The sequence below is a fragment of the Gammaproteobacteria bacterium genome, from assembly GCA_029882975.1.
Lineage (GTDB): Bacteria > Pseudomonadota > Gammaproteobacteria > SZUA-152 > SZUA-152 > JAJDNG01.
Genome location: JAOUJW010000040.1, coordinates 1 through 51312 on the forward strand (window position 1 = coordinate 1; position 51312 = coordinate 51312).

Below are 51312 nucleotides of genomic sequence, written 5' to 3' on the forward strand. Positions count from 1 at the left end.
ATGCCTTTGGGTTCACCACGCAAACGGGCATCGAGCTGAACACCCAAGTAGTGTCCAATGCCACTGCCGTCACGGGAATAAATATCGCGGCTCCCATTTCCATAGCCGGGGGGCAGTACTCCATCAATGGTGCTGCCTTTACCACAGTGGCCGGTACCATAAGCAATGGCCAAACCGTTGCGGTGCGCTTAACCTCGGCCTCTGTGCCACTGACCGACACTATCGCCACCGTCACTATAGGAGGGGTGAGTGGTACTTTTACCGCTATAACCGGTAACAACACCCCGAATGCCTTTGGGTTCACCACACAAACGGGCATCGAACTGAACACCCAAGTAGTGTCCAATGCCACTGCCGTTACGGGAATAAATATCGCGGCTCCCATTTCCATAGCCGGGGGACAGTACTCCATTGATGGTGGTGCCTTTACCACGGTGGCCGGTACCATAAGCAATGGCCAAACCGTTGCGGTGCGCTTAACCTCGGCCTCTGTGCCACTGACCGACACTACCGCCACCGTCACTATTGGTGGGGTGAGTGGTACTTTCACCGCCACTACCGGTGACAACACCCCGAATGCCTTTGGGTTCACCACACAAACGGGCATCGAGCTGAACACCCAAGTAGTGTCCAATGCCACTGCCGTCACGGGAATAAATATCGCGGCTCCCATTTCCATAGTGGGGGGACAGTACGCCATCGATGGCGGTGCTTTTACCACGGTGGCCGGTACCATAAGCAATGGCCAAACCGTTGCGGTGCGCTTAACCTCGGCCTCTGTGCCACTGACCGACACTTTCGCCACCGTCACTATTGGTGGGGTGAGTGGTACTTTTACCGCTATAACCGGTAACAACACCCCGAATACCTTTGGGTTCACCACACAAACGGGCATCGAACTGAACACCCAAGTAGAGTCCAATGCCACTGCCGTTACGGGAATAAATATCGCGGCTCCCATTTCCATAGCCGGAGGACAGTACTCCATTGATGGTGGTGCCTTTACCACGGTGGCCGGTACCATAACTAACGGGCAAACGGTTGCTGTACGGTTGACATCCGCAGGAATAGCGCTAACAGATACCACAGCCACCGTCACTATTGGTGGAGTGAGCGGTACTTTCACCGTCACAACCGGTGACAATACCCCGAATGCCTTTGGATTTACGACTCAAATGGGCATCGAGCTGAACACCCAAGTGGTTTCTAATACCTTTGCAGTTAGTGGTATAAATATCGTGGCTCCTATTTCCATAGCCGGAGGACAGTACTCCATTGATGGTGGTGCCTTTACCACGGTGGCGGGCACTATAACCAACGGCCAAACCGTTGCCGTGCGCTTAACCTCAGCCTCTGTACCACAGACGGATACCACCACGACCCTGACCATAGGCGGGGGAAGTGGCACCTTTACCGTTACCACAGGGGATAACACTCCGAATGCTTTTAGTTTTACCAGTCAGACGGGGGTTCCGGTGAGTACTCAAGTGGTATCCAACAGTGTCACCATTACCGGTATTGATATCAGTTCTCCCATCTCGATTGTCGGAGGAGAGTACTCCATAGACGCTGGTGCGTTCACGACCCTATCCGGGACCATCACTAACGGTCAGGTTGTGGCGGTGCGCGTGACATCAGCGTCCGTGGGTCTGAGCGACACCATTGCCACTTTAACTATTGGCGGCGTTAGTGCTAATTTCACGGTTACGACTGCCGGCGGCAGTGATACGGTACCAGACCCATTTTCGTTTACCGATCAAACGGGTGTTTCATTAAGCGCGGTAGTTGAATCCAATGCCATTACTGTTAGCGGCATTACTGCTCCCAGTGCGATTAGCATCGTCGGCGGTGAGTATTCCATTGATGGTGCTGCCTATACTGCCGTTGCCGGCACGGTGAACAATGGGCAAAGTGTTACGTTACGTCTAACTACTTCAGCATCGGCCTTTACTGCTACCAGTGCCACTCTGACTATTGGCGGCGTGAGTGACATTTTTACAGCGACCACCGGTGACAGTGATACATTTCCTGACGCCTTTGTTTTCTCGCCACAGAGCAATGTTTTGCTCAATACATTTATTGAATCCAATAGCGTCACGGTTACCGGTATTACTGCGCCGGCAATTATCAGTGTCACTGGAGGCGAGTATTCCATAAATGGTGGTGCTTACACTCAAAACAACGGAACCGTGAGTAATGGCCAGACCGTTACACTGCGCCAAACATCGTCTCCCATTCACTCGACTGCCACTAGCGCCACACTCAACATTGGTGGTTTGGACGGTACGTTTACGGTGACCACTGAAACTCAGGTGGATGATGGTACACCCAATGCGTTTTCTTTTAGCAGTCGTACCAATATGGAATTGAGTACCTTGGTCCTGTCCAGTTCGACAACGGTAAGTGGAATCAATATTGCCGTTCCCATCAGCATAGTAGGCGGTGAATATAGCATTGACGGTGGTGCTTTCACTTCGGCAGCGGGTATGGTAACCGCTACCCAGCTGGTGCGAGTCCGCCTGACTTCTGCATCTACACAGGAAACAGCAGCGACAGCAACCTTGACCATCGGTGGTGTCGACGGTACTTTTACCGTTACTACCCGGGGTTATCGCATAGGTGGTACGATTTCCGGGTTGGCCAGTCCTTCTCTGGAGCTGAACCTAAATGGCAGTTTGGGTTTTCAAGCAGAAACTGATGGCGCATATGCCATGGGCAATCTCACCAATTCAGCAACCTATGAAGTAACGGTTAGCCTTCAGCCCACAGAGCCGGACCAGGTATGTAACGTCAGCAATGGCAGCGGTACCATCGGCGGTGCGGATATTACAAATGTTATTATTGACTGCACTGTTGTGAATTACAGCATTGGCGGTAATGTGAGCGGTTTAAGCGGTTCAGGTTTGGCACTGCAGATTAACGGTGCGGAAATCATTCCAGTAGGAAATGGGGTATTTGGATTTTCTACCACCATACCTGATTTAAGCCGCTACGATATCAGTATCAGCAGTCAACCCACGGGCGAAACCTGTGTACTGAGTAATGCCTACGGTATTGTCAGAGGTGCTAATGTTTCCGATGTGACGGTTCAATGTAATCCCACAGGGGTCGCTTTGTCCACATTACGACCTATACAGGATAACCAAGCCATTGTTATTAATTTTGATCAATCCATGGCTCCGGCCAGTTTGGTGCTAGGTGGTGATTTAAGCAGTCAGGGTGTTTTTGTCTGGAGTACCACTACCGTCGCTAACGATACTCTGACCTTTACCCCTACGACAGTCTGGTCTTTGGGTATGAACCAAACTCTGAGTGTTGACGTCAACAATGCTTCAGGTCAGCCAATCATTCCACAGTCTTTGGCTTTTGATGTATTCAATGCGCCCATCTATTTTGTCAGCGGCTCCGCGTTGGATGATACAGGCGACGGCCTGAGTCCGGTCACGGCTTTACGGACACTGCAGGTGGCGATAAATAATGCGGTTCCGCCGGCGGTGGTAGTGGCGAATGCCGGGGATCATAATATCAGTGCAGCCATTAGCCTTCGTGATGGCGTATCCTTATACGGCGGTTACAAGCAGGATTTTAAAGATCGGGATGTGGGACGTTATGTGACGGATGTTTTATCGCCGGGAACCAATAATGCAATAGTCGCCGGTAACGGAGTTACTTCCAGCACAACTGTAGACGGATTATCGGTTCACTCATCCGCCAGTACCATAGTGTCTATCAGTAGCAGCGCGGAGCCGGTATTCAGAAACAATACCATTGTGGCTGAAACCTCCATAGGTTCTCAATATATAATGCGTATTATCGGATCAAGTCCCGTGATAGAGAGCAATACCTTGTTGGGTTCGCGTGGGCGTGGGAGTTTTCAGTATGGGGTTTATATCACTGGATCCGGGCCAATCCTTCGTAACAATACCATCGTTGCCGCGAGAGGTTTTTACGTGTCATTTGCATATGGTGTGTACCTAAGTTCAAGCACCGGAACCTTAATTACCGGAAATTTAATCACTCCACTGACACAAACCGGGGCATTTGCCTATGCTATAAATAGTAGCACTTCCGTATTTGAGGCTTACAATAATATAATCCATGCCGGGGATGGCTCCTTTAACTACGGCTTGAATTTGTCGGGAGTTTCCAGTCCGATTATTCGTAATAACATTATCAATGGCGGTACCGGAGCTTTTGAATATGCGGTTTATTTGAGCTCAGATGTTACACCGTTTATAGATAATAATATTTTGTATACGACCAGCAACGATCGCTGTGTACACACAAATGGCGCTGGAACCAACTTGAGCAGTTTTAGGAATAACGATTTGTATTCCTGTTCGTCACTTATGTATTTTTATGTGGATGGCAGCGGCTGTGCCGCCAATGATATTTGTCCCGCCACAATCGATGAGTTGAACACAACTGTACCTAATGCTTCGAGCAATGTGAGTGTGGATCCCCTGTATGAATCCGAAGGTGGTTTGGATGGAGATGTCAGTACGCCATTGGACAATGACTGGCATTTCAGTCTCAGCAGTCCCATCAGCGTAACGCAGGGTGGTTTGAATGGTATTGATGATGGCGGTTGGGGCTTTAACAGCGATAAAGACGGTATAGTCAGACCTGCCACCGGGAGTCCCTGGTCCATCGGGCCATACGAGCCGTAGTGATACAGCTGCCGCCTCATGGACGAGGCGGTGGTAAGATTAAGGCAAAGAAGTCTATATTAGGCCCGGTTCTATTTACTAAAAGGCCGCTAATTTTGGTGCAGGTCATCTATGAAATATTCTGCTAAACCTTATGAACTGGTACTGCCTGACGAATACCTTAAGTCGCCTGTTTGGATAATGGCACTTGAGGATTCTGATCTACCGGGGTGGGATGAAACCTGGAGAAAACCCGTCTCAGGCAGTGCGAATGTTCCGGATAAATCCACGGGGCTATTTATCGGTCTGCGAATTCGAAATTTCGATATTATTGCAAATGCATTGTTCTTTGATAAAGTCATGTTTCCTTTAGCTCCCGATGGGAACGCAGAGTGTGACTGGATCGGTGAGATACTTATATGGCACGATGACGCATGGAAATCTCCATCGCACGTTTCGCTCAACGATTTTGCTTTTCCTATAATTTTTGAGGCAATTCCTACCATAAGAAACGAAGAGCGGGTTTTGTTTACGTTGAAAAACAAAGATAGCCTCTGTGCGATAAAGACCGACTAATCGATGATAAGACGAAGTCGGGACCACAGTTAGGGATAATGGATAGGGCGCTGGAGCAGGGTAAGGGTATCGGGGGTGATGAAAAGCGGCTATGAAACTAAGCAGACAGTGAGAAGTAGGCTAATATGGAACTGGTCTTATCAGCGATAATAATAGGAGTCATAGCTACGGCAGCTTTAGATGTTTGGGCCGAAATACTCAGCAAGGGGTTTAAGTTACCGACAACAAACTGGGGCATGGTTGGAAGGTGGTTTGGACATTTACCCGGAGGAAGACTCATACATAAGCCAATTTCAAATAGTAAAAAAATAAAGTATGAGCGGGCGATAGGTTGGGTGCTTCATTATGCCATAGGAATAGCTTATGCTTATATTTACTTAGTTATGGTCCATGGCAGCCCCGGCGTTGTTTCAGCATTGGCCTTTGGCTTAGCGACGGTTTTAGTTCCTTGGTTTATTCTTCAACCGGGTTTAGGTTTAGGGTGTTTTGCCAGGCTGGCTCCCAAGCCGAACGTTACAAGATTAATTAGCTTGTCTATGCATATTGTATTCGGGTTCGGGCTTTATTTAGGATGGGCCGTGCATACCCTCTAGTGACACCGTCTCTGCTTGTGTATTCCGTACCCGGCGATGTCGTGTCAGCTGGAACTTATCCGCTTATATAAATTCTCTGGAATCAAATATCAGCAATATGCTGCGTATTTTTCCATTGTCGCAAGTAAAAGTTTGCGACATATTCACTTCAATCCCCAATAATGGTTTTCGGAAAGTGTAGACAAGCGAAGCTGTATTGTTTTTTTCGAAGGCGTGTAATAGCTCGTACTCTAAATGGCTTGGTGGATCCTTGATCAAGGAGTCTATATAGTCATCAGCGTTGTTAAATTGTACCAACGGTCCTTCAAAAACCAAATCCTCGGCTAGAAGCTCCTTCATGGCCATTAAAGGGGTGGAGCCGAAGAAGCAATCCATATACTTTTGTGCCAATTCCATGGGAGTCATTGTTTGTCCTCAGTAGGGTTTAGATTTAGTTTTAAAAACACTGCGGGAACTTTACAACACCTTAAGTCTCATAAGAATAACGATTGTTGAAATCATAAAAAACGGAAAAACATGCCTACAGTAACAATAGAAGTAAAAAGACATTGGTCCGCTGAACAAAAACAGCAAATCTTGACGGCGATTCATGGCGCTATGGTGGATGCACTGAAAATTCCCGAACACGATAAGTTGATGCGATTTATTGAACACAGCCCGGAGAACTTCGTCACTCCGCCTGATACATCGGATAACTATACTCTGGTTGAGGTTTCTTTGTTCAGCGGGCGTAGCCTGGATGCAAAACGAGCCTTGTACGCCGCTATTGTAGCCGGGTTGCAACCCTTGGGGATTGATCCTATGGATATCAGAATCGTATTGTATGAAGTGCCGCCGGACAATTGGGGTTTGCGCGGTGGGATACCGGCATCTGAGTTAAATTTTGGATTTAAACGGGAATGTGATCACCCTTTAGGGTTTAAGGATTGAGTTTTTATGGCGACGGGGCCTTGTGCGCGCCAAGCCTCCATTCCACCTATTAGGTTTTTAGCGCCGACAAAACCCGCTTTGTTGAGTAAGGCCGTCGCGCGCGGCCCACGGGAGCTGCCCTCGTTACAGTAAACAATGATTTCTTTGGTTTTGTGAGTGGCAAATTCGTCCAGACGCCGCTCCAATTCACCAATGGGGACAGATACGGCGTTGGGGATATGGTCTTTGTCATAAGCGCTTTTTTCCCGCACATCCAGCACCAATACACCGGTTTGGGCTAGCAGCAAGATGGCATCACTGACGCTCATGGATTCCACGTGGGGCGTTGACAGTGTTGGTTTACCGGCGTTGCTGACAGCAAACAAAACGACTAATAGACAGATCCCTAACAAAGTCGCAATTTCTGTGCGTGGTATTGCCTGCATGGCTTACTCCTGGTGGTTTTACGCCCGGGGGCTAATCTCCTTTTAACTATAACGGCGGCGAGGGGGCGGATAACGAGAACTCGGTCACGGAATGTGACTACGGCTTACAATATCCGTTACTGTCCCAATACCAGCAGGCAGCGCAGACGTTTGCGGCCAAATCGGGCCATGGAGTGGAACATACTGCGGGTAACCGGTACATGAATATAGTCGGTTTCACTCAATTGCGAGCTGGCCACGTCCGGGTCGTTAATATAGAAGAATTCAGCGTCGTACCCGGTGATATAAACCCAGTGGGGTGCCTTGTTACGGTTTAAGCGCCAAGTGCTGATCAGTGCAATGACCGGTTTACCTTGTTCCAGGATTTTGTCCAGTTCCTCATCATCCAAGGTGCTGATATTCAATTGAATATCGGTTTGGTCAATTCTGTGCAAGAAGTCTTCGTGAACCAACTCCATGACCGATTTTTTTTCCGGGTCCCGAACGCCGTCGGTAAAGGGGGCCGCATGGGAGTTCGTATACAGCTGGACTTTAAAACCCCTCTGATTGGCGCTGAGGGCCAGTCCGTGGGGAGAACAACCGCCGTGGCCGGAGGTCATAAAGATGGTGGTCGCCTCACGCCAGATCTGCAGTTCCTCGGAGCGGGAAAATGGATAATTCGGGTCGACGGTTTTAAAACCCATCATTAAAGCGGCCGGTCCGCAGGTAAAATCCGTGGTTTGGCGGTAATAGGGTTTGGTTGAGGCATGGCTGCGAACCGGTTGGCGTAAGCGTTTTTCCATGCGCAAGGCGTCTGCGCCGTCATCGTAGTAGGCGCTGATGCGGTCAATGATTTTGTAGTGGTATTTCTCGTACAGTTTGATCGCGGTAAAATTGTTTACGTTGACTTCCAGCCGTAAAAAAACACAATGATGGGCCAGCGCAGTTTGTTCAGAGGCAGCCATTAAGAGGTTTGCTAAACCCATACCGTGGTGCCTGGTCGAAATCGCGATAGAGTACATTCTGGCCAAATTGGTTCCTGATCGATACAGATTGAGCACATAACCCAGAATCTGCTTGCCGTCGTCCAGTACCACAAGATCGTGCGGGCCTGGTTTGATCAGTCGCTGAAAACTGCGTCTGGAGAGTCTATCGGTATCAAAACACTCTGTTTCAATGTCCAAAAGTTGGGGTATATCTGCAGCTAAGGCCAGCCGTGTATTTATGGTGGGCAAAGGTTTTTGGCTGGTGCGGCGGTTGATTAATTTAGCGTTTGTCATACTGATGTCTTGAAAATTTCAGCTATTATAATCCAGGATGTTCAATTAAGCATAGACACTGACTATCTCTGATAGAAGCAACCTCCACGATAAGTTTACAAAAATATTTGTTGTTTTTTTAAAAGCAGGCAGCATAACATACACCACTTCTTAACATCTCTTTTGAGACTATAGTATGACTGATTTTTATGTGGTCGTGGACGACCCAAGCGACTGGCAGCCCTATTACCCCAGCCAGGATGTGATAAGTTTTGACGATTATCTTGATAAAGTAGGAGCAGCAAAGAAAAGCCGAGTCCGAATCATAAATTTGTGCCGATCGTACCGTTACCTGGGTACCGGTTACTATTGTTCCTTATTGGGCGAAGCCCGGGGGCACCATGTGTTCCCGTCAGCGGCGACCATTAATGAGTTACATCGCAAAAACCTGTCCTTAATGGACTTGGACGATGCCGTTAAGGTCCTGAAAAAACTACCCGCAGGGCAGGCAGGGGATACCTTACAGTTTCGTTGTTGGTTCGGACAAACTCAGGACCCAAACTACAGCCGTATTGCCCAGATCGTTTTTGAACGTTACCCCTGTCCTATTCTCGAGGTGAGTCTTAGCTTTAAAATCGAATGGCAGGTACGCCAGGTGAAAGCTATTTCACTGAAATCCCTAAGTAATCCGGAGGAACAGGAGGCCTTTGCCAATACCTTCGAGCAATTCAGTCGCAAGATGTGGCTCAAACCCAAAGCCAGAAAAACCTATCGATACGATTTGGCCATACTGGTGGATCCGGAAGAGTCTATTCCGCCAAGCAATCCAAAGGCATTAAAATCCTTTGTCAAAGCGGGTAAGCAATTGGGTATTGATGTGGATATGATTACCCGACGGGATTTTGTCCGTGTGTCAGAGTACGATGGTTTATTCATTCGCGAAACCACGGCAGTGGATCACCACACCTATCGATTTGCCAAGCGGGCAGAGGCGGACGACTTGGTGGTTATCGATGATTCCACGTCCATATTGCGGTGTACGAATAAGATCTATTTGGCAGATTTGCTCAAAACTCATCGCATCCCCACGCCTGTTACGGTGGTTCTGAATCAACCGGATACCAAAGAACTGGAAAAATTGGTAGAACAAATCGGGTTACCCATTGTGCTCAAAATTCCTGATGGCTCATTTTCACGAGGTGTCATAAAAGCGGATACCTTTGAACAGCTTCAGGCGGGGGTTAAAACCTTATTAAAAGAATCAGCGCTTTTGCTGGCGCAGGAATTTTTGTATACCGATTACGATTGGCGTATCGGTATTCTCAATAACAAACCGTTGTACGCCTGCCGGTATTATATGGTGCAAGATCATTGGCAAATCTATAAGCATAATGCCAATGGGGCTGCGAAGTCCGGTGGATTTGATTCCATTCCTACTTTTGAGACACCCAAGGCGGTACTGGATGTGGCCGTGCAAAGTTGTAAACTCATTGGCAATGGTCTGTACGGTGTGGATATCAAGCAATCGAAAGATCGCGTTGTGGTAATCGAAATTAATGATAATCCCAGCATCGAATCCGGCGTGGAAGATGGTTACCTGGGGGAGCAGTTGTATGTAGAAATTATGGGTGAGTTTCTACGGCGTATGGAAGCCAGAGGGCGTACCAAACACTAAAATGAACGGTTTAGATATTTATACATTATGTTGTTGTGAACAATTGGACTTTGTTCAATTAAAACTACAACACCCGGATAGGGGGCGTTTTAGCAGCTACCGTAATGCGGTGCACTGGCCTCAGGAACGGGGGGATGTGTATTTGTTCGACTATGGCGCATTAGTGTTTTGGGATGTGGACCCGGAGCGCAGGACGCGAGTAATTGACGGTTTGGCGCCCTATATGTTTAACCCGCTATCCGACAATGTAGACGACGAATTTACCTATGAGGTCACCGACGGCCAACGGCGAATCAATGATGACCATATTAGAGTTTCAGAACATGATGTGATGACCCAATTGGCGTTGAGCCATGCCATGGCTCAATCGACCAAATTGGGTTCGTTTGAGCAACGCATACAGGACACCATTAACGATACCGCGCACATTCCAAAAAACATTGCAAATACAGGCAGTTCACGCTTGGGACGCAAAGCGTTGGCGAAATTGCGAGGGCGTTTGTTTTTGGCAAAAAGCGATATTATGCTCAAGTACGACTTGCTGGATGTGCCCGATTTCTTTTGGGAATATCCGGAACTGGATGGTTACTACAATATGCTGGCGGACTATTTGGAAGTTCGACAGCGTGTGGAAGTGCTAAGCAAAAAACTGGAAACCATACACGAGCTGTTTGAAATGATGGCTGACGAGCAAAAGCATAAGCATTCATCGTTGTTGGAATGGATCATTATCTGGCTGATTGCTTTTGAAATTGTGGTGTTTCTGGTTCACGATATTTTTGATTGGATCTAGCGCCGGCAGGTGGTATTTTAAAACGGCAGGGTGCAACACCGCGTTGAGTGCTGCGCCCCGCAACAGTACAACCCAACCCGTCAGACGAGGATGCGCGATGTGCGGGTCTGACAGTATTCCCTCCATGGGCGGCACCATGAATTCAGTATAAACGAGCAGGATGAAGCCCTTCTTATCAATCGCTTAACAGAACCTTAAAGATTTTATCTCAGCATTGACCCGAGACTAACGGTGGGTTTTGATAATGGCTTCGATATTGGGGGTCGCTGCATTGATTTGTGCCAGCGTGAGTTCCTGCGTTGCCTTTAACGCTCTGCGTATGCAGTCGTTGTAAAGCGTGCGAACGCTGGAGTCCAGGCCTTGGGACTTATCAAGGAAATAACGCTCCATTTGGGAAAGGGTTTTGGCATCGCAGTGTTGGGTAATTATTGCGCTGACTTGCGGGCCCATCGTTGCCCAGCTGATTTGGTTTAGCAGTGTTTGGTTAATGGCTTCCAAAGTTTGTCGCTTTTGACTGGGTTCCATTTCCGCCAAGGTTTTGTTCTTGTACTGTTGTAAATAACCTACCAATGCTCGGTTTACTACTCGGTTCCAGGCAGCTTCCCAGGAACGATCCAATACATCCGGTGCTGACGCAGTGGCGGACGTGGCGGCGAACGCCGCTAAAAGCAAAGTAATAATGGCTTTAGGGTTGTGTAGCATAATAACAAATCCCGTTCGATGTTTGATTCTAATAGCTATCGGTACTCGTGAATAAGACTTGATGCCGAGTCCGCCGGATAATTGATTGATCGTCGAAAGTTCAGAACTGTGACGCCGGTCACACGAATTGTTACGAATAATTTAAATGTAAACGATATTAAAATAATCCGGCACAACTTCTTAACGGCTCAACAATGACCTATTTCAATTTCTCAATGCGTTTTATAGCTACGACTGTTTTTTTGATTCTTGCTGCATGTGGCGGCGGCGGAGGTGGTGCTGGAGAAGGAGGCGGTGGTGGCGGAGGCGGAGGCGAAGTCATCCTTGACTGTAACGTGTGTATGAGCGGAAAACCCTCATTTGCTGCCAATACTATCCCGGCCGGCAGTTCCGGTAGTATGACCGTACCTATCAGTACCGACGTGGTATCGGTAACCGCATCTTTGGTTCTGCCCGGTAATGATACGATTTCTCTGAGCAGTGTTATCAATTCCGGCGGTACTTCCGCAACCTTCGATTTCACTCCGCCAACCTACATTGATGTAGGTCAGTACTATGCCAGGATTACCGTTTCTGACGGTGCGGGAAATAGCACGCGTTACACTTTGAGCGCAGCAACCTCCACGACGCAATACACCATGGAGACCAGCAGCGACTATGGCTTTAACTGGACCAGTCCGGTTAGTTCCGGAATTAACCTGGCCTATGTCACTGTGGGTATGTTAAGCGGTGTGCCCTACCTGACTGCCAGTCCGGTATTGGATCCCATACCGATGGTTGCCGGACGCCCGGCTACAGCGACACTGCCGGTATCCACCGGAACAGCCAGTGTTAAAGTCACCGTGCACGATTCATCCTCGGCTCAGGTGGAAATCGGCGCCGGTACAACAACCCATGGAGGTAGTGCCGGTAGTGTGGATGTGGCCTTAGATGTTCCCGATTCGATTCATTATTCCGCAACCGCTAAAATTGAGATCTCCGATAGCAGCGGAAACAATATTTCCCGCTATTTCATCGAATCCACAGTAGGATTGACCCCGCTGATTATTCAACAGTCAACGGATGCCGGAGTGAGTTGGAGTACTGTGCGCACAACGGCCTTTGCCATGTCGGCCTTTAATATCGTATACCCACCGACACCGGTGCTCACCGGTGAGGTCAGTCTCAGCCCGGCGCTGATTTATGCCGGTCAGACCGTGGAAGTCAGTATTATCGCCACAGGCAATGCCTCGGATTATAGTGTGAATTTTCTCGATGTCAGCGGTGTCTCCGGGGGAACAGCCTCTGTACAAAACGGTGTTGTTCCCGTGCCCATTGGGACATCGGCAAGCGGCGACTATTATCCCAGGTTGGTAATCAGTGACAGCTCCGGGGTGAACATGACGCGGTATACTAAACAAGTTTCAGGCACTGCCTATGAAGAGGAACAGTCTTTTGACAGTGGTGTCAGCTGGGGGGCGGTGAATCTCATGGCTTACAATGCGCCGGTGCTACAGGTAGTCCAGGCTTTGGCTGCAGCACCGACCATGACGACGGCACCATTGATCAGTCATAGTGATGTGGACACCGGGTTTACGCTTACTGTCGATGTAGCTACGGACAGCGCAGCAAACATTGCAGTGAATTTAGTGGATTCCACCGGAACCCTGGTAGGTACCGGTACAGCCGTGGCCACATCTGCCGGGACACTAAGCGTGGCTGTAACCGTTGATGGGACTGCGTCTCCCGGTGCTTACTATCCCATGGTTACCTTGGATGATGGTTCCGGTGCTGTTTCGCAATACAGTCGTGATGCGGCATTGTCGGTTGTCCACTACGCCTTAAAACAATCTTCCGACAGCGGTGTCACTTGGTCTGTGAGCGGTTCGGTGGGTGCAAAACTTCCGTGGTTAAACGTGGCGCAGCCGATTGTGGGTGCCCCCGTATTAACCGGAGCGCCAAGCTTTGACAAAACTGCGGTGCTTCCCGGAGAAATAGTAACCCTTACACTGCCAGTAAGTACAGATACCGTAACGGTAGATGTGAGTATGATTTACCAAACCTGTCCTTTGTGCGGCACCACCACTGCCGGTACTGCCAGTGTGACCAATAGTGGTAACGCCAGCATAGCCATTCCTATCACCATGGGCGATGCGGTGACCACATACAGTTCCAGTCTGCTGGATTACAGTGCTAAAGTGGTTCTTAAAGATGTTTCCGGCCAGTTGCTGAGTGAATACGAACCGGACTGGGGGGGCACGATGACTTATCGGGTGCGTCAATCCGATGATGCCGGTGGTAATTGGATCAGCTACATGGGCCCATTGATGGCCGATCAGGTGACCATGCGGTATTATTCCGAGGGGACTTTAACCGCCCCCACACCCATTGGCACAGCGCCGCTGTTGTTTAACGGTGTTGCCAAGGCAGGCGGCAGTTTTGGCGTGTTTGCAGCCGATGACGGTTTTGACAGTTATTATTCCTTTACCGTCAAACCATACACTTCCTATTCCATCATTTTGACGGACCCAAACAACAATATTATCCAAAGGCCTTTTAAAACCAGTCCAAGCAACGATCCCACCGCAGTGGTATGCACTGCCGCCGATGCCAATACCTGTATCATTCGCAGTGATTCGGGGCAAACGACGCTTTATGTCGTAGCGGATGCTGTGTACACATCCTCAAACGGTGGTGCACAGTACCAGTTTGAGGTCACGGAATATCCGGCGGAAACAGTAGCGCAGACCATTGATTTTGAAACGGGTGTATTCCCGGCTTCACTGGTATTGACCTATTCAGGTAGCAGTAACATCCAGTGGGCGATCAGCACAGCGCAGAACACCACCGCTGGAGGCGCTAACAGTATTTACGCCAATATACCTGCATTTGAAAATAATGCCTGTTTCAGTATCTCCGTGGAGGGTATGGCCCGGGTCGATTTTAACTATATCGCTGATACGGTCCGAAACGTGGGTGACTTTCTTACCTTTTACGTGAATGGTGTACAACAAGGGCAGTACACCGCCAAGACCGGATGGACCGCCGCTAATTTTGCCTTAAGTGGCGTGGTGGGAACTCGGGATATGTTGAGTTGGTGTTTAAACCGTGATCCAATGTCTTCTGGACTAAACCCGGTGTCCGCCTATGTGGATGACATTGTGCTGACCCCGTAGTCAAACCTCAAAGGTCATGGCCGTTGCGCCCTTGTGGGCGCGCGGTTGTCAGGTGGACCAGATTTTTACGGTCAAAGGCCAGGATACAAGTTGTACCTTGGTGTCCCACAGCTTATTTACGCTGTCTGCTATTTCAGTGACTGGATTGTGCTTATTGGCTTCTTCAAAACGTTTGACGGCAGACCAGGTGCGCAAGTAGTTCAAGAGTTGATTCGCTGTCCACAAGCTCTGCATTTTGAATTCCGGCGCGGCTATTTGTTTTAGGGGAAACGTAGCTTCTGCATATCCACGTTCCACTTGCGTACGTTCCTCAGGCCAATAGGGTTCCAGGGTGGGGCCATACAGTTGATTAACGATAGCATCTATGGCAGGTGTAATTCGGCTCAGGCCGTAGGTCCAAACCGCCAATATGCCACCGGGTTTGAGAACCCGTTGCACTTCACGCGAAAATTCCGGCAGCGAGAACCAATGCAACGCCTGGGCAACAGTAATCAAATCCAGTGACTGGTCTGCAAAGGAGGTTTTTTCTGCTTTTTCCACTTTGTAGAGAACATTGGGGTGTGGTTGCGCGTTTTGTATTTGGTTTTCACTGGCGTCGGTGGCCGTGACCCTTCTGAAATGTTGTGCCAGCCGGCAAGCGGCTTGGCCACTGCCGGTGGCACAATCCCAGGCCGAGTGTAAAGAAGGGGCTATATCAGCGAGATAGGCAAACAGTTCCGGAGGATATCCGGGGCGGTAGTTTCTGTAAGCACTGGAAGCGTCAGAAAAATGATCTTTAAAAGACATGGCAATCCCTGGTTCGGCGATGATCTCAGCGTCCAAACCTACCATTAAATCGTCAACCCGTGTACCCTTTGTAGCTCGGTACAATGTAGCTCGCAAACAGGGCACACCCGTATTCTATAAGAATTGTTAGAGGAGAATTCATGACCAACATTGCTGTCACGGGAGCTGCCGGACGCATGGGACGCGCGCTCATTGAGTCCACAGTGTTGAACCCGCAAACACGTTTAAGCGCTGCTATAGTTCGCTCAGGCAGCAGCCTGGTGGGTGCTGATGCCGGTGAACTGGCGGGTCAGACTAAGCAAAATGTAGCTGTCGTGGATCATCTGGAAGGTACTGATTTTGACGTGCTCATCGACTTCACCACACCGGAAACCACTATGGAGAATTTGCAGTATTGCCATCATGCGGGTAAGAAGATCGTCATAGGTACCACGGGGTTGAGTGATGACCAAAAGCAGCATTTACTGCAGGCATCGAATGATATCGCGATTGTATTTGCTCCTAACATGAGTGTAGGGGTAAATCTGTGTTTAAAACTGCTGGATATGGCGGCCAGAGTCTTAAGCCAGGACTATGATGTAGAAATTATCGAGGCTCATCATCGACATAAAGTGGATGCCCCTTCAGGTACGGCTTTGGCAATGGGGGAGGTGGTAGCCGCAGCCCTTGGACGAGATCTAAAACAATGCGCGGTGTATGGTCGCGAAGGCCGGACCGGAGAACGAGACCCTCTAACCATCGGTTTTGAAACCATTCGTGCCGGTGATGTGGTGGGTGACCACACAGTTTTGTTTGCCGGAATTGGCGAACGGGTGGAGATCACCCACAAAGCCAGTAGCCGTATGACCTTCGCCAAAGGGGCGGTACGGGCAGCGCAATGGCTGGGCGGTCATGATAAGGGTTTGTTCGATATGCAAGATGTGTTGAATCTGCGAAGTGATTGATTCCTGGTTGCAAAGAATTGATATAGCACAAATAAATGTTAAAAAACCGGTATCGGGACTTTCAATAAAGGGCCTATCAAAGTAGAATAGCGGAAGTCTCTATCGGCTATCCATGGCCTTTGAGGCATAATGCCATCCGTGGCAAAAGCCTGAATTCGAGAACGTAGGTTAATGAATTTGTTTTTTTAAGACGGGAGAGATGTGTAACATCGCTCCCGTTTTTGTGCATATAGAATTTGTGTATTTGGAGGGCGTGTTGAGAAAACCGGCAATTTTGGCGTTAGCTGACGGAACGGTATTTCATGGAGTGTCCATTGGTGCTGCGGGACAATCCGTTGGTGAGGTGGTTTTCAACACAGCAATGACCGGTTATCAGGAAATTCTTAGCGACCCTTCTTACGCGCGTCAAATCATCACTCTAACTTATCCTCATATCGGTAATGTGGGCACCAACGCAGAAGACCAGGAATCCGATGCTGTTTATGCCAGCGGTTTGGTGATTCGGGATCTGCCGCGCCTGGCAAGTAACTGGCGCAAACAACAAACTCTTGAAGAGTATTTGCAACAACACAATACGGTAGCTATTGCAGATATTGATACCCGCCAGTTGACGCGAATTTTGCGAGAAAAAGGGGCTCAAAACGGTTGTTTGATGGCCGGCGAGCACATCGACGAAGCGCAGGCCATCGCCGCCGCCGGCGATTTTCCCGGATTGGTGGGTATGGATTTGGCCAAGGAAGTAACCACGTCGGAAACCTATACCTGGAACCAGGGTTGCTGGCAACTGGGTCAAGGCTTTCCGGAAATCTCCGAAGCAGAACTCCCTTACCATGTGGTCGCCTACGATTTTGGCGTTAAGAAAAATATTCTGCGTATGCTGGCGCAACGAGGTTGTCGCTTGACCGTAGTACCGGCACAAACGCCTGCAGCCGATGTGCTGGCTCTGGAACCGGATGGTGTGTTTTTGTCTAATGGACCTGGAGATCCTGAACCTTGTGAATATGCTTTGGCTGCCATTCAAGAACTGCTGAATACCAATATACCCATGTTTGGGATTTGTTTGGGGCATCAGTTACTGGCGCTGGCCAGTGGTGCCCGCACCGGCAAAATGAAGTTCGGCCACCATGGTGCCAATCACCCGGTACAGAACCTGGACAGCAAAGAAGTGTTGATTACCAGTCAAAACCACGGTTTTGCTGTATTGGAAGAAGGAATGCCGGATTATTTGGAAGCGACCCATAGATCCTTGTTTGATGGCTCATTACAGGGCTTGCGCCATAAGACCAAAGCGGTTTTTGGTTTTCAGGGCCACCCGGAGGCCAGCCCCGGTCCTCACGATGTAGCACCTCTGTTCGACCAATTTGTCGACTCCATGCGTAAAGATTAAAAAATTAGGTAAGCACTGATACATCATGCCAAAACGTACCGATTTAGACAGTATTTTGATTATAGGCGCCGGGCCCATTGTCATTGGGCAGGCCTGCGAGTTTGACTATTCCGGAGCGCAAGCTTGTAAAGCTCTGAAGGAAGAGGGATACCGGGTCATCCTGGTCAATTCCAATCCCGCCACCATTATGACTGACCCCGGCATGGCAGATGCCACTTACATAGAACCCATTACTTGGCAGGCGGTTGCCAAAATCATAGAAAGAGAAAAACCCAAGGCCTTACTGCCTACCATGGGCGGACAAACGGCCTTAAATTGCGCGTTGGATCTGGTGCGAGAAGGGGTGCTGGAGCAACACGGCGTGGAAATGGTCGGTGCCAGTCGTGAAGCCATCGATAAAGCGGAAGATCGGGAACAGTTCCGCAACGCCATGCGCAAAATCGGCCTGGATATGCCGCGTTCCGCCGTTGCTCACAGTCTGGAAGAAGCGTACCAAGTGCAAGCCCAGGTCGGGTATCCCACCGTGATCCGGCCATCATTTACCATGGGCGGCAGTGGCGGTGGTATCGCCTACAACAAAGAAGAATTCGAAGAGATTTGCCGACGCGGATTGGATTTATCACCTACCAATGAACTGCTCATTGAAGAGTCTATATTGGGGTGGAAAGAGTACGAAATGGAAGTGGTGCGCGACCGCAAGGACAATTGCATCATTATCTGCTCCATTGAAAACTTTGATCCCATGGGGGTTCACACCGGTGATTCCATCACCGTGGCGCCGGCGCAGACGCTGACCGATAAGGAATACCAAATTATGCGTGATGCCTCTTTGGCGGTGTTACGTGAAATTGGTGTGGATACCGGCGGTTCCAATGTGCAGTTTGCCATTGATCCTGTCTCCGGTCGCATGATCATTATCGAAATGAATCCCCGAGTTTCCCGTTCTTCAGCCTTGGCTTCCAAAGCAACTGGTTTTCCTATAGCCAAAGTGGCAGCCAAGCTGGCGATTGGTTACACCTTGGATGAGTTGCAAAATGAAATTACCGGCGGTTCGACTCCGGCTTCCTTCGAGCCATCCATCGATTATGTGGTTACCAAGGTGCCACGTTTCACATTTGAAAAGTTTCCTTCAGCCGATGCGCACTTGACGACACAAATGAAGTCCGTCGGTGAAGTGATGGCAATCGGTCGCTCTTTTCAGGAATCGCTGCAAAAAGCCTTACGTGGATTGGAAACTGGAGCCAGTGGATTTAATGAACTCTTTACGGACAACAGCGAAGCCGGTTTGATTGAGCTGAAGCACCAATTACGTCATCCCGGACCGGAGCGTATTTGGTTTGTTGCTGACGCCTTTCGCCTCGGTCTGAGCTTGCAAGACATTCACGAGATATCCAGTATCGACCCCTGGTTTTTGGTGCAAATTGAAGAGATTGTTCAACTTGAGGGTGAAGTTAAAAACGCCGGGATTAAAAGCCTGGATAAACAGCGTATGTTTCAGCTTAAACGTAAGGGCTTTTCTGATATTCGTTTAGCCCAGTTGCTTGGCATAAAAGAACTGGAACTGCGTAAATTACGCCATTCCCTGGGCGTTCGGCCGGTTTACAAGCGGGTGGATACCTGTGCAGCAGAGTTTGCCACCAGCACAGCCTATATGTATTCCACATACGAAACGGAGTGTGAATCCCTGCCCACTAATCGGGAAAAAATCATGGTATTGGGCGGTGGACCCAATCGTATCGGGCAGGGTATAGAATTCGATTACTGTTGTGTGCACGCCGCCTTTGCTATGCGTGAAGACGGCTACGAAACCATCATGGTCAACTGTAATCCGGAAACCGTATCTACGGACTATGACACTTCCGATCGGCTTTATTTTGAACCTCTGACCTTAGAAGATGTGCTGGAGCTTATCGACCTGGAGCAACCAAAGGGTGTGATTGTGCAATACGGCGGTCAAACCCCGCTTAAATTGGCTCGTGATCTGGAAGCGGCAGGAGCGCCTATCGTCGGTACCAGTCCCGATTCCATCGATTTGGCCGAGGATCGGGAACGGTTCCAAAAGCTCATTGACCAATTGGGTTTGAAACAACCGCCCAACTGTACCGCCACTCAGGCAGAACAGGCGGTGGAATTGGCACAGGAAATTGGTTATCCCCTGGTGGTGCGTCCTTCCTATGTATTGGGCGGCCGAGCCATGGAGATTGTCTATTCTGAAGATGAGTTACGCCGTTATATGCGCGAAGCGGTTTCCGTCTCCAATGACTCACCCGTATTGTTGGATCATTTCCTGGATCAGGCCGTCGAAGTGGATTTTGACGCGGTTTGTGATGGTAAGAGAATCCTCACCGGCGGTATTATGCAGCACATTGAGCAAGCCGGGGTGCATTCGGGTGATTCGGCATGTTCTTTACCACCCTACAATCTGGCGGCCGACATTCAGGACCAATTACGACAACAGGCTGAAAAAATGGCGCTTGCTCTGAACGTGGTGGGATTAATGAACGCCCAGTTTGCCATTCAAGGCGAGGATATCTATATTTTAGAAGTAAATCCACGCGCATCGCGAACCGTTCCTTTCGTTTCCAAAGCCACAGGAATTCCTTTGGCAAAGGTGGCGGCTCGGTGTATGGTGGGTAAAACCCTGGAACAACAAGGGGTAGTGAAAGAAGTCATCCCTAAATATTTTTCGGTTAAAGAAGCGGTATTTCCGTTTGTGAAGTTTCCCGGTGTGGATCCCATATTGGGTCCGGAAATGAAATCAACCGGAGAGGTCATGGGGGTCGGATACAGCTTTGCCGAAGCCTATGCCAAGGCCCAACTGGGGGCAGGCATTACGTTGCCATCCGGGGGTAAGGCCTTGTTCAGTGTCCGTGATGCAGACAAAGAGGCGGCAATAGATGTGGCTCGCAAGATTGCTGCGTTGGGGTTTGAAATTATTGCGACCACCGGCACCGCCAAAGCTTTGATGCAGGCTGGAATCGCGTGTCAAACGGTACACAAGGTGAACGAGGGCCGACCTCACATTGTGGATATGATAAAAAACAATGAAATTCAATTTATTGTTAACACGACCGAAGGCAAGCAGGCCATAGCCGATTCCGGTACTATCCGGTCCAAGGCGCTACAATATAAAGTAACGTATACCACAACCATTGCCGGTGCGTACGCCACGTGCCTGGCCATAGAGCAAGATGCCGTATCGAACATTTACCGATTACAGGACTTACATAGGGAGCTGGCGGAATGAGCGGAAAAGTACCCATTACTGCGCGAGGGGCGGAAAAGTTAAGGGCGGAGCTGAAAGAATTAAAAAACGTCGCCAGACCCAGAGTCATTGAGGCAATAGCCGAAGCGCGGGCTCATGGCGATTTGAAAGAAAATGCAGAATATCACGCGGCGCGGGAACAGCAGAGCTTTATTGAAGGGCGTATTGCCGATATTAACGGTAAGCTGGGTAATGCTCAAATTATTGATATTACCAGTATTGCACCTACGGGTAAGGTTATATTCGGGACCACGGTTGAGTTGATCGACGAAGACAGCGGTGAAGAAATCGTGTATCAAATCGTCGGTGAAGATGAAGCTGATATTAAAGAAAAACGTATATCCAATACCTCACCGATAGCACGCGCGCTTATAGGTAAAGAAGAAGGGGATGTGGTTGAAGTGCAAGCCCCTGGCGGGGTTCGCAGTTACGAGATTGTGAGTGTGAAGCACATCTAACTCTTTTGGGTTTTTACTCGGGTATTTTATGAAGTTCCTGGAAGCGATTCATGACGTGGCACTGGTGTTTTGGATTGGTGGCTTATGGTCCATCGGTTATTTATCCGCGCCCGTACTTTTTTCCGTATTGGACAGTCGCCAATTGGCGGGGCAAGTCGCCGGGCGACAATTTGAATTAATTGCGATTGTTGGTTTTGTTTGCGCAACGGTACTGTTGGCATCTTTGTGGGTTCGTTGTGGCAAGGTGTGGCAGCTTTGGTTGGTGCTGACCATGTTGGTGCTGGTGTCAGTAGGCTTTTTTGGACTTCAGCCGATGATGCAGGAACTCAAAGCAATGGGTATAACACCAGGTAGCGAGCAGGCTACAGCGTTTGGTCGGCTGCACGGTATTTCCAGTCTCTTGTATTTGCTCACCAGTGTGATGGGCTTGGTTTTAGTGATAAAACCTGCTAACCCAAAGCGGGTTTAATCTTTGGGTAATTGAATCTGGGGTTTTTGAGCGGCGCGGTAAATTGTGGCGACATGCCCAATCAAATACACGACCTGACTTTTGGTTTGGTCGCAGATTTGTTGCAATAAAGCCGTTTTAGCGTCTTTGTCCAGCGCGCCCAACTTAATTTTCATAAGCTCGTGGTGCTCAATGCTGGAAGCAATTTCATCCATTACGGCTGTGGTTAAACCGGCATTTCCCAGGGTTACCACAGGTTTCATGTTGTGAGCACGGGCTCTTAAAAAGCGTTTTTGTTTCGCGGTTAAAGATTGCATAATAGGGTCAATATGTTTTCGAAAGACAATTCCAAAAAAACCAACGGTTTCGGAGTGGCACCCAGTCCCTTTAATGCTGTAAAGCTGGAGCTGGGAGTTATTTTGGTGCTAAGCCTATGTGTTTGGCTGGCGGCGGAGTTTATCACAGCCAACGATTTTGTACAGTTGTTAATATTGTCAGGCTTCAGCGTGGCTGCAACCGTTTGGTTGATTCTGCGGACTAAGGTTTTGTTAAGTAAAGGTTTATTGACCAAAGAAAACCACAAGAAAGACCCGGACTCGGGTTCAGAATCGAACTAATGCCTTCCAAGTCCCGCAGCAAAAGTAGCCGCCGCTGGCTGCAGGATCATTTTGATGATCCTTATGTAAAACAATCTCAACGCGACGGATATCGCTCCCGAGCCGTTTATAAACTCATAGAGATTCAGGAAAAAGACAAAATCATCCGACCTGGACAGCGGATTGTAGACCTGGGAGCGGCCCCCGGCGGTTGGTCCCAGGTGGCTTCTCAATGGTTGGACAATAAAGGGAAAATCTATGCCTTGGATGTGTTACCCATGGATACCATAGAAAATGTAGAGTTTATCCATGGAGATTTCACGGAAGAAAGTGTTCTGGAACAATTACTTCAAAGTATGGGTCCAAGTAAAGTGAACCTTGTAATGTCAGATATGGCCCCCAATATAAGTGGTATACGGGCGGTGGATCAGCCCAAGTCTATGTATTTGGCGGAGTTAACTTTGGATTTGGCTCAAAATGTGCTGCAACCTGGAGGGGATTGTTTGATGAAAGTTTTCCAGGGTGAAGGTTTCGATGAACTGATCAAGCGTTTACGAAAGCATTTTACCAAGGTCATCACACGCAAACCCAAAGCCTCTAGACCCAAATCCAGGGAAGTGTATCTCCTGGCAAGAGGGTTTAAAAGCTTAGAATGAAAGAGGTAGAACTTTACTAAAATGGAAGATATTTCATTGAATTTGGTGTATAGATACTGTAGAACGAACTCATACAAGAGCAGAGGCTTCTTATCTTGAACGATTTAGCTAAAAACCTTCTACTTTGGGTGGTCATCGCCATTGTGCTGGTGTCCGTATTTAATAATTTCACACCTCGGCCGCATGCTGCGAAACAAATGGATTATTCCGAATTTGTTGCAGAAGTGCGCAATGGTATGGTGAAACGAGTCATCGTGGAAGGCCGCAGCATTCATGGCGAAACCTCCGCTGGTGATCATTTTTTCACGTACAGCCCCGGTGATCCCGATTTAGTGGGTGAGTTGCTGGAGAACAATGTCTCCATTGATGCCAAGCCGCCGGAGCAGCAAAGCATCTTGATGCAGGTGTTTATTTCCTGGTTCCCCATGCTGTTGTTGATTGCCGTATGGATATTTTTCATGCGTCAAATGCAGGGTGGCGGCGGTGGTCGCGGTGCCATGTCGTTTGGCAAAAGCAAAGCCCGTATGTTGGGTGAAGATCAGGTAAAAGTGACATTTTCCGATGTGGCTGGTGTGGAAGAGGCCAAGGAAGAAGTGGCGGAGCTGGTGGAATTTCTCAGCGATCCGGGTAAATTCCAAAAACTGGGTGGCAAAATTCCACGTGGCGTACTCATGGTGGGTTCCCCGGGAACCGGTAAAACCCTCTTGGCCAAAGCCATTGCCGGTGAAGCCAAAGTCCCGTTTTTCACCATTTCCGGTTCCGACTTTGTGGAAATGTTTGTGGGTGTGGGGGCTTCCCGCGTACGCGATATGTTCGAGCAAGCCAAAAAACACGCCCCATGTATTATATTTATCGACGAAATTGACGCCGTAGGCCGACATCGTGGCGCCGGTTTGGGTGGTGGGCATGACGAGCGCGAACAAACCCTAAACCAATTATTGGTGGAAATGGACGGTTTCGAAGGTAATGAAGGCATTATCGTCATAGCCGCAACCAACCGACCAGACGTTCTGGATCCTGCTTTGCTGCGTCCCGGTCGATTTGACCGTCAGGTGGTGGTTCCCTTGCCCGATGTACGTGGTCGCGAGCAGATCCTCAAAGTACATATGCGCAAAGTACCTTTGGCGGACGATGTGAAGCCCAATATTATTGCCCGTGGCACACCCGGTTTCTCCGGCGCCGATCTGGCGAATCTGGTGAACGAGGCGGCTTTGTTTGCTGCTCGAGCCAACAGTCGTTTGGTCAATATGGACTTTTTTGAAAAGGCCAAAGACAAAATCATGATGGGCGCGGAGCGCAAGTCCATGGTTATGAGTGAGAACGAAAAGAAACTCACCGCCTATCACGAAGCCGGCCACGCTATTGTGGGCCTGAATGTGCCGTCTCACGATCCGGTATACAAAGTTACTATTATTCCCAGAGGCCGTGCCTTGGGTGTAACCATGTTTCTTCCGGAAGAGGATCGCTACAGTGCCAGCAAAGAACGCTTGGAAAGCCAAATTTCCAGCATGTTCGGCGGTCGTATTGCGGAAGAATTAATTTTCGGTCCGGAAAACGTCACTACCGGTGCCAGTAACGATATTCAACGTACCACTGAAATAGCCCGAAATATGGTAACTAAGTGGGGGTTGTCTGAAAAACTTGGTCCTATGGTGTACAGCGAAGACGAAGGTGAAGTGTTCCTGGGCCATTCTGTGACACAACACAAGAATGTTTCCGGTTCCACTGCCAAGCTCATTGACGAAGAAGTGCGTGCCATTGTGGATAGAAACTATGCTCGTGCCGAGCAAATTCTTAAAGACCATATGGATGAACTGCACGCCATGTCTGACGCTTTAATGAAGTATGAAACCATCGACCAGGATCAAATCAACGACATCATGAACGGGCGTACGCCCAGGCCGCCGGAAGGTTGGAGTGACGGCGGTGACGCATCCGGTTCCACCCGCCAGGAACACAAGCAAGATAAGCCGTCCAACAACGGTAATATCGGCACGCCTGCAGGCGAACACTGAGTGGTATGACACAGCGGTTACACTGCGCTGACAAGGCTCTGGACTTAAACACACCCCAAGTGATGGGGGTGTTAAACGTAACCCCCGACTCCTTTTCGGACGGGGGTTTGTTTTTGGATCAAGAAAAAGCTTTGCAGCAAGCTCGCTTAATGGTTCAGGAGGGCGCTTCCATCATCGATATCGGTGGTGAATCCACCCGTCCCGGGGCTACTTCGGTGAGTGAACAGGAAGAACTGGATCGGGTGATACCGATCATTGAGTTATTACGGCGTGAACTGCCCACCATTGTTTCTATTGATACCAGCAAAGCCGCAGTGATGCGCGAAGCAGTGGCGGCGGGAGCAGGCCTGATCAATGATGTGGCGGCATTGCGAGGTGAGGGCTGCATGGCAGTGGCGGCCCAGTTGAATGTGCCGGTGTGCCTCATGCATATGCAGGGTGAGCCCGGGACCATGCAACATCAACCCCAATATGAGAATGTGGTCCAGGAAGTAAAGCAGTTTCTGGAGCAACGAATTGCCGCTTGCATAGCTGCCGGTATGAGCAGAGACAAGCTGCTCATTGATCCGGGTTTTGGATTCGGCAAGAGCACGCAACACAATTTAAGTCTGGTCAAACATTTGCATGAGTTTCACTCGCTGGCGTGCCCTATATTGGTGGGATTTTCTCGCAAATCCACCATTGGAGCATTGTTGAGTGCAAACGATATACCCAGACCTGCGGACCAACGTTTATTTGGCAGTCTGGCGCTGGCCAGTATCGCCCAATGGCAAGGTGCCAGTATATTTCGAGTTCATGATGTGGCCGCTACAGCCGATGTATTAAAAGTAGGTCGTGCGCTGTTGCAATCACCGTGAATTTTGCAAAATGGGAATAATACGTGTTAACGGCGTAAATAATTAAGTGCGTTGTAGTCACAAATCAGCATAATAATACCCTTTAAGTGGTAACAATTTTGAGAGTGCAGCATGAGTCAACGAAAGTATTTTGGCACTGACGGAATCCGCGGTTGTGTGGGTCAGGGGGTTATAACTCCCGAATTTGTGATGAAGCTGGGCTGGGCCGTAGGCCGGGTATTGGCCAGTGGCAGTTTCAACGGCAGAAGCCGAGGCAAGGTGGTCATCGGCAAAGATACACGAATTTCGGGCTATATGTTTGAGTCGGCGCTGGAAGCGGGGCTTTCAGCTGCCGGTATTGATATTCTTTTGTTGGGCCCCATGCCCACTCCTGCCATCGCCTATCTCACCAGTACCTTACGGGCACAGGCGGGCATTGTTATCAGTGCTTCCCACAATCCCTATCAAGATAATGGCATTAAGTTTTTCTCTGCCGATGGCATGAAGCTGTCCGATGAAGTGGAGCTGGCCATTGAAGCGGAGTTGGAAAAAGAGATGCATTGTGTCGATTCGGCCAAATTGGGTAAGGCGGAAAGGGTTGAGGATGCCGCAGGCCGCTATATCGAATTTTGTAAAAGTACCATCCCTCCTCGCATGAGTTTAAAAGGATTACGTATCGTTGTGGATTGTGCCAACGGTGCCACCTACCATGTTGCACCCAGTGTGTTTATCGAGCTAGGAGCAGATGTTATCACCATTGGTAACAAGCCTAACGGCCTGAATATCAATGAACAATGCGGTTCTACAGCGCCCTCCTTGTTACAACACACCGTTCTGGAGCAGCATGCAGACCTGGGTGTGGGTTTGGATGGAGATGGTGATAGGGTCATTATGGTTGATCATACCGGCGAACTGCTGGATGGGGACGAGCTACTGTTTATCATCGCTATGTCCAGGTCGGAGACCAACGCCAAACCCGAGGCGGTTGTGGGTACTGTCATGAGCAATCTGGGGCTGGAGCATGCGCTGAAGCAGCACGGTATTGAGTTGGAGCGAGCCAAGGTAGGGGATCGCTATGTCATGGAAATTTTACAGCAAAATGGCTGTGTGTTGGGTGGTGAAGGTTCGGGGCATATCATTTGTCTGGACCGCACCACTACGGGAGATGGCGTGGTTTCCGCACTGCAAGTGCTGGTAGCCATGCAAAATAGCGGTAAAAGCCTGAATCAGCTCAAGTCCGGTATGACCAAGTATCCCCAGGTCCTGGTAAATGTTCCCGTCAGTGGGAAAGTAGACTTGGAAAACCAGCCTATTAGAGAAGCCGTGTCGGCAGTGGAGTTGCAACTTAAGGATCGGGGGCGGGTTTTGCTCAGGCCTTCCGGTACTGAACCCTTAGTGCGGGTAATGGTGGAAGGTCGGGATGCTGTAGAAGTGGAGCAACTTGCGGAACAACTAGCGGAAAAGGTTAAACAAGCCCTTTCATGACGCTGTTTTTCTAAGAAATCTTCTAACCACGGATTTTTTCTGTCGACCCGGCGCCGTCCAGGTTGAGCCAAACCCGTATTGAGGTCTGAAAATTCCTGTAAATAGGTGTTCGTTCAGGATATTTGCGCCGGCAAATTGATTTTTTCGGCGTCTGCGGTTAAGCTTCCAGCCCGATTTTTAGGTTTGTGGAAATTTAACAAAGGGGATTAACATGCGTCAACCGCTCGTAGCCGGCAACTGGAAACTCAATGGCTCCAAAGAGAACAACAAACAGCTGCTTGAAGCCATTATGGGCGGATCTGCTGATGTCAAAAATGCAGAAATCGCTGTGTGTCCTCCTTTCGTGTATTTACAGCAGGTGGCTGACATGCTGAAGGGCAGCAATATCAGCTACGGCTCCCAAAATATTTGTGAGCAGGAATCCGGTGCTTTTACCGGTGAAGTGGCGGCTGCCATGCTGAATGATTTCGGTTGCAAATATGCCATTATTGGCCATTCTGAGCGCCGTTCGATATACGGTGAAAGTGATGCGCTCATTGCTCAAAAATTTGTCGCTGCTAAAAAAGCAGCCATAATACCAATATTATGTGTAGGAGAATTATTGGAGGAACGTGAATCGGGTCAAACTGAAGCGGTTGTTGGCAAACAGCTGGATGCAGTGTTGGACCTCGCCGGCATTGAGGCATTTAGTCAGACTGTTATAGCCTATGAACCGGTATGGGCCATCGGCACGGGTAAAACTGCATCGCCGGAGCAAGCACAGGATGTCCATGCGTTTATTCGAGCGCGCCTGGCGACAAAAAATGCCGATGTGGCTCAAGCGATACAGATTCTTTATGGTGGCAGTGTCAAAGCGGATAACGCGGCCGATCTGTTTGCACGTGAAGATATTGATGGCGGGCTGATCGGCGGGGCTTCCCTGCAAGCCGAGAGTTTCTTGGCGATTTGTAAGGCCGCCGGTTAAATTAAATAGAGGTGGGAATACCTGTTGCAGGTGGCCCGTTAAGTGTCCTTATGGTTAGGATCAACAATGGTTAGGATCAACAATGGTTAATACAGTTTTAATGGTTATTCATGTTTTTGTCGCGCTGGGCATCATTGGCTTAGTGTTACTCCAACATGGTAAAGGCGCAGACGCGGGTGCTGCTTTCGGTGGTGGTGCTTCCGGTGGGGCGTCAGGCTCCGTTTTTGGTGCGCAGGGTTCCGCCACATTTTTGTCGCGATCTACCGCGATTTTGGCAACGGTCTTTTTTGTCACCAGCTTGTCCCTGGCCTATTTGTCTCAGGCGCCCAAAGAACAGAAAAGTAGCGTAGAGCAATTGATTGAAGAAAAAGTACCCGTTCCAGCCGCTGAAATGCCCAGTGAGATTCCTGCGGCTCCAGCTGACAGCTCTGAGCTGCCTGCTGTGCCATCGATGGATACTCAACCGGTGCAACAAGATACAGACGCTCAAACCGCTACGGAGACACCTTCTGCGCCAGAGGAAACGGCGCCGAAAAAATAGTCGTAATGAATATCACACATGACTAATGTGTGGTAGACGTTACAGATTGGAAACGATTTTATTACGCCGATGTGGTGGAATTGGTAGACACGCTGTCTTGAGGGGGCAGTGGCGAAAGCTGTGCCGGTTCGACTCCGGCCATCGGCACCATTTAAGTAGTGAAAACTGCTGTCAAAAAGCGCTGTATAAGCTTATACAGCGCTTTTTTATTGTCTGCTATTAAAACGGCCTTATGTAATTGTAAAGTATACTGATGCGGAATTTAACCGGACTAAAGCTGAACTGCTGCTGAACAATAAGAATGGATCTAATCTCACTGCCGGTTTACTTTACAAAAATATTAGATTTTGATAATTAACTTTTTGATTATACATTAATATTCAAGGTGTTTTCCTAACTTGACAAGTGAATCTGGTCTAGCCTAGACTCGACCTTCGCTTTTTTTACCGCTGTTTGTTATTTAAATGAGTTTTAAATAACGATTAAAAAAACAGCGGTGTAATCAGTGAGTACTGGCTGTAATAAAAATAATTATTAGGGTGGGGAGCAGTAACAGTATGCTTGAAAACTATTTGCCAATTTTGGTGTTTGTCGTTATTGGGATTGTTATGGGTGTGGCACCTATAGCAGCCAGCTATTTGCTGGGGCCAAGCAAACCCTACGGCGAAAAACTCTCGCCTTACGAATGCGGATTCGAAGCATTCGAAGATTCACGTATGAAGTTCGATGTACGTTTCTATCTAGTAGCTATCCTGTTTATTATTTTTGATCTTGAGATTGCGTTTCTGTTTCCGTGGGCCGTTGTGCTTAACGAAATAGGCATGTTCGGTTTGATCGCCATGGCGGTGTTTCTTGGTATTTTAGTTATCGGATTTATTTACGAGTGGAAAAAAGGGGCCTTGGAGTGGGAGTAGAAGGAATATTAGAAAAAGGTTTTACCACAACAACGGCTGACGCATTAATTAACTGGGCACGTACGGGTTCCTTGTGGCCCATGACTTTTGGTTTGGCTTGTTGTGCCGTTGAAATGATGCACGCGGGTGCATCCCGATACGATCTGGATCGTTTCGGCGTTATTTTTCGTCCCAGCCCCCGTCAATCCGATGTCATGATCGTTGCCGGCACTCTGGTGAATAAAATGGCGCCTGCACTGCGAAAAGTTTACGATCAGATGTCAGAACCGCGATGGGTTATCTCCATGGGTTCCTGTGCCAATGGCGGTGGCTACTATCACTATTCCTATTCCGTGGTTAGAGGATGCGATCGAATCGTGCCGGTGGATATTTATATCCCGGGATGTCCGCCTACTGCAGAAGCATTGCTCTACGGTATCATACAACTGCAAAATAAAATAAAACGCACAAACACAATCGCGCGTGTATAAAGAGATGATGAATCATGAGTGATGCAAGTTCGACGCTGAAACAGCGCCTGTTGGAAAAATTACCGGCAATCATTTCCGCCGAGGATGCTTTCGATCAAGTGACCATCGAATTGCCTACGGTAGATTTTATTCAAAACTGTATCTTGTTACGGGACCATCCGGATCTGCGTTTTGAGCAATTAACGGATGTTTGCGGTATCGATTACTTGTCCTATGGCGATGTGGAATGGGAAACGGTTTCTGCAACCGGAACCGGTTTCAGTCGCGGCGTGAATCGTGCCGAGACAGTCAGTGCGGGTGCAAGCAACACAGATCGGTTTGCCGTTGTTTATCACTTAATCTCTGTAAGCCATAACAAAAGACTACGAGTCAGAGTGCGCGTTGCCACGGATGCACCGATTGTGGATTCCGTTGTCGATATATGGAGTGGTGCCAACTGGTACGAACGTGAAGCGTTCGATCTGTACGGTATTATGTTTAGAGGGCACCCGGATTTGCGGCGTATATTGACCGACTATGGTTTTATCGGTCATCCGTTCAGAAAGGATTTTCCGCTGATTGGCAATGTGGAGATGCGCTACGACACTGAAAAACAACGGGTCGTCTATGAGCCCGTCAGTATAGAACCTAGAACACTTGTACCGAAAGTCAAACGAGATGATAACCGATACGTTAGTTCGGTCACGGAAGGGGAATAAGCGTGGCTGAAATCAGAAACTACACCTTAAACTTTGGACCGCAACATCCATCCGCTCACGGCGTATTGCGCCTGGTATTGGAATTGGATGGTGAGACCATAGAGCGAGCTGATCCACATATTGGTTTGTTGCACCGAGCCACAGAAAAGTTGGCGGAAAGCAAACCGTATAACCAAAGCATTCCGTATATGGATAGGCTGGATTACGTTTCCATGATGAGCAATGAACATGGTTATGTTCTGGCTTTGGAAAAGTTGCTGGGAGTAGAAGCTCCCATTCGTGCGCAGTACATCAGAGTGATGTACGACGAGATCACCCGTATCCTGAACCACCTCATGTGGCTTGGTGCCCACGCTTTGGATATTGGCGCCATGACAGTATTCCTTTACGCGTTTCGCGAAAGGGAAGACTTGATGGATGCTTACGAAGCAGTATCCGGTGCACGCATGCATGCGGCTTATTATCGTCCCGGCGGCGTATACCGCGATCTTCCCGAGTCGATGGCCAAGTACACGGCGTCTAAGTGGCACAGCCAAAAAGAAGTGGATGTAAAGAATAGTAATCGTCAGGGTTCTCTGCTGGATTTCCTCGAAGATTTTACCAATCGGTTCCCGGGTTGTGTCGATGAATACGAAACCTTGCTCACCGACAACCGTATCTGGAAACAACGTACCGTAGGTATTGGCGTGGTTTCACCGGAACGAGCGTTACAACTGGGGTTTACCGGACCTATGTTGCGAGGCTCCGGTATTGAATGGGATCTTCGTAAAAAACAACCGTATGAAGTATATGATCAACTGGATTTTGATATTCCGGTGGGCTTAGGTGGCGACAGCTACGATCGCTATTTGGTACGCATAGAGGAAATGCGTCAATCCAATTACATTGTAAAGCAGTGTATTGACTGGTTGCGACAAAATCCCGGCCCTGTCATGTTAGACGACCAAAAACTGGCCCCCCCGAAACGGGAAAGTATGAAAAGTGACATGGAATCATTGATCCACCACTTTAAATTGTTTACTGAAGGTTATGCATTACCGGAAGGGGAAGTATATACCGCTGTTGAGCATCCTAAGGGTGAGTTCGGTATTTATTTGGTGTCCGATGGCACCAATAAACCTTTCCGTTTGAAAATCAGAGCACCGGGGTTCGCGCACCTGGCTGCCTTGGATGAAATGGCGCGAGGTCATATGTTAGCGGATGTGGTGGCCATTATTGGTACGCAGGACATCGTGTTCGGTGAAATTGACCGTTAAAAGGCAGATTGATTATGGCAGCACATATAGATGAAAACGCGTTGAGCCGACAGAAGTTGTTATCCGAAGATACACTGGCTCAAATAGACCAGTTCTTGGCGAAATATCCCGAAGACCGAAGACAGTCTGCGGTGATGCCGTCCTTACGTGTGGCTCAGGAAGCCAATGGTGGATGGTTGACCGTTCCTATCATGGACGAGATTGCAGCCTATCTGAAAATTCCTCCAATTGCTGTGTATGAGGTTGCCAGTTTTTACTCCATGTACGAGCACAAACCTGTTGGACGACACAAGATATGTGTGTGTACCAATATTTCCTGTCTGTTGTGCGGTTCGGAAGAAATCGTGGCCCATTTGGAGAAAAAACTGGGTATTAAAATGGGAGATACCACGGACGATGGTCGTATCACCTTAAAGGAAGTCGAGTGTCTGGGCGCTTGTGTTGGTGCGCCTATGTTTCAAATTGGCACCGACTACTATGAACATTTAACACCGGAAAAAATCGATTCGATTTTGGATCAACTGGATTAGGCTATGGCAAACGAAGTTTGTTTCAGAAATAACCATCTGGAAAATTCCTGGGAACTGGATACCTACGTCAGTAGCGGCGGCTATGAGATGTGGAAAAAAATTCTTAAGGAAAAGACCTCACCGGATGACATTATTGCGGAACTGAAAACCTCTGCGTTGCGAGGACGTGGCGGTGCGGGATTTCCCACCGGGTTGAAGTGGAGTTTTATGCCACGCAATACCCCAGGGCAAAAATACATTGTCTGTAACTCCGATGAGGGTGAGCCGGGAACGTGTAAAGATCGTGATATTCTACGATACAACCCGCACCAACTGGTGGAAGGTATGGCCATCGCCGGTTATACCATCGGCGCGACTAAAGGTTACAACTATATTCGCGGCGAGTTCTGGGAACCCTATGAACGCTTTCAAGCGGCAATCGACGCTGCTTACGAGGCAGGTTTACTGGGCAATAATATTTTGGGTTCCGGAGTGGACTTCGATTTGTATACGCACTTGGGTGCCGGTGCATACATATGCGGTGAAGAAACCGCATTGATCGAATCCATAGAAGGTAAGAAGGGGCAACCACGATTTAAACCGCCTTTTCCCGCCAGTTTTGGATTATATGGCAGACCCACCACCATAAATAACACCGAGACTTTGGCTTCTGTACCGCGGATTTTAGAAAAAGGTGGACAGTGGTTTCTGGACCTGGGTAAACCCAATAATGGCGGGTCAAAAATCTTTTCTGTCAGTGGGCATGTGAATAAACCGGGTAATTATGAAGTTCCCATGGGTACACCTTTCGCCGAATTGCTGAAAATGGCCGGAGGTGTGCGGGATGGACATAAACTTAAAGCGGTTATTCCGGGTGGATCCTCCACACCGGTGGTTCCCGCAGATGTCATGATGCAAACGGATATGGACTATGACTCCATAGCCAAGGCCGGTTCCATGCTAGGTGCAGGATCCGTCATCGTCATGGACGAAACGACTTGTATGGTAAAGGCTTTGGCTAGGTTGTCACATTTTTACTACGAAGAATCCTGCGGTCAATGTACTCCTTGCCGCGAAGGGACCGGCTGGTTAGCCCGCATGGTTCACCGAATTGAACACGGTCATGGCAGACCGGAAGATTTGGATGTGCTGATGAATGTATCGTCCAAAATCGAGGGCAGAACTATATGTGCCCTGGGTGATGCGGCTGCAATGCCGGTCGCCAGTTTCATTAAGCATTTTCGGGATGAGTTTCAATATCATATAGATCACAAAACCTGTATGGTAGGCGCCTCCTAAGGGCGCAGTTAAAGATAATAAACAACGGGTGTCATTACTGCAGCTATTGCTAATGAACTTATGCTTAAACATAGAGCGGACATAGTTAAGGGTTTTAGATAACGATGGTTAGCATCGAAATTGATGGAAAAGAGATAGAAGCACGCGAAGGTGCCATGATCATCGAGGCAGCCGATGAGGCTGGTATTTACATACCTCGATTTTGTTATCATAAAAAACTGTCAATAGCGGCGAACTGCCGCATGTGCCTGATCGAAGTAGAGAAGGTGGGCAAACCCCTGCCTGCTTGTGCTACACCGGTTACCGATGGTATGAAAGTCTTAACCCGTTCCAACAAAGCGATTGAAGCACAGAAGGGCGTGATGGAGTTTTTGTTGATCAACCATCCCCTGGATTGTCCTATCTGTGATCAGGGCGGCGAATGTGAATTGCAGGATATTGCTGTTGGTTACGGTAACGATGCGTCTGAATACGGCGAAAAGAAACGCGTGGTTAAAGACAAAAATCTGGGGCCCCTCATAGCCACTGATATGACCCGTTGTATTCATTGTACCCGTTGTGTGCGTTTTGGTGATGAAATTGCCGGCCTGCGCGAATTGGGAGCCACCGGTCGTGGCGAACATACGGAAATCGGTACCTATGTTGCTCAAGCCGTGACTTCTGAGATTTCCGGTAACGTTATTGATTTATGTCCGGTTGGCGCATTGACTTCCAAACCCTTCCGTTTTTCCGCAAGAGCCTGGGAAATGACTCAGCGGGACAGTATCGCGCCACATGATTGTTTGGGCTCCAACATTCACGTTCATGTGAGCAACAACAAAGTGATGCGGGTAGTGCCTCGGGAAAACGAATCGATCAATGAGACCTGGATTTCCGATCGGGATCGATTTAGTTATGAGGCCCTCAACTCCAACAGTCGTTTACAGAAACCCTTAATTAAAACCAAAGGTCAATGGCAACAGACCGATTGGGATGTAGCGTTGAATTTTACCATTGAAGGTGTTCAAAGAATGCTCAATGGATACGGTGGTGAGAATATGGGAGTGCTCACCTCCGCGGTCGTATCGACAGAAGAAATGTATTTGCTGCGAAAGTTAAGCGATTCTCTGGGCATTAATAATCTGGACTATAGAATCCGCCAGCAGGATTTTTCCGATCAGAACATAGAACCGGTGTATCCATGGTTGGGACAGAACATTGCCGATTTGGAAAACAATGACAGCATTCTTTTAATCGGTTCCAACATTAGAAAAGATCAACCTTTGGCTGCACACCGCTTACGTAAAGCGGCGCATAAAGGCACAAAGGTTATGTTTATCAACACGGTCGATTACGATTTTTGTTTACCCGTGTGTGCAAAATTAGTGACTAACCCGGTCGCCTACACAGCGGAACTGGCTGCAGTGGCCAAAGCAATTGCTGCGAAGAGCGGTAAATCGTTACCGGAAGAGATCAATAAACAATTGACGGATGTGGAGGTTGCTCAGGCGCATGAAGATATAGCGGCTAATCTTGTGTCCGGTTCCAATAGCAGTGTCATTTTAGGACCACAAACTCTGAATCATCCGGACCTATCCGGCATTCGCTTGATGGCCAATCTAATCGCACAGTTAAGTGACAGCAAAGTGGGTTACTTGCCCGACTACGGTAATAGTAGTGGAGCACGACTCAGTGCCTGTGTTCCTCATCGGGATCTTCATGCAGATAGCCAAGACGGACTGGATGCTTTGACTATGTTCAAGAATCCACGCAAAGCCTATTTACTATATGATGTCGAACCGGAAGTGGATAGCGCAGAACCGACCCTGGCTAAGCAGGCACTAAGCGATGCGGAATTTGTGGTTTGTTTTAGTAGTTTTGACAGCCCGGGTATGCGTGAATACGCTGATGTGATTTTACCCATCGCACCGTTTACAGAAACCTCCGGTACCTATATCAATATAGAAGGGGTTTGGCAAAGCGTCAGCGCTGTGGTGCCAACCCTGGGTGACGCCAGACCCGGTTGGAAAGTCTTACGCGTGTTGGGTAATTTGTTCGGTTGCAATGGCTTTGATTTTATGAGTACAGAAGAGGTTCGTGACGAACTGAAGCAAATCGTGGGTGAACGCAAGCCTGATAATCTTATGACTGTACGCGGTACGCCTAAAATCCAAAAACCCAATGGTGAAATCAAACGCATTTCCGAATGGCAAATGTACGTGGGAGACAGTTTGCAACGCCGAGCGACAGCGCTGCACGAAACGATGGACGGCGGCCCGGCAAAAATATTTATTAATTCCAGTTTGGCCGGGGAATTGGGGTTACAAAACGGTGATCGAGCCAGTGCGACTATGGATGGGCGAGAAGTGGTTTTACCGGTGGTTTTGACAGATGCAGTAGCAGATCGATGTGCATTGATTCATGCAGGATGTGAAGAAACGGCAGTATTAAGTACAGGCTTAGGAGCATTAACCATAACTCGGGTATAGAGGCTCGAGTTTGTTGGAATGAAGCAGGGTTTTTTTGACTGTCCATAACGTTTTGCAACGTAACGGTCGAAGTAACCGATGTCGGAACGGTGGAAATCACCGGGTTTAGAACGTATTAGAAAAAAAAGCGACACCAGGATGCTAGAATTTATAGAACAATATTTAACATGGTTACCACCGGACGTGGCGCACAGTGTAGCTGTGATTGCCGTTATCTTATTTAAGATCGGTGTACTACTTGGACCATTGCTGGGTGCGGTGGCGTATCTGACGCTGGCCGAACGTAAAGTAATCGGTTACATCCAAGTGCGCATTGGCCCAAACCGGGTCGGTCCACGAGGATTGCTGCAACCCATCGCGGATGCAGTAAAATTGCTGTTTAAGGAAACCATTCTTCCGACCAGTGCTAACCGTTTCTTGTTTTTGTTGGGGCCGGTTTTGACCTTGGCGCCGGCGCTTGCCGCTTGGTCTGTTGTGCCGTTTTACGACGACATGGCACTTGCCAATATTAATGCAGGTGTATTGTATATTCTTGCCATGACCTCTATCGGTGTTTATGGCGTTATCATCGCCGGCTGGGCTTCTAACTCCAAATATGCCTTTCTGGGAGCTTTACGTTCCGCTGCGCAAATCGTCTCTTACGAAATCGCAATGGGGTTTGCCATTGTCGGTGTGTTACTGGCCGCCGGTAGCATGAACATAGGAACTATTGTCAACGCTCAAAACGGCAGTTTGTTGCATTGGTTTTGGTTGCCCTTGTTACCGTTATTTGGCGTGTATTTTATTTCAGGTGTGGCGGAAACCAACCGCGCTCCGTTTGACGTAGCGGAGGGTGAATCAGAGATCGTAGCGGGATTCCACGTCGAATACTCCGCCATGACTTTCTCTGTATTCTTTTTGGCGGAGTACGCCAATATGATTCTGATTGCCATGTTGACGGCGCTGATGTTTATGGGTGGCTGGTTAACTCCTTTCCAGGGAATTCTACCCGAGTCCGTTCTCACCGCACCGGGAATCGGTTTACTGTTGGGTAATGGCATACATTGGTTGATCATCAAGACGGCCGTCTTTCTGTTTATGTATTTGTGGTTGCGAGCCACTTTTCCCAGATATCGTTATGACCAAATCATGCGCCTGGGTTGGAAGGTGTTTATTCCCATTACTATCGTTTGGTTGCTGGTAGTGGGTTGGGGCGTTGTAGCCAATGTAGGACCCTGGTTCGATAAAGTTTGATCTGTTCTCAGAGCATGTTGTTACCCAATGTTCGTAGAACCGGTCGTCGTCAGGGCGAAGAACGGAATATAACAGGAGAAATCCGGAAGAACCTAAAGCCGGTATTAAAGTAAGCATGAATACCATAGCCAATTACATTAAAAGTTTATTCTTATTGGAACTGTTTCGGGGTCTGGCATTGACCGGGCGGTATTTTTTCCGCAAAAAAATTACCGTACAGTATCCTGAAGAGAAGACCCCTATGTCTCCTCGCTTTAGAGGATTGCACGCATTGCGACGCTATCCCAACGGTGAAGAACGCTGTATCGCCTGTAAATTGTGTGAGGCCGTGTGTCCGGCATTGGCTATAAAAATTGAATCTGAGAAGCGCGCAGATGGCACCCGGCGTACCACGCGCTATGACATCGATCTGACTAAATGTATTTTTTGTGGATTTTGCGAAGAATCCTGTCCGGTGGATTCCATTGTTGAAACTCATATATTTGAGTATCACGGTGAGGAACGCGGCGATTTGTATATGACCAAGGAAAAATTGCTTGCGGTTGGTGACAAATATGAAGCGGAAATTGCTGCCAATAGAGCAGCAGACGCTCCTTATCGTTAAGAGAAGAATATAAAAGCATGGGTATAGAACAAATATTATTTTATGTGTTTTCGGTGATACTGGTATTTGCCGCTACTATGGTGGTTACGGTGCGTAACCCGGTATTTGCTGCTTTGTTTTTAGTGTTGGCATTTTTCACCAGCGCCGGCATTTGGCTGTTGTTAGAGGCGGAATTTCTTGCCTTAACCTTGATACTGGTTTATGTGGGCGCGGTCATGGTGCTGTTTTTGTTTGTGGTGATGATGCTGGACATCAACTTGGCCACATTGAAAAAGGGTTTTTCCATCTATGTGCTCATCGGTTTGGTTGCGGCACTCACCATGATGTATCAATTGTCCACCGTTGTGGGGCCGGAACGTTTTGGTCTTCACAAAGACCCTGATCCAACACCTAAAGCGGCGGACTACAGTAATACCGCAGAAATCGGTCGGGTGCTGTATACAGAGTATTTGTATCCGTTTGAGATTGCTGCCGTCATCTTGCTGGTAGCGATTATCGCCGCCATTGCATTGACTATGCGTAAACGTACTCGCCGGCAGCAGCTGGGGCCGGAAGAACAAGTCAAAGTTAAACGTAAAGACCGAGTTCGCTTGGTGAAAATGGCTACAGAGAAAAAACAATGATAAAAATGACACAGATGAATTGCACCCGTCAGTGGGTACTGAGGGAGGGGGGAGAATGATTCCTTTATCGCATTTTCTCATTCTAGGCGCTGTTTTGTTCTGCATCAGTGTGGCCGGTATTTTTCTAAACCGAAAAAACGTGATCATTCTTTTGATGGCCATTGAGCTGATGTTGTTGGCTGTCAATATGAATTTTGTGGCATTTTCCCATTATCTGGGTGATGTGGCGGGGCAGGTGTTTGTGTTTTTCATACTCACTGTGGCGGCGGCGGAAGCGGCCATCGGTCTGGCCATATTGGTGGTGTTGTTTAGAAACAAAGACACTATCAATGTCGACGAGTTGGATTCTTTAAAAGGGTAAGCGCAAAACATGGAAAACGTTTATTTAACCATTGTTCTCGCGCCGTTACTGGGGGCGATTGTTGCGGGTTTGTTCGGTAAACAAATCGGACGGGCCGGGGCTCATTGGGTCACTATTATTGGTGTGGCGGTATCATTCGTTTTGTCGGTAGTGGTATTTAAAGACGTCATATATGACGGTGCTGCCGTTTATAATGCCACCGTTTACCAGTGGATGTTTACCGATAACATCAATTTTGAAGTTGGGTTTTTGGTCGACTCCTTAACCGCGGTGATGCTGATCGTGGTGACTTTTGTATCCTTTATGGTACACATTTACACCATTGGTTATATGCATGACGACCCCGGTTATCAGCGTTTTTTCAGCTACATCTCCCTGTTTACTTTCTCTATGCTGATGTTGGTCATGTCCAACAACTTTTTGCAGCTTTTCTTTGGTTGGGAGGCCGTGGGTCTGGTTTCCTATTTACTGATCGGCTTCTGGTTCAAGCGTGAATCAGCCATTTACGCTAACTTAAAAGCCTTCCTGGTAAACCGTGTAGGGGATTTTGGCTTTTTATTGGGTATTGCTGCCATATTGATGTATTTCAATTCCTTGGATTATACCCAAGTCTTTACTGCCGCACCGGCTATGGCCAAAGAAACCATCGAAGTCTTCCCCGGTACGGCGTGGTCCTTAATGACGGTCATTTGCATTCTGCTGTTTATCGGTGCCATGGGTAAGTCTGCACAGGTACCATTACACGTGTGGCTACCTGATTCCATGGAAGGTCCTACACCTATATCTGCGTTGATTCATGCAGCAACTATGGTCACTGCCGGTATTTTTATGGTGGCGCGGATGTCGCCTCTGTTTGAGCTTTCGGAAACTGCGTTGACCTTTGTTCTGGTGATTGGCTCAATTACGGCTTTATTTATGGGTTTCCTGGGTATCATACAAAACGATATCAAACGCGTAGTAGCGTATTCGACCCTGTCTCAGCTGGGATATATGACCGTTGCCTTGGGCGTGTCTGCCTACGCGGCTGGCATTTTTCACTTAATGACTCATGCGGCATTCAAAGCCTTGTTGTTCCTTGGGGCCGGGGCGGTCATTATTGCGATGCACCATGAGCAGGATATTCGCAAAATGGGTGGTGTTAAGAAATACATGCCCATTACCTATTGGTGTATGTTGATCGGTTCATTGGCCTTGATCGGCTTCCCGGGGTTTGCCGGATTCTTCTCAAAAGACGCGATTATCGAAGCAGTACACGCTTCAACCATTCCCGGCGCCGGTTTTGCCTATGTGTGTGTGCTCCTGGGGGTAGTGGTCACCGCCTTTTACAGTTTCCGCATGTTCTTTTTAGTATTCCATACCGAAGAGCGCATGGATCACCACACCAAGGAACACCTACACGAATGCGGCAAGGTCGTGTGGGTTCCGTTAGTCGCATTGGCGGTACCGTCTGTTATTGCCGGGTGGATTTTCATCGAACCCATGTTATTCGGAAAACTGTTTGCAGATTCGATTTTTGTGGCACCGGAACATGATGTATTGAAAAAAATCAGCTTCGACGGGGAAATGAGTTTTATTGCCCATGGTGTTATGGGTCCGGCTTTTTGGCTGGCCATGACCGGTTTAGGAGCAGCGGCGTTATTGTACCTACGCTTTCCTGAAGTTCCCGGAAAGATTAAGAATGCGCTTAATGTGTTGTACAAGGTACTGGATAAAAAATACGGCTTTGACGATTTCAACGATTTTTTCTTTGCCGGTGGAGCCCGTGGTGTAGGGGGGTTCTTGTCCAAGTTTGGTGACACTAAACTCATTGACGGCATCATGGTAAACGGTACAGCGAAAGCGGTGGGCTGGTTCTCATCCGTGGTACGCCATATCCAAACCGGTTATATGTATCACTACGCATTTGCCATGATCATTGGTTTGGTAGCGTTTGTTGTGCTGTTCTTACCTAAAAGTTAGCCTTTAACGTTAACGAGTGTTTCGAATCAGAGATAAAGAATAAGAAGGATTCAGTTGAATGGTTTCGGATTTTCCACTACTTAGCCTGGTCATCTGGACACCCATCCTAGGGGGGGTGCTGGTATTGCTGGCCGGTAAAGATCAGCATGCACCGATAGCGCGATGGTTGTCTTTGTTGGTGTCTGTGCTTACTTTGCTAATGTGTATGCCTCTGTACACCCAATTTGATATTGGCACTCACCAAATGCAGTTTGTTGAGCAGGTACCTTGGATTGCCCGATTTGATATTTACTACCACCTTGGTCTGGATGGTATTTCCATGCCGTTGGTATTGTTGACCGCCTTCACCACCGTTATTGTCGTTATTGCCGGATGGGAAGTGATTCAGGAGAAAACCGCTCAGTACATGGCGTCATTCCTGATCATGAACGGTTTGATGATTGGTGTATTTTCCGCTCTGGACTCGATTTTATTTTATGTGTTCTGGGAAGCTATGTTGATACCTATGTTTTTGATTATTGGTATCTGGGGTGGCCCAAATCGCGTCTACGCGACTATAAAGTTTTTTCTATATACCTTCCTGGGTTCCGTTTTTATGTTGGTGGCGCTGATATACATGTACAGCCAATCCGGCACTTTTGGAATTCTGGATTTCCACAATCTACGCCTTAGTCTGACGGAGCAGCTATTCATCTTTGTTGCATTTCTACTGGCGTTTGCGGTTAAAGTGCCCATGTGGCCGGTACACACTTGGTTGCCCGATGCGCACGTGGAAGCACCTACCGGCGGTTCCGTCGTACTGGCCGCGATCATGTTGAAAATGGGAACCTACGGTTTTGTCCGTTTTAGTTTACCGATTACGCCGGATGCGTCAATGCAACTGGACGGGTTAATGATTACCTTGTCTTTGATTGCCGTGGTTTACATTGCCTTTGTCGCACTGGTACAGAAGGATATGAAAAAGCTGATTGCATATTCCTCTATATCGCATATGGGGTTTGTTACCTTGGGTTTCTTCATTGTGTATACGATAGTCGATACCACCAACACCACTCAAGGGGTGGCATTGGGCATTAACGGAGCCTTGGTACAAATGATTTCACACGGTTTTATTTCCGGTGCCATGTTCCTTTGCGTCGGCGTTATGTACGATCGTTTGCACAGTCGCCAAATAGCCGATTACGGCGGTGTGGCCAATACCATGCCTATATTTGCAGCATTTATGGTGTTTTTTGCAATGTCCAATGCCGGACTTCCGGGTACATCGGGGTTTGTTGGCGAGTTTATGGTAATCCTGGCGTCATTTAAGGCCAATTTTTGGATTGCATTTGCTGCTGCGACAACGCTGATCTTTGGTGCCGCCTATACCTTATGGATGGTTAAGCGCGTCGTGTTTGGCGAGGTGGGCAACGAGAAAGTCGCCAAACTACAGGATGTGAATAATCGAGAATTCTTTTTCCTGGGTATCCTGGCTGTTGCCGTACTGTTGTTAGGACTATGGCCGGCTCCGCTACTGGATGTGATGAACGCAACCGTTGATCACCTGGTTACACAGATTACTCAATCGAAGTTATAAAAAGATGAACAGTACAATGAATTTTGAGATGCCAAATTTTGCTCCCGCCATTCCGGAAATTTTCGTGCTGTCCATGGCGTGCCTTATATTAATTGTGGACCTGTACTTATCCGAAAAGAACAGAGTGGTGACCTACTTGTTGTCTCTGGGGACTTTGGTGGTTGCCAGTTTGCTCACTGTTAGCAATCACAGCCCGGATACGATACTTACTTTTAGTGGAACTTTTATCAGTGACACTATGGGTGATGTACTCAAAATCTTTATCTACCTGGTAACAGGCCTGGTTTTCATTTATTCCCGCACTTATTTGCAGGACAGGAACCTATTTAAAGGCGAATACTACGTCCTGGGATTGTTCGGTGTCCTGGGTATGATGATTTTGGTTTCGGCGCATAACTTTCTTACCATCTATCTGGGTTTGGAGTTGTTGTCCTTATCCTTGTATGCATTGGTTGCCATGCACCGCGATAATCACGACGCTTCAGAAGCCGCCATGAAATACTTCGTACTGGGGGCTTTGGCATCCGGAATGCTGCTATACGGCATGTCGCTGTTGTACGGAGTCACTGGTTCATTGGATATTGAAAAATACAGCCAATTGTTACAACAGTTACCGGCGGATGAGAGAATGGCCTTGGTTTTAGGTATGGTCATGGTGATCGTCGGTATCGCCTTTAAACTGGGCGCAGTACCGTTTCATATGTGGGTACCGGATATCTACCACGGTGCACCCACTGCCGTAACCTTGTATATTGGTACCGCACCCAAACTGGCAGCATTTGCCATGCTAATGCGCTTATTGGTGGAGGGGTTGGGCAGCATCCACAGCGAGTGGCAAGGTATATTGATTATCATGGCTATATTGTCCATGGGTGTAGGTAACGTCATCGCCATTGCCCAAACCAATATTAAACGCATGCTGGCTTACTCAACCATATCTCATGTGGGCTTTATTTTGTTGGGGATACTGGCGGGCAACAAAGCCGGATATTCAGCTGCCATGTTTTATACCATTGTCTATGCCATTATGAGTTTGGGCGGTTTTGGTATGATTATCCTGCTCAGCCGAGCCGGGTTTGAGGCCGACAAATTGGATGACTTCAAAGGGCTGAATCAAAAAAGCCCTTGGTTTGCCTTCATGATGTTAATACTTATGTTTTCCATGGCAGGCGTACCACCGACAATTGGCTTTTTTGCCAAACTGTCCGTACTGCAAGCGGTGGTGGGAGTGAGCAGTGCCAACCTGGTTTGGGTGGCTGTTGTCGCGGTGATTTTCTCAATCATTGGCGCGTTCTACTATATCCGTATGGTTAAAATCATGTATTTTGACAAACCGGATAACAACGACGCGATTGAGTCCAATCCTGAGATGAAAATTCTCATCAGCGCGAACAGTCTGGCTGTGCTGGGCCTGGGTCTGTTTCCCCACAGTTTGTACGCGCTGTGTATGGCTTCCATGCCGGGACTCTGAAACTACCAGAAGCTGTAATTCAGCCGGTGCTTCAGTATAACTCCAGCTGAATTCGTTGATAGTTAACATCCTTTTCTTTGGGTATGGCGTAAAGAATGGTTTCGTAGCGCATGAAGCCATAATGTTCAATGTAGTAATTGTAGTCAGATAAACCTTGCATCATCGTCGCTGGTAAAGTCAAATAGTGCGTGGGGTTGTGATAGATAGACAAGGCCACTTGACAACGATATCGAGTGCAGACTTCTACGATATCATCAATCACATGTTCCTCTCCGCCTTCCAAATCGAATTTCATGTAGTCCACTTGAGGTAGAGCGTAAGTTTCGATTAAATCGTTCAATGTCAGGCAAGGAAACGTTTTAACCGGTAAGCCGGCGGTTTTAGCCGAAGGCAGACCGATGACCTGATCTTGATTACCACCCACCGGAAGTTCAATTTCTCCTTTGTAGTTGGTCAGGGCCGCGTCAACAAACGTGAGTGTCTGTGGATATTGTTTGCAAAACTGTCTTACATAAGGCGTTAAAAACTCTGTACCCAGTGGATCAATGCTGACGATGCTGCCATCGGGGCCGGTTTTTCCCAATAGAAACGGGATTTCTGAACCGGTGTGAACTCCTGCGTTGATTACGATATCCCCGGGGTTAATATTTACATAATTCATATATTGAACCCGGTGAAACAAGCGAGAAAAATACAAATCCCAAACTTCGGGTGCGCTACCGTTCAGTAAGGTTTTGTAGTGATATTTACTGCTGAAATCCGTTAACCTGTCCGAAATATATTGCACTACGGCTGTATTTTCCTGCCACAGGTTTTTCCAATGGTTTAAGTATCCTGTTTCTGCCCAGATAAAGTTATTTCCACTAACGCTGAACGCTCCCGGCATTTTGTCGGAAAAAAATTCGATCAATCCGGGTAATGCCAGTTTTGAGAAGGAAAGTGGTTTCTCATTATAGCTGGCGCGATTTAAGTGTTTCGAAAATGACTTGGCGGCCTCCCAATAGGACCAAGTATCTCCCATGGGAATGGGCATAAAAACACAACGCGACTTTGTATCGGGATCAGCTTGAAATTCAAAAGCATCTAAAGATTCCGGTTCGCAAGAGACAATGAGTTGTTTGGAGTCAGAGCTTAACGCTTGTTTGAGGTCCGGAATGAATCCCAGAAATCTGCCTTTGGGATTGCTGATTTCCAAGACTGCTTTCAAATGCTGGTTGATGTCGGTGTCTTGACCGTAAATAAAGTAATCTCTGTCTGCAATTTGTGCGGGAGCGTAATAGAACATGAAAATTCCTTCCTTGGTTTTGCAGGTAACTTGAGCAATTAATATGCCGTAACGGATTACGAAATATGAGTTTACAAAAAGGTGACATTTAACCTTGGACCGATATACTTAAGAAACCAGCCGAAAATTATATGGAGACTTTCTATGGACCGTACCAAATCCAGCGGAATGGTTTTATTAGGTATATTCGTGGCAGCGGGGTTAGCATCAGCCGGTTATTTTGTCAGCCAGACTTTGTATAACGCCAAAGTCGCTCTCAACACGGCCGAAGCGAAAGGACTGGCCGAACGTCGGGTAACGTCGGATCAGGCAAATTGGTCAGTGGGGTTTAAAGTATCCGGAGCCAAACGCGCCCAAGTTCCGCAGTTGTACCAACAAGCAGAACAACATCAGGCAACGATTCGAGATTTGTTAAAACAAAATGGATTCGATGATGCCGAGATTGAATTGGGTGTATTGGATTACAGCTACCAGGAATACCGGGACGATAAACAAAAACTGGTGGATCAGATTCACATGCTGAGTGGTTCGATTAATGTGGAAACGTCAAAAGTAGACAAAGTCGGTGCTGTCCGTGCCAGTGTAAACAAATTGATTGCTAAGGGGATCGATGTGGAGAACCGGCCACCAACCTACCGGTTTACCCGCTTAAACGACATCAAGCCGGAAATGTTGCGGGAAGCAACCAAGAATGCTCGCCTTGCCGCCAATGAGTTTGCAGAAAATGCCGGTGTCAACGTAGGGGGAATTCGCGATGCGCGACAAGGGAGTTTTTACGTTCGTGACGCCGGTTCCGAATACGGAGATACAGCTAAAATAGAGAAAGACGTTCGCGTGGTAACCACCATCACTTTTTATTTAACCGAATAACGTGGCTATCCTGGTGTCGAACCAACCGAGGAATTTGTAAGAGAATAAAACATTGTTGAATAACCGAAATGGCGGTTTCACACTTGGCTTTGTAGGGTGCGTAGCCCACCTTGTAAAAAAAGGGGATGCGTCCGTCCTGCCAAGTCTGCCAATGTACGAGTACTTAGTATGTTTGTTGCGGAACTGTCAGAGAGACTGGAGGTGGCTGAAAATGAAGCTTAAAGCTTCAGGTATAAAAAAACCGGCCATAGATCGGGGTATGGCCGGTTAAGGGTTTTCCAGTACTTGCGACTGGAAGTTGTGTCAGCTTACGTAACGAGCGAGCTGACTACCAGTGTCGTAACAGGGGTTGTTGGCGACACCGGCATCGGGGTTCAGTTACTGGTATTAATTGTGGTGAAAAACCGAAAACGCTATTAGCAACAGGCTGGTACACTGTTGGGAACCAAGATCGTTGAGATTGGCGTAGGAGTTTTTGCGCATACCGAAGCAGCGTAAGCAAATTCGTGTGCTGGTATTGAATTGTACGATGTTTCCAGACAAGACTGTCCATATTGCCGCCCCCTTTGTAACCATCAAATAGGCCTGTAAACCTTTGGTCTGCGAGTTTCAGTAACACCTACTGAAACGTCTACCTACTGTTAGTGCTACAACGATCCGTTTTAATCGCTGCGCCGTAGTTCCGACAGTGCCGGATTTATTATCGTGGCTCTTGGTTCTTGGGGGGAATAAAAAAGACATGATAAACAAATAGATAGCCCCAAGTTCCGTGCCTGGCTGCAAGTAGGTTGTTTACAGGCGTTAAAGAGTACTATACCAGCAAAATACCTAAGTACAAGCACCTAAGTACTTTTTATTTATTATAATTTCGTATATTCTTAGAAAAAATACTAATAATTGTATTCTAAGCTGGTGTTAATGTTAAAATGGTAAGCTATGAGATAATTATTAAGTCTTTTTAATCAATGAATTAGAGTGGATTCGCTGGGAAAACCAAAAAAAACATGTGAAAATTGTTTACGTAAACAATATTATAATGTTGGATCAAAGGGGGGCTTTCTTGAGCAAGCATGGCTTGTTTAGTCCCTCTACTATATCAATGACCACCGTAAGTAAGCGTATACGCAAAGCAGTACTGTGATACAGGGTTGTATCCGGAGAGTTGAAGAGGTGGATGAGACACATGCGGATAACTAATGCAGTCGCTGTCATTAAAATTTCGGATTACGGCCCTGGCCTTACTGGTCGCGGTGGTACCGTTGTTCATTTTCAATATTATCAGTGCGAAAAGCACTAGAGACAACATGATCCAAACGGTATCCAACGGCATTCAGGCTGAATCCATATTGTTAGGTGATATGGTTAGTCGTTTTTTGTCTCAACGATTGAATAATGCGATGTTGCTGCGACAGACCGTAGCGATTTGGGACAAAAATCCTGAAAAACTGACCCAGCTCAAAGACTATCTCCATTCCATCAGTGCTGAACAAGAAACCATTAATGATATAAAGTTAGTCGATAGTTCCGGTAAAGTTCTTATTAGCAGCACTCAAGCTGGTAGCGAGGGGTTATATCTCTGGGATGTAACTGTAGGTATAAAAGACTTGTTTAACAAAACTCGCGATGCGGCTAATGACAGCATTTATACTTCTGAAGCTCGACAAAGTAAACTAGGCGCCGAATTTAATCTTCTTACAGCTGTTCTGGATGATCACGGTAAAGCCGGCCATGTATTGGTTATAGAAAGTAATATCGACGATATTCGTAAAACAGTGGTGGAGTTCAACAAAGGCAGGCGTTTAAGCCGGGATACCTATGTGGTGGACAAATTGGGCACCATTATTGTTACCAACCATGATACTAATGCGAGCTTCGCACCATTACCGGATACCCGTATACAACCGGCTATGTTGAGTGAAGGTAAGCACGGTATCGCTTTTTACAAAAACTCGCAAAATGTCCGTGTGGTGGCGGGATATCGAGATATTGAAGAGATGGGCACCAATAAGGGTTTAAACTGGAGTATTATTACAGTTACCCCCATCGAACAAATCGTAAAACCCGCCCAAGAGACCAGTCAAGTACTCAATTCCATCGGAATTTTAGTGTCTGGTATCGCTGTTTTAGTGGCCTACGTGTTTGCCGGTAAAATATCCGTGCCCTTGCAACGCACAGTAGCGTTGGCAGAGGAGATTCGCAGAGGAAATTATTCCCAACGTTTGGAATCCAATTTAGGTGGCGAAATAGGTTCTCTGGCAACCGCTATCAATGAAATGGCGGATAAAGTGGAACAACGCACGGCGGAAATCGTTACTCGTAATGAAAAACTCACATCTGAGATTGTCGAACGTAAAATTGCTCAGGATCGACTTCAAAAAATTTCACATAAAATTGTGCGGCTGCAAGAAGAAGAACGTCGTCGGGTTTCACGTGAATTGCATGACGGTATTAATCAATTGCTCGTATCCGTTAAATATAAAATAGAAAACTTTGGCGAGAAATTCAGTGTGGATTCCGAGCAAGCATTAAAAGACATAAAAACTGCACAGATATTTTTAGATGAAGCCATCGCGGAAGTAAGGCGGGTATCGCATGACTTACGTCCCAGCGTATTGGATGATCTGGGGCTGGCGCCGGCGTTGGCTAATTTGATTCGACGCTTTTCCGAGCGAAGTTTGTTGGATGTGGAATTGAAAGGGGCACAAGATGGTAATTTTTTACGCTTACCGTCTGACGTGGAAACAGCCATGTACAGAATTGTACAGGAAGCGTTAACTAACATAGATAAACACGCCAATGCCACAAAAGTGTTGGTGAATTTGTCCCACACAGATGCCAATGTTACGATTAGAATTGAGGATAATGGCGAAGGTTTTAGTTTACAAAAGGCTATGCGGAAATCCAGAAACTCTCAGGGCATGGGCTTACGCAATATGCGAGAGCGTATTGAATTGTTACAAGGATCGTTTTTTATACATTCCGATATTGGAAGAGGCACATTTATAGAGGTGCGAGCGCCTCTTAAAATACATACACCGTTAAATTTAGAAACTTAGAGTGGGTGGTAATAACTATGAGTGAAAATACAATGGGCTCATTAAATACAATGGGGCACAGCGATCACATCGTACAGGAAAAACCGAAAGTAAAGGTGCTTCTGGTGGACGATCATGCGGTGGTGAGAGATGGCATTCGGGCACGATTGGAACGGGAGTCGGAGTTTGAAGTGGTGGGTGAGGCGATCAATGGTCGTGATGCCATACACAAGGTGACCTCCTTAAGTCCCGACGTGGTGTTGATGGATATTAGCATGCCGGTTATGAATGGAATGGATGCCGCCAAGCATTTACGCGAAAACTACCCGGATACTAAAGTGATCATCCTTACCATGCACGAGCATAAAGAATATATTCAGGGAGTGATTCGATGCGGTGCACATGGTTATATCGTTAAAGACGTCTCAGCCAGCGAAATGATCAGTGCCATTAAAACCGTTTGCGAAGGCGACACGTACTACAGCTCTTGTGTTTCGCAAATGATGTACGATGATTTTTCCAAATCCGGTGGTGGAGAGAGCGATAAACTGGGTTTAACGCAACGGCAGAAAACGATTCTGGCTTTGGTGGAGCAGGGTATGAGCAGTAAGGCTATAGCCAACGAACTCAACATCAGTGTACGCACAGTGGAAGCGCATCGCCATAACATCAAGATCAAGCTGGACGCGCAAAACGCCGGCACTTGATTATCAGTCAAGTCTCTGGCAGGGGGTATCCGGCCAGAGACTCCTTACCTTATATAGCCATTGTATGGCGTCCCCGAGAGGACTCGAACCTCTAGTACAGACTTAGGAGGTCTGGGGTTTATCCTGTTAACCGACGGGGACAGTTAGGGTGCGTAGTATAACAATTTTATTGCAATTGTTCAGAAAATTACCCTCTAAGTCTCTATTTTATAACAATAAAATATCTAAGTCTTTGAATAATTGAGACTTATAGCGGTTGGGCCTGGAGAGCGGTCCGAAAATCGGTTTTCCAGAATTTATTGTCCTCAAATTCCAAAACCATCCATTATACTTATATAGCAGTGACATCAAATTACCGAGGTAAGGCTGTGTCTAAACTACGCGACGGTTCTTTATCCAAGAGCCCGTATGCGGTCTCAATAGATGAGGTGTTTGCGGATTTTCAAACCTCTCGGCACGGCTTGGCGCATTCAGAAGCCGCTTCTCGATTGACCCACTATGGACCTAATGAATTACCCAGGCCCAATCCCCCGCATGTGGCAATGGTGTTTTTGCATCAGTTTGCCAGTCCTCTCATTTATGTGTTAATAGCCGCAGCACTGCTGGCCGTCAGTATCCAGGAATGGTCGGATGCCGGGTTTATCACCGCGGTTTTAATGCTCAATGCGGTCATCGGTACTTTTCAAGAATACTCCGCGCAACGGGCCGCCCAGGCTTTGCGTAATTTGGTGAGCGCCAAAACCCGGGTTTTACGCCAAGGTGAATCCTACGAGATCAACGCAAGGGAATTGGTACCCGGCGATGTGGTGTTGCTGGAATCGGGGGATAAGATACCTGCTGATTTGCGATTATAGAAT

At 47.8% G+C, this 51312-nt stretch carries 44 protein-coding genes and 2 tRNA genes; 38 read left to right on the top strand and 8 right to left on the bottom strand.

The features are described 5' to 3' along the window. The 3 genes from OEY58_20500 to OEY58_20510 form a co-directional block, all read left to right on the top strand. The coding region (locus tag OEY58_20500) for a right-handed parallel beta-helix repeat-containing protein (protein MDH5327843.1) at positions 1–4670 on the top strand (4670 nt) is incomplete at its 5' end. A 111-nt stretch (positions 4671–4781) separates the two neighbouring features. Continuing rightward, positions 4782–5225, top strand: a complete 444-nt coding sequence (locus OEY58_20505) for a hypothetical protein (protein MDH5327844.1) — start codon at positions 4782–4784, stop codon at positions 5223–5225. 125 nt (positions 5226–5350) lie between these two features. Continuing rightward, entirely contained in the window at positions 5351–5818 is a 468-nt protein-coding gene (locus tag OEY58_20510; GenBank protein ID MDH5327845.1) for a DUF2938 domain-containing protein, read from the top strand. Between the two features lie 63 nt (positions 5819–5881). Here the strand turns inward: OEY58_20510 and OEY58_20515 are convergent, their stop codons facing one another. Further along, a complete protein-coding gene (locus OEY58_20515) occupies positions 5882–6223 on the bottom strand; it encodes a nuclear transport factor 2 family protein (GenBank protein ID MDH5327846.1) in 342 nt (113 codons plus the stop codon). A gap of 111 nt (positions 6224–6334) precedes the next feature. Between OEY58_20515 and OEY58_20520 the strand changes: the two genes are divergently transcribed. Then, positions 6335–6748, top strand: coding sequence for a tautomerase family protein (locus OEY58_20520; GenBank protein ID MDH5327847.1), 414 nt, complete (start codon positions 6335–6337; stop codon positions 6746–6748). Here the strand turns inward: OEY58_20520 and OEY58_20525 are convergent. Both OEY58_20525 and OEY58_20530 read right to left on the bottom strand, forming a co-directional pair. Beyond that, positions 6724–7173 (bottom strand): rhodanese-like domain-containing protein, encoded by a 450-nt coding sequence (locus OEY58_20525; protein MDH5327848.1) that lies wholly within the window; start codon positions 7171–7173, stop codon positions 6724–6726. The two genes, OEY58_20520 and OEY58_20525, sit on opposite strands and share 25 nt — an antisense overlap. Positions 7174–7289: 116 nt before the next feature. Then, positions 7290–8432 carry a GNAT family N-acetyltransferase/peptidase C39 family protein gene (locus tag OEY58_20530; GenBank protein MDH5327849.1) on the bottom strand — a complete coding sequence of 381 codons (1143 nt, stop codon included), beginning with the start codon at positions 8430–8432 and terminating at the stop codon, positions 7290–7292. Positions 8433–8607: 175 nt separating this feature from the next. On the opposite strand from OEY58_20530, the gene OEY58_20535 reads away from it, so the two are divergent. Together OEY58_20535 and OEY58_20540 are read left to right on the top strand one after the other, a co-directional pair. After that, entirely contained in the window at positions 8608–10086 is a 1479-nt protein-coding gene (locus OEY58_20535; protein MDH5327850.1) for a RimK family protein, read from the top strand. A gap of 1 nt (position 10087) precedes the next feature. Next, positions 10088–10879, top strand: a complete 792-nt coding sequence (locus OEY58_20540; protein MDH5327851.1) for an RMD1 family protein — start codon at positions 10088–10090, stop codon at positions 10877–10879. Between the two features lie 225 nt (positions 10880–11104). Here OEY58_20540 and OEY58_20545 read toward each other — a convergent pair whose 3' ends face one another. Continuing rightward, a complete protein-coding gene (locus OEY58_20545; GenBank protein MDH5327852.1) occupies positions 11105–11581 on the bottom strand; it encodes a hypothetical protein in 477 nt (158 codons plus the stop codon). 194 nt (positions 11582–11775) lie between these two features. On the opposite strand from OEY58_20545, the gene OEY58_20550 reads away from it, so the two are divergent. Then, positions 11776–14736, top strand: coding sequence for a hypothetical protein (locus OEY58_20550; GenBank protein MDH5327853.1), 2961 nt, complete (start codon positions 11776–11778; stop codon positions 14734–14736). 48 nt (positions 14737–14784) lie between these two features. Here the strand turns inward: OEY58_20550 and OEY58_20555 are convergent, their stop codons facing one another. Then, positions 14785–15567 (bottom strand): class I SAM-dependent methyltransferase, encoded by a 783-nt coding sequence (locus tag OEY58_20555; GenBank protein MDH5327854.1) that lies wholly within the window; start codon positions 15565–15567, stop codon positions 14785–14787. A 95-nt stretch (positions 15568–15662) separates the two neighbouring features. Here OEY58_20555 and dapB point away from each other — a divergent pair, with 95 nt between their 5' ends. The 5 genes from dapB (at position 15663) to OEY58_20580 (ending at position 22045) form a co-directional block, all read left to right on the top strand. Next, entirely contained in the window at positions 15663–16466 is an 804-nt protein-coding gene (gene dapB, locus OEY58_20560) for a 4-hydroxy-tetrahydrodipicolinate reductase (protein ID MDH5327855.1), read from the top strand. A gap of 253 nt (positions 16467–16719) precedes the next feature. Then, positions 16720–17853, top strand: a complete 1134-nt coding sequence (carA, locus tag OEY58_20565; protein ID MDH5327856.1) for a glutamine-hydrolyzing carbamoyl-phosphate synthase small subunit — start codon at positions 16720–16722, stop codon at positions 17851–17853. A 25-nt stretch (positions 17854–17878) separates the two neighbouring features. Continuing rightward, the gene (gene carB / locus OEY58_20570; protein MDH5327857.1) at positions 17879–21100 is read left to right on the top strand and encodes a carbamoyl-phosphate synthase large subunit; all 3222 of its coding nucleotides are present in this window, start codon (positions 17879–17881) and stop codon (positions 21098–21100) included. Beyond that, positions 21097–21576: a transcription elongation factor GreA gene (gene greA, locus OEY58_20575; protein MDH5327858.1), complete on the top strand. Its 480-nt coding sequence runs from the start codon at positions 21097–21099 to the stop codon at positions 21574–21576. Before carB ends, greA begins: the two co-directional genes overlap by 4 nt. A 28-nt stretch (positions 21577–21604) precedes the next feature. Then, on the top strand, positions 21605–22045 hold the full coding sequence (locus OEY58_20580) for a DUF4149 domain-containing protein (GenBank protein MDH5327859.1): 441 nt from the start codon (positions 21605–21607) through the stop codon (positions 22043–22045). Here the strand turns inward: OEY58_20580 and yhbY are convergent. Next, positions 22042–22341 (bottom strand): ribosome assembly RNA-binding protein YhbY, encoded by a 300-nt coding sequence (yhbY, locus tag OEY58_20585; protein MDH5327860.1) that lies wholly within the window; start codon positions 22339–22341, stop codon positions 22042–22044. The genes OEY58_20580 and yhbY overlap by 4 nt on opposite strands. Before the next feature lie 12 nt (positions 22342–22353). Here yhbY and OEY58_20590 point away from each other — a divergent pair, with 12 nt between their 5' ends. The 22 genes from OEY58_20590 (at position 22354) to nuoN (ending at position 44558) form a co-directional block, all read left to right on the top strand. Next, on the top strand, positions 22354–22641 hold the full coding sequence (locus tag OEY58_20590) for a hypothetical protein (GenBank protein ID MDH5327861.1): 288 nt from the start codon (positions 22354–22356) through the stop codon (positions 22639–22641). Continuing rightward, positions 22641–23276: a 23S rRNA (uridine(2552)-2'-O)-methyltransferase RlmE gene (gene rlmE / locus OEY58_20595; protein MDH5327862.1), complete on the top strand. Its 636-nt coding sequence runs from the start codon at positions 22641–22643 to the stop codon at positions 23274–23276. Before OEY58_20590 ends, rlmE begins: the two co-directional genes overlap by 1 nt. A gap of 95 nt (positions 23277–23371) precedes the next feature. After that, positions 23372–25291 (top strand): ATP-dependent zinc metalloprotease FtsH, encoded by a 1920-nt coding sequence (gene ftsH, locus OEY58_20600; GenBank protein MDH5327863.1) that lies wholly within the window; start codon positions 23372–23374, stop codon positions 25289–25291. A 5-nt stretch (positions 25292–25296) separates the two neighbouring features. Beyond that, entirely contained in the window at positions 25297–26148 is an 852-nt protein-coding gene (folP, locus tag OEY58_20605) for a dihydropteroate synthase (GenBank protein ID MDH5327864.1), read from the top strand. 111 nt (positions 26149–26259) lie between these two features. Then, on the top strand, positions 26260–27612 hold the full coding sequence (gene glmM / locus OEY58_20610; GenBank protein MDH5327865.1) for a phosphoglucosamine mutase: 1353 nt from the start codon (positions 26260–26262) through the stop codon (positions 27610–27612). 211 nt (positions 27613–27823) lie between these two features. Continuing rightward, positions 27824–28576, top strand: a complete 753-nt coding sequence (gene tpiA, locus OEY58_20615) for a triose-phosphate isomerase (protein ID MDH5327866.1) — start codon at positions 27824–27826, stop codon at positions 28574–28576. Positions 28577–28658: 82 nt separating this feature from the next. Continuing rightward, entirely contained in the window at positions 28659–29117 is a 459-nt protein-coding gene (secG, locus tag OEY58_20620) for a preprotein translocase subunit SecG (protein MDH5327867.1), read from the top strand. 65 nt (positions 29118–29182) lie between these two features. Continuing rightward, positions 29183–29267, top strand: a tRNA-Leu gene (locus tag OEY58_20625). Positions 29268–29674: 407 nt separating this feature from the next. Continuing rightward, positions 29675–30031, top strand: coding sequence for an NADH-quinone oxidoreductase subunit A (locus tag OEY58_20630; GenBank protein ID MDH5327868.1), 357 nt, complete (start codon positions 29675–29677; stop codon positions 30029–30031). Next, positions 30022–30501, top strand: a complete 480-nt coding sequence (locus OEY58_20635; protein MDH5327869.1) for an NADH-quinone oxidoreductase subunit B — start codon at positions 30022–30024, stop codon at positions 30499–30501. Before OEY58_20630 ends, OEY58_20635 begins: the two co-directional genes overlap by 10 nt. A gap of 14 nt (positions 30502–30515) precedes the next feature. Then, entirely contained in the window at positions 30516–31199 is a 684-nt protein-coding gene (locus OEY58_20640) for an NADH-quinone oxidoreductase subunit C (protein ID MDH5327870.1), read from the top strand. Positions 31200–31201: 2 nt separating this feature from the next. Next, positions 31202–32455, top strand: coding sequence for an NADH-quinone oxidoreductase subunit D (locus OEY58_20645; protein ID MDH5327871.1), 1254 nt, complete (start codon positions 31202–31204; stop codon positions 32453–32455). A gap of 14 nt (positions 32456–32469) precedes the next feature. Then, positions 32470–32985 (top strand): NADH-quinone oxidoreductase subunit NuoE, encoded by a 516-nt coding sequence (nuoE, locus tag OEY58_20650; protein ID MDH5327872.1) that lies wholly within the window; start codon positions 32470–32472, stop codon positions 32983–32985. Positions 32986–32988: 3 nt separating this feature from the next. Beyond that, positions 32989–34263, top strand: coding sequence for an NADH-quinone oxidoreductase subunit NuoF (gene nuoF / locus OEY58_20655; GenBank protein ID MDH5327873.1), 1275 nt, complete (start codon positions 32989–32991; stop codon positions 34261–34263). A 104-nt stretch (positions 34264–34367) separates the two neighbouring features. Beyond that, a complete protein-coding gene (gene nuoG, locus OEY58_20660; GenBank protein MDH5327874.1) occupies positions 34368–36731 on the top strand; it encodes an NADH-quinone oxidoreductase subunit NuoG in 2364 nt (787 codons plus the stop codon). Between the two features lie 138 nt (positions 36732–36869). Continuing rightward, entirely contained in the window at positions 36870–37964 is a 1095-nt protein-coding gene (nuoH, locus tag OEY58_20665) for an NADH-quinone oxidoreductase subunit NuoH (GenBank protein MDH5327875.1), read from the top strand. A 115-nt stretch (positions 37965–38079) separates the two neighbouring features. Then, positions 38080–38568: an NADH-quinone oxidoreductase subunit NuoI gene (nuoI, locus tag OEY58_20670; GenBank protein ID MDH5327876.1), complete on the top strand. Its 489-nt coding sequence runs from the start codon at positions 38080–38082 to the stop codon at positions 38566–38568. Positions 38569–38585: 17 nt separating this feature from the next. Further along, a complete protein-coding gene (locus tag OEY58_20675) occupies positions 38586–39191 on the top strand; it encodes an NADH-quinone oxidoreductase subunit J (protein MDH5327877.1) in 606 nt (201 codons plus the stop codon). A 55-nt stretch (positions 39192–39246) separates the two neighbouring features. Next, positions 39247–39552 (top strand): NADH-quinone oxidoreductase subunit NuoK, encoded by a 306-nt coding sequence (gene nuoK / locus OEY58_20680; protein MDH5327878.1) that lies wholly within the window; start codon positions 39247–39249, stop codon positions 39550–39552. 9 nt (positions 39553–39561) lie between these two features. After that, a complete protein-coding gene (gene nuoL / locus OEY58_20685) occupies positions 39562–41511 on the top strand; it encodes an NADH-quinone oxidoreductase subunit L (protein ID MDH5327879.1) in 1950 nt (649 codons plus the stop codon). A gap of 58 nt (positions 41512–41569) precedes the next feature. Next, on the top strand, positions 41570–43087 hold the full coding sequence (locus tag OEY58_20690) for an NADH-quinone oxidoreductase subunit M (protein ID MDH5327880.1): 1518 nt from the start codon (positions 41570–41572) through the stop codon (positions 43085–43087). Positions 43088–43103: 16 nt separating this feature from the next. After that, a complete protein-coding gene (gene nuoN / locus OEY58_20695; GenBank protein MDH5327881.1) occupies positions 43104–44558 on the top strand; it encodes an NADH-quinone oxidoreductase subunit NuoN in 1455 nt (484 codons plus the stop codon). Positions 44559–44589: 31 nt separating this feature from the next. Here nuoN and OEY58_20700 read toward each other — a convergent pair whose 3' ends face one another. Then, positions 44590–45843, bottom strand: coding sequence for an FkbM family methyltransferase (locus OEY58_20700; protein MDH5327882.1), 1254 nt, complete (start codon positions 45841–45843; stop codon positions 44590–44592). A gap of 144 nt (positions 45844–45987) precedes the next feature. Between OEY58_20700 and OEY58_20705 the strand changes: the two genes are divergently transcribed. The 3 genes from OEY58_20705 (at position 45988) to OEY58_20715 (ending at position 50455) form a co-directional block, all read left to right on the top strand. Then, complete coding sequence (locus OEY58_20705) at positions 45988–46713, top strand: SIMPL domain-containing protein (GenBank protein MDH5327883.1); 726 nt, start codon at positions 45988–45990, stop codon at positions 46711–46713. Positions 46714–47909: 1196 nt separating this feature from the next. Further along, a complete protein-coding gene (locus OEY58_20710) occupies positions 47910–49769 on the top strand; it encodes a histidine kinase (protein ID MDH5327884.1) in 1860 nt (619 codons plus the stop codon). 17 nt (positions 49770–49786) lie between these two features. Further along, a complete protein-coding gene (locus OEY58_20715) occupies positions 49787–50455 on the top strand; it encodes a response regulator transcription factor (protein ID MDH5327885.1) in 669 nt (222 codons plus the stop codon). A 65-nt stretch (positions 50456–50520) separates the two neighbouring features. On the opposite strand, the gene OEY58_20720 is transcribed toward OEY58_20715, so the two are convergent. Further along, positions 50521–50596: transfer RNA gene (locus tag OEY58_20720), tRNA-Arg, on the bottom strand. 227 nt (positions 50597–50823) lie between these two features. Between OEY58_20720 and OEY58_20725 the strand changes: the two genes are divergently transcribed. Further along, positions 50824–51309, top strand: a complete 486-nt coding sequence (locus tag OEY58_20725; GenBank protein ID MDH5327886.1) for a cation-transporting P-type ATPase — start codon at positions 50824–50826, stop codon at positions 51307–51309. Positions 51310–51312: the final 3 nt, after the last annotated feature.

Coding starts and splice junctions, on each gene's coding strand:
- OEY58_20505 (MDH5327844.1), top strand. CDS start 4,782: ATGAAATATTCTGCTAAACCTTATGAACTGGTACTGCCTGACGAATAC.
- OEY58_20510 (MDH5327845.1), top strand. CDS start 5,351: ATGGAACTGGTCTTATCAGCGATAATAATAGGAGTCATAGCTACGGCA.
- OEY58_20515 (MDH5327846.1), bottom strand. CDS start 6,223: ATGACTCCCATGGAATTGGCACAAAAGTATATGGATTGCTTCTTCGGC.
- OEY58_20520 (MDH5327847.1), top strand. CDS start 6,335: ATGCCTACAGTAACAATAGAAGTAAAAAGACATTGGTCCGCTGAACAA.
- OEY58_20525 (MDH5327848.1), bottom strand. CDS start 7,173: ATGCAGGCAATACCACGCACAGAAATTGCGACTTTGTTAGGGATCTGT.
- OEY58_20530 (MDH5327849.1), bottom strand. CDS start 8,432: ATGACAAACGCTAAATTAATCAACCGCCGCACCAGCCAAAAACCTTTG.
- OEY58_20535 (MDH5327850.1), top strand. CDS start 8,608: ATGACTGATTTTTATGTGGTCGTGGACGACCCAAGCGACTGGCAGCCC.
- OEY58_20540 (MDH5327851.1), top strand. CDS start 10,088: ATGAACGGTTTAGATATTTATACATTATGTTGTTGTGAACAATTGGAC.
- OEY58_20545 (MDH5327852.1), bottom strand. CDS start 11,581: ATGCTACACAACCCTAAAGCCATTATTACTTTGCTTTTAGCGGCGTTC.
- OEY58_20550 (MDH5327853.1), top strand. CDS start 11,776: ATGACCTATTTCAATTTCTCAATGCGTTTTATAGCTACGACTGTTTTT.
- OEY58_20555 (MDH5327854.1), bottom strand. CDS start 15,567: ATGGTAGGTTTGGACGCTGAGATCATCGCCGAACCAGGGATTGCCATG.
- dapB (MDH5327855.1), top strand. CDS start 15,663: ATGACCAACATTGCTGTCACGGGAGCTGCCGGACGCATGGGACGCGCG.
- carB (MDH5327857.1), top strand. CDS start 17,879: ATGCCAAAACGTACCGATTTAGACAGTATTTTGATTATAGGCGCCGGG.
- greA (MDH5327858.1), top strand. CDS start 21,097: ATGAGCGGAAAAGTACCCATTACTGCGCGAGGGGCGGAAAAGTTAAGG.
- OEY58_20580 (MDH5327859.1), top strand. CDS start 21,605: ATGAAGTTCCTGGAAGCGATTCATGACGTGGCACTGGTGTTTTGGATT.
- yhbY (MDH5327860.1), bottom strand. CDS start 22,341: ATGCAATCTTTAACCGCGAAACAAAAACGCTTTTTAAGAGCCCGTGCT.
- OEY58_20590 (MDH5327861.1), top strand. CDS start 22,354: ATGTTTTCGAAAGACAATTCCAAAAAAACCAACGGTTTCGGAGTGGCA.
- rlmE (MDH5327862.1), top strand. CDS start 22,641: ATGCCTTCCAAGTCCCGCAGCAAAAGTAGCCGCCGCTGGCTGCAGGAT.
- folP (MDH5327864.1), top strand. CDS start 25,297: ATGACACAGCGGTTACACTGCGCTGACAAGGCTCTGGACTTAAACACA.
- glmM (MDH5327865.1), top strand. CDS start 26,260: ATGAGTCAACGAAAGTATTTTGGCACTGACGGAATCCGCGGTTGTGTG.
- tpiA (MDH5327866.1), top strand. CDS start 27,824: ATGCGTCAACCGCTCGTAGCCGGCAACTGGAAACTCAATGGCTCCAAA.
- secG (MDH5327867.1), top strand. CDS start 28,659: ATGGTTAATACAGTTTTAATGGTTATTCATGTTTTTGTCGCGCTGGGC.
- OEY58_20630 (MDH5327868.1), top strand. CDS start 29,675: ATGCTTGAAAACTATTTGCCAATTTTGGTGTTTGTCGTTATTGGGATT.
- OEY58_20640 (MDH5327870.1), top strand. CDS start 30,516: ATGAGTGATGCAAGTTCGACGCTGAAACAGCGCCTGTTGGAAAAATTA.
- nuoE (MDH5327872.1), top strand. CDS start 32,470: ATGGCAGCACATATAGATGAAAACGCGTTGAGCCGACAGAAGTTGTTA.
- nuoF (MDH5327873.1), top strand. CDS start 32,989: ATGGCAAACGAAGTTTGTTTCAGAAATAACCATCTGGAAAATTCCTGG.
- nuoG (MDH5327874.1), top strand. CDS start 34,368: ATGGTTAGCATCGAAATTGATGGAAAAGAGATAGAAGCACGCGAAGGT.
- nuoH (MDH5327875.1), top strand. CDS start 36,870: ATGCTAGAATTTATAGAACAATATTTAACATGGTTACCACCGGACGTG.
- nuoI (MDH5327876.1), top strand. CDS start 38,080: ATGAATACCATAGCCAATTACATTAAAAGTTTATTCTTATTGGAACTG.
- OEY58_20675 (MDH5327877.1), top strand. CDS start 38,586: ATGGGTATAGAACAAATATTATTTTATGTGTTTTCGGTGATACTGGTA.
- nuoK (MDH5327878.1), top strand. CDS start 39,247: ATGATTCCTTTATCGCATTTTCTCATTCTAGGCGCTGTTTTGTTCTGC.
- nuoL (MDH5327879.1), top strand. CDS start 39,562: ATGGAAAACGTTTATTTAACCATTGTTCTCGCGCCGTTACTGGGGGCG.
- OEY58_20690 (MDH5327880.1), top strand. CDS start 41,570: ATGGTTTCGGATTTTCCACTACTTAGCCTGGTCATCTGGACACCCATC.
- nuoN (MDH5327881.1), top strand. CDS start 43,104: ATGAATTTTGAGATGCCAAATTTTGCTCCCGCCATTCCGGAAATTTTC.
- OEY58_20700 (MDH5327882.1), bottom strand. CDS start 45,843: ATGTTCTATTACGCTCCCGCACAAATTGCAGACAGAGATTACTTTATT.
- OEY58_20705 (MDH5327883.1), top strand. CDS start 45,988: ATGGACCGTACCAAATCCAGCGGAATGGTTTTATTAGGTATATTCGTG.
- OEY58_20710 (MDH5327884.1), top strand. CDS start 47,910: ATGCAGTCGCTGTCATTAAAATTTCGGATTACGGCCCTGGCCTTACTG.
- OEY58_20715 (MDH5327885.1), top strand. CDS start 49,787: ATGAGTGAAAATACAATGGGCTCATTAAATACAATGGGGCACAGCGAT.